This window comes from Nocardiopsis oceanisediminis (assembly GCF_048595525.1).
In the GTDB taxonomy this organism is placed as follows: domain Bacteria; phylum Actinomycetota; class Actinomycetes; order Streptosporangiales; family Streptosporangiaceae; genus Nocardiopsis_A; species Nocardiopsis_A oceanisediminis.
On the sequence record NZ_JAFMZJ010000001.1, the window covers coordinates 4,418,296 to 4,473,597 of the forward strand.

General features: G+C 75.8%; 53 protein-coding genes and 1 CRISPR repeat array (2 of these 54 cut by a window edge). Of the genes, 17 read left to right on the plus strand and 36 right to left on the minus strand.

The features are described 5' to 3' along the window. From J0910_RS19655 to J0910_RS19700, 10 genes are all read right to left on the minus strand, one after another. A protein-coding gene (locus J0910_RS19655; protein WP_420160008.1) for a hypothetical protein crosses the window boundary here: on the minus strand, positions 1-246 show its 5' portion. Its footprint begins 831 nt before the window's first position; only the first 246 of its 1,077 coding nucleotides appear in the window; its start codon is at positions 244-246; its stop codon lies off the left edge, out of view. A gap of 7 nt (positions 247-253) precedes the next feature. Next, a complete protein-coding gene (locus tag J0910_RS19660; RefSeq protein ID WP_420160009.1) occupies positions 254-2,410 on the minus strand; it encodes a hypothetical protein in 2,157 nt (718 codons plus the stop codon). Next, a complete protein-coding gene (locus tag J0910_RS19665) occupies positions 2,407-3,285 on the minus strand; it encodes a toll/interleukin-1 receptor domain-containing protein (protein ID WP_420160010.1) in 879 nt (292 codons plus the stop codon). Before J0910_RS19665 ends, J0910_RS19660 begins: the two co-directional genes overlap by 4 nt. Positions 3,286-3,603: 318 nt before the next feature. Then, the gene (locus tag J0910_RS19670; RefSeq protein WP_420160011.1) at positions 3,604-6,000 is read right to left on the minus strand and encodes an ATP-binding cassette domain-containing protein; all 2,397 of its coding nucleotides are present in this window, start codon (positions 5,998-6,000) and stop codon (positions 3,604-3,606) included. A gap of 80 nt (positions 6,001-6,080) precedes the next feature. Further along, complete coding sequence (locus J0910_RS19675) at positions 6,081-6,551, minus strand: pyridoxamine 5'-phosphate oxidase family protein (protein ID WP_420160012.1); 471 nt, start codon at positions 6,549-6,551, stop codon at positions 6,081-6,083. A gap of 109 nt (positions 6,552-6,660) precedes the next feature. Then, positions 6,661-7,071, minus strand: coding sequence for a VOC family protein (locus tag J0910_RS19680; protein ID WP_420160013.1), 411 nt, complete (start codon positions 7,069-7,071; stop codon positions 6,661-6,663). Between the two features lie 5 nt (positions 7,072-7,076). Continuing rightward, positions 7,077-7,556 (minus strand): helix-turn-helix transcriptional regulator, encoded by a 480-nt coding sequence (locus tag J0910_RS19685; protein WP_420160014.1) that lies wholly within the window; start codon positions 7,554-7,556, stop codon positions 7,077-7,079. 91 nt (positions 7,557-7,647) lie between these two features. Continuing rightward, complete coding sequence (locus J0910_RS19690) at positions 7,648-8,835, minus strand: amidohydrolase (protein WP_420160015.1); 1,188 nt, start codon at positions 8,833-8,835, stop codon at positions 7,648-7,650. 97 nt (positions 8,836-8,932) lie between these two features. Continuing rightward, the gene (locus tag J0910_RS19695) at positions 8,933-9,547 is read right to left on the minus strand and encodes an ankyrin repeat domain-containing protein (protein ID WP_420160016.1); all 615 of its coding nucleotides are present in this window, start codon (positions 9,545-9,547) and stop codon (positions 8,933-8,935) included. 161 nt (positions 9,548-9,708) lie between these two features. Continuing rightward, a complete protein-coding gene (locus tag J0910_RS19700; RefSeq protein WP_420160017.1) occupies positions 9,709-10,266 on the minus strand; it encodes a GlcG/HbpS family heme-binding protein in 558 nt (185 codons plus the stop codon). 156 nt (positions 10,267-10,422) lie between these two features. On the opposite strand from J0910_RS19700, the gene J0910_RS19705 reads away from it, so the two are divergent. Beyond that, positions 10,423-11,661, plus strand: a complete 1,239-nt coding sequence (locus J0910_RS19705; protein ID WP_420160018.1) for a sensor histidine kinase — start codon at positions 10,423-10,425, stop codon at positions 11,659-11,661. A gap of 37 nt (positions 11,662-11,698) precedes the next feature. Continuing rightward, positions 11,699-12,322: a response regulator gene (locus J0910_RS19710; protein ID WP_420160019.1), complete on the plus strand. Its 624-nt coding sequence runs from the start codon at positions 11,699-11,701 to the stop codon at positions 12,320-12,322. Positions 12,323-13,527: 1,205 nt separating this feature from the next. Here J0910_RS19710 and J0910_RS19715 read toward each other — a convergent pair. Beyond that, entirely contained in the window at positions 13,528-17,286 is a 3,759-nt protein-coding gene (locus tag J0910_RS19715) for a BTAD domain-containing putative transcriptional regulator (protein ID WP_420160020.1), read from the minus strand. A gap of 149 nt (positions 17,287-17,435) precedes the next feature. Between J0910_RS19715 and J0910_RS19720 the strand changes: the two genes are divergently transcribed. Then, positions 17,436-18,362 carry an alpha/beta fold hydrolase gene (locus tag J0910_RS19720; RefSeq protein WP_420162025.1) on the plus strand — a complete coding sequence of 309 codons (927 nt, stop codon included), beginning with the start codon at positions 17,436-17,438 and terminating at the stop codon, positions 18,360-18,362. A 231-nt stretch (positions 18,363-18,593) separates the two neighbouring features. Here J0910_RS19720 and J0910_RS19725 read toward each other — a convergent pair whose 3' ends face one another. The 3 genes from J0910_RS19725 to J0910_RS19735 all read right to left on the minus strand — a co-directional run bounded on the left by J0910_RS19725 (position 18,594) and on the right by J0910_RS19735 (position 20,249). Next, a complete protein-coding gene (locus J0910_RS19725) occupies positions 18,594-19,115 on the minus strand; it encodes a hypothetical protein (RefSeq protein ID WP_420160021.1) in 522 nt (173 codons plus the stop codon). A gap of 58 nt (positions 19,116-19,173) precedes the next feature. Further along, positions 19,174-19,743: a flavoprotein gene (locus J0910_RS19730; RefSeq protein ID WP_420160022.1), complete on the minus strand. Its 570-nt coding sequence runs from the start codon at positions 19,741-19,743 to the stop codon at positions 19,174-19,176. Positions 19,744-19,823: 80 nt separating this feature from the next. Continuing rightward, positions 19,824-20,249 carry a VOC family protein gene (locus J0910_RS19735; RefSeq protein ID WP_474646608.1) on the minus strand — a complete coding sequence of 142 codons (426 nt, stop codon included), beginning with the start codon at positions 20,247-20,249 and terminating at the stop codon, positions 19,824-19,826. Positions 20,250-20,449: 200 nt separating this feature from the next. Between J0910_RS19735 and J0910_RS19740 the strand changes: the two genes are divergently transcribed. Further along, positions 20,450-21,709 carry a phosphodiester glycosidase family protein gene (locus J0910_RS19740; protein ID WP_420160024.1) on the plus strand — a complete coding sequence of 420 codons (1,260 nt, stop codon included), beginning with the start codon at positions 20,450-20,452 and terminating at the stop codon, positions 21,707-21,709. A gap of 168 nt (positions 21,710-21,877) precedes the next feature. Here the strand turns inward: J0910_RS19740 and J0910_RS19745 are convergent, their stop codons facing one another. Next, complete coding sequence (locus J0910_RS19745; protein WP_420160025.1) at positions 21,878-22,243, minus strand: hypothetical protein; 366 nt, start codon at positions 22,241-22,243, stop codon at positions 21,878-21,880. Between the two features lie 69 nt (positions 22,244-22,312). Between J0910_RS19745 and J0910_RS19750 the strand changes: the two genes are divergently transcribed. Then, positions 22,313-22,966 carry an SMI1/KNR4 family protein gene (locus J0910_RS19750; protein WP_420160026.1) on the plus strand — a complete coding sequence of 218 codons (654 nt, stop codon included), beginning with the start codon at positions 22,313-22,315 and terminating at the stop codon, positions 22,964-22,966. Between the two features lie 215 nt (positions 22,967-23,181). On the opposite strand, the gene J0910_RS19755 is transcribed toward J0910_RS19750, so the two are convergent. From J0910_RS19755 to J0910_RS19765, 3 genes are all read right to left on the minus strand, one after another. Beyond that, positions 23,182-23,529, minus strand: coding sequence for a DoxX family protein (locus tag J0910_RS19755; protein ID WP_420160027.1), 348 nt, complete (start codon positions 23,527-23,529; stop codon positions 23,182-23,184). Between the two features lie 279 nt (positions 23,530-23,808). Further along, complete coding sequence (locus J0910_RS19760; protein ID WP_420160028.1) at positions 23,809-24,276, minus strand: hypothetical protein; 468 nt, start codon at positions 24,274-24,276, stop codon at positions 23,809-23,811. A gap of 329 nt (positions 24,277-24,605) precedes the next feature. After that, complete coding sequence (locus tag J0910_RS19765) at positions 24,606-25,820, minus strand: trans-sulfuration enzyme family protein (protein WP_420160029.1); 1,215 nt, start codon at positions 25,818-25,820, stop codon at positions 24,606-24,608. A gap of 54 nt (positions 25,821-25,874) precedes the next feature. Here J0910_RS19765 and J0910_RS19770 point away from each other — a divergent pair, with 54 nt between their 5' ends. The 3 genes from J0910_RS19770 (at position 25,875) to J0910_RS19780 (ending at position 29,605) form a co-directional block, all read left to right on the plus strand. Further along, complete coding sequence (locus J0910_RS19770; protein WP_420160030.1) at positions 25,875-27,332, plus strand: aminotransferase-like domain-containing protein; 1,458 nt, start codon at positions 25,875-25,877, stop codon at positions 27,330-27,332. Between the two features lie 427 nt (positions 27,333-27,759). Further along, entirely contained in the window at positions 27,760-28,377 is a 618-nt protein-coding gene (locus tag J0910_RS19775) for a TetR/AcrR family transcriptional regulator (RefSeq protein WP_420160031.1), read from the plus strand. Positions 28,378-28,414: 37 nt separating this feature from the next. Further along, positions 28,415-29,605, plus strand: coding sequence for an MFS transporter (locus J0910_RS19780; RefSeq protein ID WP_420160032.1), 1,191 nt, complete (start codon positions 28,415-28,417; stop codon positions 29,603-29,605). Positions 29,606-29,707: 102 nt separating this feature from the next. Here the strand turns inward: J0910_RS19780 and J0910_RS19785 are convergent, their stop codons facing one another. The 7 genes from J0910_RS19785 to J0910_RS19815 form a co-directional block, all read right to left on the minus strand. Next, complete coding sequence (locus J0910_RS19785; protein ID WP_420160033.1) at positions 29,708-30,643, minus strand: DsbA family protein; 936 nt, start codon at positions 30,641-30,643, stop codon at positions 29,708-29,710. Next, positions 30,640-31,272 carry a class I SAM-dependent methyltransferase gene (locus J0910_RS19790; RefSeq protein WP_420160034.1) on the minus strand — a complete coding sequence of 211 codons (633 nt, stop codon included), beginning with the start codon at positions 31,270-31,272 and terminating at the stop codon, positions 30,640-30,642. The genes J0910_RS19785 and J0910_RS19790 overlap by 4 nt, the downstream gene beginning before the upstream one ends. Before the next feature lie 14 nt (positions 31,273-31,286). Beyond that, complete coding sequence (locus J0910_RS19795; RefSeq protein ID WP_420160035.1) at positions 31,287-32,246, minus strand: M56 family metallopeptidase; 960 nt, start codon at positions 32,244-32,246, stop codon at positions 31,287-31,289. Then, positions 32,243-32,620, minus strand: coding sequence for a BlaI/MecI/CopY family transcriptional regulator (locus J0910_RS19800; protein WP_420162026.1), 378 nt, complete (start codon positions 32,618-32,620; stop codon positions 32,243-32,245). Before J0910_RS19800 ends, J0910_RS19795 begins: the two co-directional genes overlap by 4 nt. Before the next feature lie 184 nt (positions 32,621-32,804). Next, entirely contained in the window at positions 32,805-34,145 is a 1,341-nt protein-coding gene (locus J0910_RS19805) for a PQQ-binding-like beta-propeller repeat protein (protein WP_420160036.1), read from the minus strand. After that, the gene (locus J0910_RS19810; protein WP_420160037.1) at positions 34,142-35,074 is read right to left on the minus strand and encodes a cytochrome c biogenesis CcdA family protein; all 933 of its coding nucleotides are present in this window, start codon (positions 35,072-35,074) and stop codon (positions 34,142-34,144) included. The genes J0910_RS19805 and J0910_RS19810 overlap by 4 nt, the downstream gene beginning before the upstream one ends. Positions 35,075-35,077: 3 nt before the next feature. Next, positions 35,078-35,818: a DsbA family protein gene (locus tag J0910_RS19815; RefSeq protein WP_420160038.1), complete on the minus strand. Its 741-nt coding sequence runs from the start codon at positions 35,816-35,818 to the stop codon at positions 35,078-35,080. 141 nt (positions 35,819-35,959) lie between these two features. On the opposite strand from J0910_RS19815, the gene J0910_RS19820 reads away from it, so the two are divergent. Next, positions 35,960-36,418 carry a hypothetical protein gene (locus J0910_RS19820; RefSeq protein ID WP_420160039.1) on the plus strand — a complete coding sequence of 153 codons (459 nt, stop codon included), beginning with the start codon at positions 35,960-35,962 and terminating at the stop codon, positions 36,416-36,418. Between the two features lie 52 nt (positions 36,419-36,470). Here the strand turns inward: J0910_RS19820 and aztD are convergent, their stop codons facing one another. The 4 genes from aztD to aztB form a co-directional block, all read right to left on the minus strand. Next, positions 36,471-37,646: a zinc metallochaperone AztD gene (gene aztD / locus J0910_RS19825; protein WP_420160040.1), complete on the minus strand. Its 1,176-nt coding sequence runs from the start codon at positions 37,644-37,646 to the stop codon at positions 36,471-36,473. A 77-nt stretch (positions 37,647-37,723) separates the two neighbouring features. Further along, positions 37,724-38,656 carry a zinc ABC transporter substrate-binding protein AztC gene (gene aztC / locus J0910_RS19830; protein ID WP_420160041.1) on the minus strand — a complete coding sequence of 311 codons (933 nt, stop codon included), beginning with the start codon at positions 38,654-38,656 and terminating at the stop codon, positions 37,724-37,726. Positions 38,657-38,661: 5 nt separating this feature from the next. After that, on the minus strand, positions 38,662-39,849 hold the full coding sequence (locus tag J0910_RS19835; RefSeq protein WP_420160042.1) for a hypothetical protein: 1,188 nt from the start codon (positions 39,847-39,849) through the stop codon (positions 38,662-38,664). After that, positions 39,846-40,748, minus strand: coding sequence for a zinc ABC transporter permease AztB (gene aztB / locus J0910_RS19840; RefSeq protein WP_420162027.1), 903 nt, complete (start codon positions 40,746-40,748; stop codon positions 39,846-39,848). Before aztB ends, J0910_RS19835 begins: the two co-directional genes overlap by 4 nt. A 31-nt stretch (positions 40,749-40,779) precedes the next feature. Here aztB and aztA point away from each other — a divergent pair, with 31 nt between their 5' ends. Continuing rightward, on the plus strand, positions 40,780-41,475 hold the full coding sequence (gene aztA, locus J0910_RS19845; RefSeq protein WP_420160043.1) for a zinc ABC transporter ATP-binding protein AztA: 696 nt from the start codon (positions 40,780-40,782) through the stop codon (positions 41,473-41,475). A gap of 197 nt (positions 41,476-41,672) precedes the next feature. On the opposite strand, the gene J0910_RS19850 is transcribed toward aztA, so the two are convergent. The 3 genes from J0910_RS19850 to J0910_RS19860 form a co-directional block, all read right to left on the minus strand. Continuing rightward, positions 41,673-42,239, minus strand: a complete 567-nt coding sequence (locus J0910_RS19850) for a hypothetical protein (RefSeq protein ID WP_420160044.1) — start codon at positions 42,237-42,239, stop codon at positions 41,673-41,675. A gap of 216 nt (positions 42,240-42,455) precedes the next feature. Beyond that, positions 42,456-43,391, minus strand: coding sequence for a sulfite exporter TauE/SafE family protein (locus J0910_RS19855; protein ID WP_420160045.1), 936 nt, complete (start codon positions 43,389-43,391; stop codon positions 42,456-42,458). Between the two features lie 255 nt (positions 43,392-43,646). Beyond that, positions 43,647-45,155: a hypothetical protein gene (locus tag J0910_RS19860; RefSeq protein WP_420160046.1), complete on the minus strand. Its 1,509-nt coding sequence runs from the start codon at positions 45,153-45,155 to the stop codon at positions 43,647-43,649. A gap of 457 nt (positions 45,156-45,612) precedes the next feature. On the opposite strand from J0910_RS19860, the gene J0910_RS19865 reads away from it, so the two are divergent. Beyond that, positions 45,613-45,879, plus strand: a complete 267-nt coding sequence (locus J0910_RS19865) for a hypothetical protein (RefSeq protein WP_420160047.1) — start codon at positions 45,613-45,615, stop codon at positions 45,877-45,879. 86 nt (positions 45,880-45,965) lie between these two features. Here the strand turns inward: J0910_RS19865 and J0910_RS19870 are convergent, their stop codons facing one another. Then, positions 45,966-46,574, minus strand: a complete 609-nt coding sequence (locus J0910_RS19870; RefSeq protein WP_420160048.1) for a TetR/AcrR family transcriptional regulator — start codon at positions 46,572-46,574, stop codon at positions 45,966-45,968. Positions 46,575-46,756: 182 nt separating this feature from the next. Between J0910_RS19870 and J0910_RS19875 the strand changes: the two genes are divergently transcribed. The 6 genes from J0910_RS19875 (at position 46,757) to J0910_RS19900 (ending at position 51,544) form a co-directional block, all read left to right on the plus strand. Further along, positions 46,757-47,872 (plus strand): FAD-dependent monooxygenase, encoded by a 1,116-nt coding sequence (locus J0910_RS19875; RefSeq protein ID WP_420160049.1) that lies wholly within the window; start codon positions 46,757-46,759, stop codon positions 47,870-47,872. Between the two features lie 128 nt (positions 47,873-48,000). After that, complete coding sequence (locus tag J0910_RS19880) at positions 48,001-49,491, plus strand: MFS transporter (RefSeq protein ID WP_420160050.1); 1,491 nt, start codon at positions 48,001-48,003, stop codon at positions 49,489-49,491. A 138-nt stretch (positions 49,492-49,629) separates the two neighbouring features. After that, entirely contained in the window at positions 49,630-50,433 is an 804-nt protein-coding gene (locus J0910_RS19885; protein ID WP_420160051.1) for an alpha/beta fold hydrolase, read from the plus strand. Positions 50,434-50,679: 246 nt separating this feature from the next. Further along, entirely contained in the window at positions 50,680-51,009 is a 330-nt protein-coding gene (locus J0910_RS19890) for a DUF5753 domain-containing protein (RefSeq protein ID WP_420160052.1), read from the plus strand. Continuing rightward, positions 50,952-51,221: a Scr1 family TA system antitoxin-like transcriptional regulator gene (locus tag J0910_RS19895; RefSeq protein ID WP_420160053.1), complete on the plus strand. Its 270-nt coding sequence runs from the start codon at positions 50,952-50,954 to the stop codon at positions 51,219-51,221. Before J0910_RS19890 ends, J0910_RS19895 begins: the two co-directional genes overlap by 58 nt. After that, on the plus strand, positions 51,221-51,544 hold the full coding sequence (locus J0910_RS19900) for a DUF397 domain-containing protein (RefSeq protein ID WP_420160054.1): 324 nt from the start codon (positions 51,221-51,223) through the stop codon (positions 51,542-51,544). The genes J0910_RS19895 and J0910_RS19900 overlap by 1 nt, the downstream gene beginning before the upstream one ends. A 37-nt stretch (positions 51,545-51,581) precedes the next feature. On the opposite strand, the gene J0910_RS19905 is transcribed toward J0910_RS19900, so the two are convergent. From J0910_RS19905 to J0910_RS19915, 3 genes are all read right to left on the minus strand, one after another. Continuing rightward, positions 51,582-52,796 carry an NsdA family TPR-like regulatory protein gene (locus J0910_RS19905; RefSeq protein ID WP_420160055.1) on the minus strand — a complete coding sequence of 405 codons (1,215 nt, stop codon included), beginning with the start codon at positions 52,794-52,796 and terminating at the stop codon, positions 51,582-51,584. A 52-nt stretch (positions 52,797-52,848) separates the two neighbouring features. After that, positions 52,849-53,243: direct repeats of the CRISPR family, unit length 29 nt; unit sequence CGGTCCATCCCCGCGTCTGCGGGGAACAC. A 142-nt stretch (positions 53,244-53,385) separates the two neighbouring features. Then, a complete protein-coding gene (locus tag J0910_RS19910; RefSeq protein WP_420160056.1) occupies positions 53,386-54,612 on the minus strand; it encodes a glycerate kinase in 1,227 nt (408 codons plus the stop codon). A gap of 73 nt (positions 54,613-54,685) precedes the next feature. Next, positions 54,686-55,302 carry the 3' end of an SLC13 family permease gene (locus tag J0910_RS19915; RefSeq protein WP_420160057.1) on the minus strand. Its footprint extends 1,216 nt past the window's final position, so 617 of the gene's 1,833 nt are visible here — the last part of the coding sequence; its start codon lies beyond the right edge, outside the window; its stop codon occupies positions 54,686-54,688.

Here is a 55,302-nt window from a genome sequence, read left to right on the forward strand (position 1 = left end):
GGTCGCCAGTGGGACCCCGGAGATCCGGTGCGCCCGAACGGTGTCGGCGGACGGGCGCGGATGCTCCGCCCCGCCGCCGAAGAAGGCTCCGTCTCCCTTGCCGATGCCGGCCATCAGCACCACGAAGGCCACCAGCAGAGCCAGTGCCAGCAGCACCAGTGTCCACATGCCGCCGAGGGTCAGCAGGAGGATGACGGTCGCCACCGCGGCCGCCCCGCCGGCGGCGAGGGCCCTGTTCTTGTTCATCGTCGACTCACCACTCCGCTCGGGTTCCGGCGGCCGGTTCCGCGGCCGGCAGCAGCCCCTGCACCTCGTCGAGCATCCGGACCAGCTCGCCCGCCGCGCTCCGCAGCGCCTCGCCCTCATCGCCGGAGGCGGCCAGCAGCCGGCGCCGGGCGATCCCGTACAGCCGGCCCGCCGAGCCGGCCCGGTGCGCGCCGCGCGCCAGGAGCATCGGCAGGCCGGGCGGGGTCCACTCCGCCGCGCAGGCGCCGATCCACCGCTCGGCCGCGGTGCGCGGGTCGGCGGCGGGGTCGAGCGGCTCGGCCCCGGCCGCCCCGCCCTCCCGGATCAGCACGCCGATGATCGCGGCGGCGTCCTCCCGGGCCTCCGGGTCGCGCAGCGGGTGGCGCTCCGCACCGGGCCCCTCCAGCCGGCCCGGGTCGGTGAGCAGCGCCGCCACCGCCAGGTCCTGCGGGCGCGGCCGGGACCGGTTCTCCAGCACCCAGCGCACCCGGTGGGTCAGGTGGCGGAGGCGCTCGGGGCCGTCGGCGAGGGCGAGCAGCCCGTCCGCCGCGGCCCGCCGGACCGCGGGGTCGCCGTGCCGGGCCAGGCGCTGCAGGCGCACCACCGCCTCCTCCGGCCAGGTCTCGGCGACGGTGCCGCAGCAGACCGCGATGAGCACCTGGGCCAGCGGGGACGGCAGGCCGGGGGTACCGGCCCAGCGGTAGATCCGGCGGCGCGTCCGCCGCGCGACGGCGCCGCCGCGGTCGTGCGCCTCGGTCAGGGCGTAGGCGGCCTGCGGCGCGGTCTCCGAGCGCCTGCCCCACTCCCAGACCCGGCCGAACAGCTCCTCGGTGCGGTCGGTGCGCAGGCACTGGCGGACGAAGCGCCGGGCGAGGGCGTCGCGCTCGCTCCCCGTGGTCGAGGGGGCGGCGATCAGGCCGTCGATCCAGGCGCGGAACTCGCCGACCAGGTCGGGGTACTCGTCCCAGAACCGGTCGCAGACCGCTTCCGCCAGGCCGAACCGCTGGAAGGCGACCGCGTGGTCCTCGCCGACGGTCACCTCCAGCCGGCGCAGCAGGGTCCGGAAGCCGGTCCGCTCCAACCGGGGCCGCTCCGGCTCCGGCGCGTCCAGCCGGGCGAACAGGGCGCGCGCGGCGTCGGCCACCGCCTCCGCCCGGAACCCGTCGAGCATCGCCGCGGCCAGCAGGACCGTCCTCTGCCAGGTCTCGGGGAGCCCGGCGATCTGCTCTCCGGCCTCCTCTCCCCGGTCGGCCAGCGCCTCCAGGGCGGTGCCCAGCCGCTCCCGGAGCGGGGCGCCGGGCCTCTCCCGCCCCACCGCCTGCACCAGCCTGGCCAGCTCGGCGATCTCGCCCATCCCGGCCGTGGCGGCCCATTCCAGGGCTCCGCCGTCCCGCGCCTCCTGCTCGGAGTAGGCGACCCCGCGCGACCTCAGGTGGCGCTGGAGGACCAGCGCCCCGTCGGGCCGCCCGAGGTCGACCAGGAACCGGGCGAACTCCTGCCCCAGCGCGCTCTTCTCCTCCTGCCGGATGACCAGGACGAGGTGGGCGCCGTGCTCCTGGACCGCGTGCCGGTAGCTTTCCAGGCCCGCCCTGACCTCGCCGAACAGCCCGCGGTCGTCCCCGGTCAGGTCGACCAGGACCCGGTCGCCCGGCTGCAGGTCCCGCTCGTTCAGGACGGGCGGGGCGTCCGCCTCCCCGGGGTCGCCCTCGGGGAGTTCGCGGAGCCGGCCGCGGCCGTCGCCCATGGCGTCGAGCAGCATGAGCGCGGTGCTGCGCCGCCCGCACCCGGCCTCGGCGCAGAGGATCGCGGTGCGCCCGGGTGAGCCGAGCAGCCGCTTCGCCTCCTGGTAGCCGGGGCCGGCGACGAACTGGCGGGAGAGGGCCGCCGCCTGGTCGTCGGTGATCAGGCGGGGCGAGCGGCGCGTCAGCCGCCCGCTGCCGTCCAGGTGGAAGGCGCTGTCCGCGACGAGCGGGGAGGCGACGAGGGAGGAGTAGAAGGTGTTCACCTGGGTGCCGCTGCCGTGGTGTGCGGGCCCGGCGGAGGCGCCGATCGCGGTCGCCGGGGGCGGGGGGTCCGGCTCCGGTTCCGGGGCCGGCGGGGCGGGGGGCAGCGGGTCCGCGGCCGCGGCGGGCCCGGTCTCCGCGGTCTCCTCGACCGCGCTCATTCGCCCTGCTCCCGGGCGCCCTTCCGGCCGTGCACGTCCACGCCGAGCCGGCCGCCGTCCTTGTTGTCGCCGGCCACGTAGTTCACCCCGTCGCCGTTGAACTGCGGCCCGTTGACCTGGGGCCCGTTCACCTGGTCGCCCTGGATCTGGGTACCGATCCGGGTCCCCACCTGGTCGCCCTGGATCTGGGTGCCGATCTGCGCGCCGTTGACCTGGTCGCCGGTTCCGGTGTGCACCGGGCCGTGGGAGCTGCCGATGACCGTCCCCCCGTCGGCCGCCGCCTGGCCGATTCCGCCCCGCCGGTACTCGTTGACGGTGTGCGCCTGGCTGACGGCGTGCGCCCGCCCGCCGACCGTGTTCCGCACCCGGGCGCCGTCCGCCTTCTCCTCCCCGGCGGGCGCCCGGCGGGCCAGGCCTGGCACCAGCTCGGCGACGGTCTCCGCGAGCCGCCCGATGTCGGCTTCGGCGTTGCGGTGGTTGAGCCTGCGGTACTGGCAGCGGCCCAGGGCGGCGATGTCCTCGGGGAGCGCCCCCTCGGGCAGCCGCCCGGCGCTGCCGACGAGGACCGGGACCACGGTGATCCCGTAGGCGAAGGCCTCGGCGATCTCCCGGCGCGTCCAGTCGTCCGGATCGTCCAGCGCCCTGCCGCCCTCCCTGCCGGGGGCGTCCAGCCAGCGCGGCCCGATGACCGCGAGGAGCAGGTCGCAGCGGTGCACGGCACGCAGCAGGGCCCGCTCGAAGTCCTCTCCCGGGCGGATCGACTTGCTGGCGCGGAAGATCTCGTCCGCCCCGAAGCGGGCGGAGAGCTCCCGTTCGACGAGTGTCGCGCTCGCCTCCTCATCGCTGGATCGGTAATTGACGAAAACGCTGTTCAAACCGTTTTCTCCTCGTCTGTCGTCTCAGGGCAGGGGGAGCGGTTCCGGAGGAACGGCGAGGCCGTTCGGACCGGCCCGATTGAATTCTTCCTCGAGCAGCGGGAGAAGACAGTGAAAACGGAGGATTTTCCCGATCCCTCCGCAACAGGAAACGGGAAACGGCGGTGGCCGGCGCAGAACAGGGACTGCCCGGATCATGCCGGATCGCGTTCTTTCATCTTGATTCGCGCGAGCGCGCGGAGGCGGGCGGGGCGGAGCCCGGCGGGCCGGCCCGGACCGCCGGGAGACCGGCGGCCGGGGAGGGGCCCGGCCGCCGGTTCAGCCGCCGATATAGGCCGCGAGGTGCCGGCCGGTGAGGGTGGTGCGGTCCGCGGCGAGGGCGGCGGGGGTGCCCTCGAAGACGACGCGGCCGCCGTCGTGGCCGGCGCCGGGGCCGAGGTCGATGATCCAGTCGGCGTGCGCCATGACCGCCTGGTGGTGCTCGATGACGATGACCGACTTGCCGGAGTCGACCAGCCGGTCGAGCAGGGCGAGGAGCTGCTCGACGTCGGCGAGGTGCAGGCCCGTGGTGGGCTCGTCGAGGACGTAGACGCCGCCGTCCTCGGCCATGTGCACGGCCAGTTTGAGCCGCTGCCGCTCGCCGCCGGAGAGCGTGGTGAGCGGCTGGCCGAGGCGGAGGTAGCCGAGACCGACGTCGGACAGGCGGGTGAGGACGGCGTGCGCCGCCGGCGTGCGCGCCTCGCCGGAGCCGAAGAACTCCTCCGCCTCGGCCACCGACATCGCCAGCACTTCGCCGATGTCGCGGCCGCCGAGGCGGTACTCCAGCACCGACGCCTGGTAGCGCCGCCCCTCGCACTCCTCGCAGGTGCTCGCGACGCTGACCATCACCGCCAGGTCCGTGTAGACCACGCCGGCGCCGTTGCAGACCGGGCAGGCGCCCTCGGAGTTGGCGCTGAACAGCGCCGGCTTCACGCCGTTGGCCTTCGCGAACGCCTTGCGGACCGGGTCGAGCAGCCCGGTGTAGGTCGCCGGGTTGCTCCGCCGCGAACCGCGGATCGGGCTCTGGTCGATCGAGACGACGCCGGCGCCCTCCCCCGCCTCGCGGCGCAGCGACTCGTGCACCAGCGAGCTCTTGCCGGAGCCGGCGACGCCGGTGACGACGGTGAGCACCCCCAGCGGGACGTCCACGTCGACGTCGCGCAGGTTGTGCGCGTTCGCGCCGCGGATCTCCAGGGCCCCGGCGGGCGTGCGCACCTCCTCCTTGAGGGCGGCCCGGTCGTCGAGGTGGCGGCCGGTGACGGTGCCGGAGGACCGCAGCCCCTGGACGGTGCCCTCGTAGCAGACGGTGCCGCCCTCCGTGCCGGCGCCGGGGCCGAGGTCGACCACGTGGTCGGCGATGGCGATCGTCTCCGGCTCGTGCTCCACCACCAGCACCGTGTTGCCCTTGTCGCGCAGCCGCAGCAGCAGGTCGTTCATCCGCTGGATGTCGTGCGGGTGCAGGCCGGTGGTGGGCTCGTCGAAGACGTAGGTGGCGTCGGTGAGCGAGGAGCCGAGGTGGCGGATCATCTTGGTGCGCTGCGCCTCGCCGCCGGAGAGCGTGCCCGCCGGCCGGTCGAGCGAGAGGTAGCCCAGTCCGATCTCGGTGAACGAGTCGAGGGTCCGCTGCAGGTTGGCCAGGAGCGGCGCCACGGACGGCTCGTCCAGGCCGCGGACCCACTCGGCCAGGTCGCTGATCTGCATCGCGCACGCGTCCGCGATGCTCTTCCCCGCGATCTTGGAGGACCGGGCCGCCTCGCTGAGCCGGGTCCCCTCGCACGCCGGGCAGGCGGTGAAGGTCACAGCCTGGTCCACGAAGGCCCGGATGTGTGGCTGCATCGCCTCCCGGTCCTTGGACAGGAACGACTTCCGGATCCTGGGGATCAGCCCCTCGTAGGTGAGGGTGGAGCCCTCCACCTTCACCTTGACCGGCTCGTGGTGGAGGAAGTCGCGCATCTCCCGCTCGGTGAAGTCGCGGATCGGCTTGTCCGGGTCGAGGAGGCCCGACGCGGCGTAGGTACGCACCGTCCACCAGCTGTCCGACTTCCACCCGGGGATGGTGAACGCGCCCTCGCTGATCGACTTGGAGTCGTCGTAGAGCCGGGTGAGGTCGAAGTCGGTGACGGAGCCCCGGCCCTCGCACTCGGTGCACATGCCGCCGGTGCGGCTGAACGTCTGCTTGACCGCCTTCTTGGCGCCGCGCTCGACGGTGATCGCGCCGCTCGCCCGGACCGAGGCGGTGTTGAAGGAGAACGCGTGCGGCGGGCCGATGTGCGGGTCGCCGAGCCGGCTGAACAGGATCCGCAGCATCGCGTTGACGTCGGTGGCGGTGCCGACCGTGGACCGGGGGTCGGCGCCCATCCGCTGCTGGTCGACGATGATCGCGGTGGTCAGCCCGTCCAGGACGTCGACCTCGGGCCGCGCCATCGACGGCATGAAGCCCTGTACGAAGGCGCTGTAGGTCTCGTTGATCAGCCGCTGGGACTCGGCGGCGATCGTGTTGAACACCAGCGAGGTCTTCCCCGAACCGGACACGCCGGTGAACACCGTCAGCCGGCGCTTCGGGATCTCGATGCCGACGTCCTTGAGGTTGTTCTCCCGCGCGCCGTACACGCGGATCATGTCGTGGCTGTCGGCCACGTGCGGCGCGGGCGCCTGCCCGTCGGTCCTGTCGGCCATGTTCTCCGTCTCTCCATCCGTGGGGCGGGCCGCCTGCGCGGCCCCTGGTCCGGTCCGCCCCGGGCTGCCGAGGCGGGGCGTCAGACCGACCAGCGGCCGCCGCGCATCAGCTCGCGCCCGGCCATCTCGTTCACCTCGCGCCAGGCCTGGATGCGGCGCGGGGTGATGCGGAACCACAGGTAGGCCCCCTCCCCGGCGCGCGGGTCGAAGCCGGCCCGCTCGGCGAACCGGTCGGCCCGGTCCTTCGGCAGCTCGCCCATCCCGATGACCTCGACGCCGCCCTCGACCATGGTCACGTCGCGGGTGTGGCCCAGCCCCACCCGGGCCGCCCGGGTGGCGGCCATGTTCCTACCGGTCGGGCTGTCCGCCGGGGTGGACACCAGCAGCGCCTCCCCGTCCCAGTCGAAGGAGAGCGGCACCAGGTGCGGTACGCCCTCGGGGGAGGCGGTGGCCACCCAGGCGTCGGTGTCGCCGCCGAGCCGGTGCTCGGTGTCGCGGCGGCGCCGGGCGCCGGGGCGGGGCGCGGGCAGGGGCTGGGGGTCGGCCGCCATCGGCGCGGTTCTCCTCGGGGACGGTGTCGGGCAGGGGACGGCGGGCGGTCCGCCGACGGGTGCGGGCCGTGCCGGGGCGCGGCCCGCGCGGGTCGCGGGCGCCGGCGGTTCAGCCGCGTTCTTGGATCCGGATCAGGTTGCCCGCGGGGTCGCGGAAGGCGCAGTCGCGGACGCCGTAGGGCTGGTCGATCGGCTCCTGGACGACCTCGGCGCCGGTGGCCTGCAGCCGGTCGAAGGTGCCGTCCAGGTCCGGGGTGGCCAGCAGCAGGCTCGCGTAGGTGCCCTTGGCCATCATCTCGGCGACGGTGCGCCGCTCCTCCTCGGTGAGGCCGGGGTTGGCCGACGGCGGGTCAAGGACGATGGAGGTGCCGGGCTGGTCGGCGGGGCCGACCGTGATCCAGCGCTTCTTGCCCCTGCCGACGTCGCCGCGGACCTCGAAGCCGAGGCCGTCCCGGTAGAAGGCCAGCGAGGCCTCCGGGTCGTCGTGCGGAAGGAAACTGGCGTGAATGCTGATGTCCATGCCGGTCAGACTAGTTTCGCGCCGGTGCCGCGCGCTTCTCGATTCCTGACCGGTCTGGTCACCTGCTTCGCCACGCAGGCCGGCATCCCCTCGGTGGCGCGCGATTCCTCCCGCCGGTAGGTGCTGGGCGGCACGCCGACCAGCTCGGTGAAGCGGGTGCTGAAGGTGCCCAGCGACGAGCAGCCGACCGCGAAGCAGACCTCGGTGACGCTCATGTCGCCGCGGCGCAGCAGCGCCATCGCGCGCTCGATCCGCCGCGTCATCAGGTAGGAGTAGGGCGATTCGCCGTAGGCGCGCTTGAACCGCCGGCTGAGGTGGCCGGCCGACATGTTCGCGCCGCGGGCGAGCGCCTCGACGTCCAGCGGCTGCGCGTACTCCCGGTCGATCCGGTCCCGGACCCGGCGCAGCAAGGCGAGGTCGCGCAGTTGTCGTTCCCTGTCGGTTTCACCGCTCACCTGCCTGATCGTGCCATGCCCCGCCGACATCGCCCAGCGCCGCCCCCGGCGCCGTCGCCGCCTCGAAGCCGGTCGAGACGGCGGCGGCGCCGAGATCGGCGCCTTGCGGGGGCGGCCGGGGTCAGACGATCTCGCCGCGGCGGGCGACCACCCGGCCGGCCTTCACCACCAGGTCCCGGGGCGGGCAGGCGGCGACCGCCTCGGCGGCGTTGCGGACGTCGATCACCACCAGGTCGGCGCGGTCGCCCTCGGCCAGGCCCAGGCCCTCGAAGCCGACCACCCGGGCGCCGCCGTAAGTGGCGGCGTGCAGCGCCTGCTCGATGTCCTCGTCGCGCACCGCGCCGCCGCCCTGCGCCTGGCGCAGCGCGCGCTCCAGGACGTCGCCGGTGCCGTAGGGGCTCCACAGGTCGCGCACGCCGTCGTTGCCCAGCGCCACCGGGACCCCGGCGGCGCGCAGGTCGGCCAGGGGCAGCAGCCGCCCGGCGGGGGCGATGGTGGCCAGGCCGATCCCGGCGCCGGCCAGCCCGTCGATGAGCCGGGTGCGCACCTCCGGTTCGGCGTCGGAGAGCGCGAAGCCGTGGCTGATGGTGACCCGACCGGCCAGTCCGGTCACCCGGGCCCGCTCGATGATCAGCTCGTACTCCCAGGCTCCCAGCGTGCCCCGGTCGTGCAGGTGCACGTCGACCCCGGCACCGTGCCGCTCGGCCAGGCCGAAGACGGTGTCGAGGTGGCGCACCGGGTCGCGGTCCAGCCCCGCCGGGTCGATGCCGCCGACGGTCTCCACCCCCTCCCTGAGCGCCTGCTCCATCAGCCGCTCGGTGCCGGGGCTGGTCAGCAGCCCGGTCTGCGGGAAGGCCACTAGATCCGCGGTGATCCGGCCGTCCAGTCGGCGCAGCGCTTCGCGCACCGCCTCCACCGCGTCCAGCCCCAGCCCGGGGTCGACGTCCACGTGCGAGCGGGTGTGCACGGTGCCCAGCGCCACCATGTTGCGGAGCAGCGCGGCGATCTTGTCCGGGTCGGGGACGCCCGCCTCGGCGCGCCTGCCGCGGCCGTGCGCGATCCGCCCGGCCAGCCCGGGGGCAGCCGCGTTGGGCACCCACGGCCCGCCCCACAGCGTCTTGTCCACGTGGGCGTGGCCGTCGACGAACCCGGGCACCACCAGTCGGCCGGCGATGTCCTCGGTGTGCGCGGCGGCGTCCGCCACCCGTCCCTCGTCGGAGACCCGGGCGATCCGCCCGTCCCGGACCAGCACGTCGGCGAGGCCGTCGCGCCCCCACAGATGGGCGCGGCGGAGCAGCAGGTCGTTCATCGGTTCCTTCCGTGAATCGGCGTCGGTCTCGGCGCCGCCGCCGTCTCAAGGCCGGTCGGGACGGCGGCGCCGAGGTCGACGCCTTGGGGGTGGGTCCTCACTTCGCGCCGGCGTCGCGGAGGATCCGGGCGATCTCGTCGGCCCCGGAGGACTCGGCGTGGCCCAGCGGGGTCACCCCGTCCCGGTCGGCCAGGCCGGGGTCGGCTCCGGCGTCCAGCAGCACCCGCACCACCTCCTGGTGGTCGGGGCCGCCGTCGCCGAGGATCACCGCCTCCAGCAGGCCGGTCCAGCCGAGGTCGTTGACGTGGTCCACGTCGACGTCGGTGCGGCGCAGCACCTCCCGGACGTAGCCGGCGTGGCCGCGCTCGCAGGCCGGGATGACGGCGGTGCCGCCGAACCGGTTGGTCAGCGCGGTGTCCGGGCCGGGGTCGGCCTCCAGCAGCACGTCCAGCATCGCCGTGCTGCCGGTGACGCCGGTGACCAGGAACGGGGTGTCGCTCCTCCGGTCCACCGCGTTCACGTCCGCCCCCGCCCCGACCAGCGTCCGGGCCGCCTCGACGCGGTCGCCGTCGGCGGCCAGCAGCAGCGCGGTGCGTTCCTCCCCGTCCCGCGCCTCGATCCGGGCGCCGCCGGCGAGCGCGTCCGCGACCGCCTCCGCGTCGCCGTCCCGCGCCGCGCCGAGCAGCGCCTCGTCCGCCGTGCTCCGGGCCATGCCCCCGCCCTCCCCTTCGCGCTCGGTTCCCCGTCCGGCACCGCATCCGGCCGCGATCAGACCGGCGGCGAGCAGCAGCAGGCTACGCCGCCGGACCGTCCGGGCCCCGCCCAGCCCCATCCGGCTCCCCCTTCCCCCGATTCCGCTCCGCTCCGGGCCGGTCAGCCCTCGAAGTTCTCCAGCGCCTCCAGCGCGGCCTCGGCGATCTCCTCGTCGATCGAGCCGTCGGGGGCGCCGCCCACGCCGATGCCGGCGATCGGGGCGCCGCCGGAGGCCACCGGCACGCCGCCCGGCAGGAACAGGGTGCCGGGCAGGTCGGCGATGGTGGGGCCGTCGCCGGTGGCGCCCTCGGTGAGCTTGCCGGTGGGCTGCCCCATCGCGACGGCGGTGTAGGCCTTCTGCTCGGCCGACTCCTGGGTCTGCGGCCCGGCGTTCTCGGTCTTGAGCACCATCCGCACCGAGCCCGAGCGGTCCACGATGGCGATGCTGACCTGCTGCTCCTGCTCGCGCGCCTCGGCCAGGCCCGCCTCGGCGGCCGCGGACAGCGCCTCGCCGGTCAGCACGTCGCGCTGCTCCACGGCCTGCGCGGCGGCGTCGGCCACCGCGGCGGCGGGGGCGCCCGGCGCGCCCTCGGGCAGCGCGGTGGCGACGATCCCGCCGACGACGGCCAGGCCGGCGGCGCCGCCCGCGACGGTGGCGATGAGGTGGTTGCGCTTCATGTCGTCTTCTCCGTTCCGGTCATCCTTGCGACACCCCCAAGACTCCCTCCGGAACGGCCCCGCGGCAGCGGGCGAACGGAGCAGCCCGCCGCCCCGAACGGAGGAGTCCGCTCGTCATCCGATCGGACGACGCCGATACTGGGAGGCGTGGGCAGGATGGGGAGGGTGTCTCCGACGGATTCCGCGCCCGGGGCGGGCGCCTCCCCGGCCCGCGACCGCGGCGCCGGGCGCGACCGGGTGGGCAGCCCGTGGCTCAACGCCGCCATGCACGCCGGGTTCTTCACCGTGATGGCGGCCTCTGCGGCCCGGCTGGTGGTCCGGCACCAACTCGACGCGCACACCCTGGCCTCGCTGGAGCTGGCCGGGCTGGTCGCGCTGCTCTACGCGGCGGGCGTGCTGCTGTGGGGCACGGTGCACCGGGCGGTGCTGATCGGCTGGTACGCCGCACTGCTGGTGTGCTGGATCGCCCTGGTGCTGATGGCCCCCTCGTTCGGGTTCGCCGCCATACCGCTGCTCTTCCTGGCACTGCGGCTGCTGCCGACCCCCGCGGCGGTCGCGGTGGCGGCGCTGCTCGCCGCGGGCGCCGGCGGCGCCTGGGCGATGCTGACCGACGTCCGCGACCCCAGCGTCTTCCTGGTGCCCCCGGCGGTCGCCGGGATGGTCACCGCCACCGTCGTCGAGCTGCGCAGGGAGAGCGAGAGGCGCCGCCGCACCATCGACGACCTGCTGCGCACCCGCGGCGAGCTGGCCGCGTCCAACCGCCGCACCGGGGTACTGGAGGAGCGGGAGCGGCTGGCCCGGGAGATCCACGACACCGTCGCCCAGGGGCTGTCCAGTACCGGCATGCTGCTGCGCGCCGCCGACCGGGCCTGGGAATCCGACCCGGAGCGGGCCCGCATGCTGGTCCGGCGGGCCGCCGAGGGCGTCCGGGAGAACCTGGCCGAGGCGCGGGCGTTCGTACAGGGCAGAGGGCCGGTCCCGCTGGAGCGCGACTCGCTGGAGGAGACGCTGGCCGGGCTCTGCTCCACACTGTCCGCGGAGACCGGCATCGACGCCCGGTTCCACTGCGAGGAGGGCGTCGGCGGGATCCCGCAGCGGGTCCGCGCGGCCCTGCTGCGGATCGCCCAGGGGGCGCTGGCCAACGTGCGCGAGCACTCCGGGGCGGGCAGGGTGGTGGTCACCCTGGCCCGGATCGGTGACCGGGTGGTGCTGGACGTCATCGACGACGGGGCCGGGTTCGACTCGGGCGCCCCGGAGCCCGGCGCCGGGCGGGGCCACGGCCTGGCGTCGTCCCGCGCCCGCGCCGAGGAGCTGGGCGGCGAGCTGACCGTGGAGAGCGCCCCCGGCGAGGGCACCGGCGTCTCGGCGTCCCTCCCGGTGCAGGAGGACGGATGAAGCGGCACCCGAAGGACCAGTACGAGGGTGAGGAAGCGTGAAGCTGTTCCTGGTGGACGACCACCCGATCGTGCGGTCCGGCCTGACCGCGCTCTTCGCCGACGAGGAGGACATCGAGATCGCCGGCGAGGCCGCCAACGGCGCGGACGCGGTCCGGCTGATCGCGCTGCGCCGCCCCGACGTGGTCCTGATGGACCTGCGGCTCACCGGCGACATGGATGGCGTGCAGACCACCCGGCGGGTCCGCGCCCTGCCCGACCCGCCCCGGGTGCTGGTGCTGACCACCTACGAGAGCGACACCGACATCATCCGCGCGATCGACGCCGGCGCCTCCGGCTACCTGCTCAAGGACAGCCCGCCGGAACGCCTCTTCGACGCGGTGCGCGAGGTGGGCCGCGGCGAGACGGTCCTCTCCCCGCCGGTCGCCGCCCGCCTGATGCACCGCGTCCGCGACCCGCTGCCCGCTCTGACCCCGCGCGAGCTGGAGATCGTCCGCCTCTTGGCCGAGGGCTCGGGGAACAAGGAGATCGCCAAACGCCTCTTCGTCACCGAGGCCACGGTCAAGACCCACCTGCGCCGCATCTACACCAAGCTGGACGTGGACACCCGCACGGCGGCGGTCCGGGCGGCGGTGGACCGGTCCCTGATCCGGCTGGACTGACCCGCGCCCTCCCCCAACGATCGCGACGTTGCGGCCCCACCGCGCCACTCCGGCCAAGCGCGGCGCCTCGCGGAGTGCAGGTCAAGACGGGCGGCGACGGCGCCGGTGGGGGCGGGGCAGAGGTGGTCGCCCGGGCGCGGCGCCTCGCGGGGTGAAGGCTCAGACCGGCGGCGACGGCGCAGGCAGGAACCGCACCGGCCGGTCGGTCGGGTGCGGCGCCTCGCGGGGCGGGGCCGGGGGCGGGGTCGCCGTGCCCGCGTCGCCTCGGGCGCCGGGGGGCGGCCACCGGGGAAACCGCACCCCCACCCCTGACCTGGGTGAATACGCAGGGTGATGGTGGGGTGGGGTGGCCTGCGCACCGCGAGAGCACCCCGGTGATTCCCGGGCGCGCATCCCGGCCCGGATCGGCCCTCCAGGGGCCCGGACGGGGCCGATCCGGGCCGGTGATCAGGGCTTCGGGCCGCCCGCCGGACCGGAAGGCAGGGGGCCGGAACCCGAGAAGAGCAGGGGCGGGGGCGAGATGTCGTATTTGCCCTGCCGGGAAGGCCCGCCTTGGCCACTCCGGGTGACCGGGGAGGGGGCGGTGGGGGCCTCGGGGCTTACTACTCGCTGGTAGACGCAATCGGGGTGCCGCACAGGTGCGCAGGGCGCCCCCACCCCCGCCCGACCCCCCGCCACAAACCCGGCGTGCGGGACAAAACCACCCTGGTGGGCCCGGGCGGGCGGCCCACCCTGCCTTCGCCGGGGCGCCGCCGCCTCCCGCCGGGAGCACGCGCCGCCCCCGGCCGGTGAACGGCGGCGCCCGCCCCGCTCCCGCCCTCGCCGCCCGCTTGAACCCTGGCCCCGCGAGACGCCGCGCCCGGGTGAGACCTGCGCCCCGCCCCCACCGCTGCCGTCGCCGCCCGCTTGACCCCTGGCCCTGTGAGGCGCCGCGCCCGGCCAGTGTCCGCCCCCTGGCCCTGCCTGTGCCGTTGCCGCCTGCTTGGACCTTCGCCCCGTGGGGCGCCGGGCCCGACCGACCGGCCGGTCCCCTTTCCGCCGTCGCCGCTGGTTTAAACCTTCGCTTCGCGAGGCGCCGCGCCCGGGTGAAGCGCCGGCCCCGCCCCACCTCTGCCGTCGCCGCCCGTCTTGAACCTTCGCCCCGCGAGGCGCCGGGCCCGACCGACCGGCCGGTCCCCCTCCCGCCGTCGCCGCCGGTTTGAACCTCAGCCCCTTGGGGCGCCGCACCCGGGTGAAGCCTGTTCAGCGGCTTCCTCCCAGTGCTGCGCCCCTGCCCGCTCAGCCGTCGCCATGGCCTGGCGGTAGTGGTCCACCGCCCTGTCCTCATCTCCCAGGGCAGTGGCCAGGTCACCCAGGTAATGGGCGACCGGCCGAAGAGTGAGCATCCCCGTCCCCGCGCCCGCGACTTCTTCTTCGGCCGGGAGCAGGCGGGCATACGCGCGCTCCATCACCGCCCGCTCCCCCAGTTCGATCGCCGCCAGGGCCTCCAGGCAGGTGAGCGCCTCCAGCAGCAGGTCGGCGGGCGGCCGCTCCGGCAGTGAGCGGAGCCGGGCGCGGGCCGCCTCCCGGTCGCCCCTCCCCAGTTCCGCCAAGGGCTCGACCCACGCGCGGTAGGGCCCCCAGTCCTCCGCCGGGTCGACCGACGCGGCGCCGGCGCCGCCGGTCTGCAGCCGCAGGCAGAGCAGGGCCAGCGGGAGCAGGCCCCTCTCCACCCCCGCCATCCCGCTTCCGGCGAGCCGGGCGGAGGCCGTGCGGTAGCCCGCCTCCGCCTCCTGCGTCCTCCCCGCGACGGCCAGGCGCAGCAGTCGGTACCAGTCGGTGAAGACACCGGCCAGCGGCAGCCCGTGCTCGGCGGCCAGCCGATCGACCGCCGCAGCGTGCTCATCCGCCGGCGCGAAGTCCGCGCGGGCCGAACAGGCCTGGACCAGCACCAGCCTTCCCAGCACCTCGAAGGGGACCAGTCCGCCGCCCCTCCGGGCGGCGAGGTCCATCAGCTCCTCGCCGATTCGCGCCCGCTCCGCCGCCAGGCCCGCCCGGTGGAAGGACTGCATGAAGCGGCCGTTGAGGGCGAGCGCGAGCAGCCCGGGGTCGCCGCACGCGCGGGCGAGCTCCTCCGCTTCCCGGGCGGCCTCCCGGGCGTTGTCCCGCCCGCGTCCGCCGGCCGTTCCGCGCGACTCCATGGCGACGGCGCTGAGCAGCCTGCTCCGGGCCGCCCGCTCCCCCTCCGGCAGCGCGGCGGCGCTCCGCTCGGCGGCCTCGACGACCTGGCGGGACAGCTCCTCGTCGTCGTTGCGCGGCCAGTTCGCCGGGACCTCGAACGCGCCGACGACCTCGGCGGTCAGCATCGGGTCGCCGATCCGCTCGGCGGCGGCGACCGCCCGTCCCCGCTGGGCGCGGGCGCGCTCCAGGCCACCGGTGACCGCCAGCGCCCGCGCCGCTCCCATCGCGGCCTCCAGCCGCTCCCGGGCCGGGCCGTCCGAGCGCTCCAGCGCCTGTTCGGCGCCCCGCCAGAGCCGGGCCGCCTCGTGCGGGGCGAACCTCCGCTCGGCCTGCTCGGCTGCGGCGCGGGCGTAGCGCGCGGCGCGCGGGGCGGCGTCCCGTCCGGCGGCGCGGAGGAAGTGGTGCGCCAGGGCGGCGGGGTCGCCGGGGCGCAGCCGCTCCAGCGCCTCCCCGGTCTGGAGGTGCAGTCGGGCCCGGCGCAGCGGGGAGACGTCCTCGTAGAGCGCCTCGCGCACCAGGTCGTGGGCGAAGCGGAACCGGTCGGGGCCGTCCTCGACCGCGAAGCCCGCCCGGCCCGCGTCCTCGGCCGCGCGGAGCGCCGGTTCCTCGCCGACCAGATCGGCGAGCAGGTCGATGTCGACCTCCCGGCCGATCACCGCGGCGCGGGCGAGCACCGCGCGGACCTCTTCGGGGAGGGCGGCCATCCGGTGCCGGACCACGTCGCGGACGCCGGCGGGGACCGCTGCGAGCGCGTCGGGGCCGGCCTCGCCGAGCAGGCGGGCGAGCTCGCCGGCGAAGAACGGGTTGCCGCCGCTGCGCCGGGCGACGGCCCGGACCTGCTCGGGTCCGGCGTCCGGGCCCGCCTCGGCGCGGACCAGGTCGGCGACGGCGCCGGCGGGGAGGCCGCCGAGGTGGACGCGGACCGGTTCGGCGCGGGCGAGGCGCCCCAGGGCGGCGGTCAGCGCGGCGGGGATGCCGGTGGAGCGGTGCGCGGCCAGCAGCAGGACGGGGCCCGGCGGCGCCTCCTCGACCAGGGCGGTCAGCGCTTCCAGGGTCTCCTCGCCGGCCCACTGGAGGTCGTCCAGGACGACCAGGACCGGCCGCCGGGCGGCGGCCGCCGCCAGCCGCGCGGCGACCGCCCGGCCGAGCCGGAAGGGGGACCCCGCCTTCCCCGGAACCGGGGAGCCGAGGCCGGCCGGGGCGGTCGCGGGATCACGTTGGAGGCCTTCCCCTTCGGTGCGGCGGTCTCCTTCCCCGGCCCTTCCGGGGGAGGCCGCCCGCTCCGATCCGCCGGGCCCCGCTCCCCGCGATCCGGCCTGGCCGACCGCGCCGCCCCCTGCGTCCGGCACCTGCCGGTCCGCCGCTTCGGGGGCGGACCCGGCGGCGCCGGCCCGCTCCATGCCGGGGGCCTCCGGCGGGTGACACCGGGCGGAGTGCTCCGCTCCCTCTCCTCCGCCGTCCCGCCCGGCCGGGCGGAGGCCTCCCCCCGTCTGCGGGGCGGGCGGCCCGCCGGGGGCGTGAGCCCCGGGCCGGCCGGCCGCGTCCTCCGGCGCGGCCCCGCCGGCGCGCTCTTCCGCCCCGGTGGCGGCGGTGCCCTCGCCGGGGAGGGCGTCGAGGATGCGGAACCACGGCCATGCCGGGGGCACGCCGGTGTTCTCCGGGTTGGGGCCGAACGCGGCCGCCCAGTCCCGGGCCGTGAGGCGCGCGGCCAGGGCCTCGGCGAGGGCGGTCTTGCCCGCCCCGGCCTCCCCGCTGACCAGGACGGGGACGAGGCGGTTGCGGTTCCGGGCGCGCCGGGCGGCCTCTTCCAGGCGGCGCAGTTCGCGGTCGCGGCCGAAGAGCTCCGGGGCGTGCCGCTCGGCCTCTGCCGCGGGCTCCGCCCCCGCCGCCCCCGCCGTCTCCGGTCTCTCCGCCGCACCCGCAGGGGCCGGCGAAGGCTCCGAGGACGCCGCCCGCCGCTCCTCCCCCGGGGCCGGGAGCAGGGCCGGGTCCTGGGCCAGGATGTCGGCCTCCAGCCTGCGCAGCCGCGGGCCGGGGTCCAGCCCCAGCCCGTCGGCGAGGGATGTGCGGGCCCGGCGCAGTGCGGCGAGCGCCTCGCCCTGTCCGGCGGTCCGGTAGAGCCCGAGGGCCAGCAGCCGCCAGCCGTCCTCGCGGTGCGGGTGCTCGGCGGTGTGCTGCTGGAGGGCGGGCACCGCCTCCTCGGCGCGGCCCAGCTCCAGTGCGGCGCGGGCGCGCAGCTCCACGGCGATCACCCGGCGCCCTTCCAGGCGGGCGGCCTCTCCGCGCGCCCACTCCCGGTCGGCGAACTCGGCGTAGGCGGGGCCGCGCCACAGCCGGAGTGCGCCGTCGAGCAGTGCGAGCGCCCGCTCTGCGCCGTCCGCCCCGGGGGCGAGCAGGTCCCCGGCCTCGTCGGCGGCGGCCTCGAAGCGGCGGGCGTCGACGTCCCGTGCCTGCGCGCGCAGCGCGTACCCGGGCGGGACGGTGACCAGCAGCCGGGCGGGGGCGCGCGGCGGCCGGTCGGGCTCCAGGGCGCGGCGGAGGTCGGCGATGAAGGTCCGGACGGCGCCGACCGCGTTCCGGGGCGGGTCGCCCTCCCACAGGTCGGCGATGAGGCGGTCGAGCGGGACCACCCGGCCGCGGGCGGCCAGCAGGCGGGCCAGCACCGCGCGGTGCACCGGCCCCTTGAGCGCGACCGGGCCGCGCCCGTCCGAGGCCCGCACCGGTCCGAGGACGCCGAACTCCACTGCTTCCGTCCCCCGTTCGGTCCTTTCCGCCCTGGTCAATCTATCCCTGCGGGCCGGGCGGGCGCGCCCGCTGACCCGCTGCTGACCGGCCGCTGATCGGGCGGGCCGAGACTCACCGCATGACCTCGAACGGCGACGAGAGGACCGGAATGGGGACCGAGGCGAAGAGCGGGGCGGGGACCGGGGCGGAGCTCCGGATCGACGGGTTCGACCACCAGCGGGTGCCGGTGGCCGACGGCGTGGCGCTGAACGCGGCGGTGGGCGGCTCGGGGAGTCCGATCGTGCTGCTGCACGGCTTCCCGCAGACCCACCTGATGTGGCGGCACGTGGCCGCCGACCTGGCGGCCGACCACACCGTGATCGTCCCCGACCTGCGCGGCTACGGGGCGAGCGACAAGCCCGCGGAGGCCGGGGAGAACTACTCCAAGCGGACGATGGCGGCCGACACGGTGGCGCTGGCGCGGGCGTTCGGGCACGAGCGGTTCGCGCTGGCCGGGCACGACCGGGGCGCGCTGGTCGCCTTCCGCGCGGGGCTGGACCACCCGGACCGGGTCAGCGGGCTGGCGATCCTGGACGTGCTGCCGACCCTGGACATGTGGGAGGTGATGCGGGGCGCCTCGGCGGCGGTCGGGTTCCACCTGTACCTGATGGCCCAGCCGCCCGGCCTGCCGGAGCGGATGATCTCGGCCGCGCCGGACGACTTCTTCGGGCACTTCCTGGACGCCTGGTCCCGCGACCCGGCCGCTCTTCCGGCGGATGTGCGGGCCGCCTACCTGAAGGCGTCCCGGGAGGCGGTCGACTCGATCGTCGCCGACTACCGCGCCTCGGCCGGGGCGGACATCGCCCACGACGAGGAGGACCGCCGCGCCGGGAACCGGCTGCGGATGCCGGTCACCGTCCTCCAGCAGGACTGGGGCGCGGCCCTGGGGTACGACGCGGCGGGGGTCTGGCGCGCGTGGGCCGACGACCTGGACCACCGCACCGTCACCTGCGGCCACTTCATGCCCGAGGAGGCCCCGGCGGAGGTCACCGCGGCCCTGCGCGACCTGCTGGGCCGGGCGGAGGGGGATTCGTGAGGGTGTGACGGGGGCGGGGCCCGCACCGGACTCGGGGCGGGCCCGCCCGGCGGCCCCCGGGCGATGATCTTGGGGCTATCAGAGCGCTCTGATGGGCCCGCAACGTCAAGATCATCGGGGGAAGGGCGGGGAGGCGGGTGTTCTTCCGCGCCCGCCGCCTTTCCCGTCAACGATCTCGGGGCCGCCTCCGGCGGCGCGGCGGGATCGCGCCGCCCGGGGGCGCCCCGCCGGTCACAGCGCCGTGAAACGCAGTCCGGGGGCGACTTCGCTCGGGGTCAGGAAGGCCAGTTCGCTGGTGGCGATGGGGCCGCGGAGGTAGCCGCCGAAGCAGGTCTGCGTTCCGCCGCTCGTGGTCAGCCGCAGTCCGCACATCGCGAAGTGGTCCGGCGCCCCGCCGTCCTCCGGCTCGCGGCCGATGGCCTCGACACCGGTGATCGGTTCGGTCACCAGGGATCTCAGCGGGTGGCCCGGGGCGGCGCTCGCGATGGGCGTGCGCCGGGAGAAACCGCTGTACCAGGGGCTCTCCGACATCGCCCGCGCCGGGTCGGCGATGAATATGAGGTTTCCCCGGCCCTCCTCCATGTCGATCAGCCACTCCTCCCCGGCGCCGCCGAGGAGCATGACGACGCCGTATTCGGTGCGGGGCTCCTCTTCGAGCTCGTGGTCGTGCAGGCGGAGCACGGCTCGGAGGCGCCGGCCCAGGAGCCGCCGGGCCGACCGCTCGTTCCCGGGCAGGTAGTCGTGGACGCTCACGCGCTCGACCCTGCCACCGGAGGGGGAGGCGGGGCATCCCCTTTTCCAGGGGCGTCCCTCAAGGGGCGGCGGAGTCGGGCAGCGGCCGCCGGTCGGCCCTCGGGGCCGCCGCCTTCCGCAACTCCGCCGCGAGCTCGCCCCACTTCGGCAGCCGGGCGTCCTGCGGAGCGTCCGGGTCGTACAGCACCGTGACCGCCGGCATCGATTCCAGCGTCTCCAGGGAGCGCTGGAAGGCCGGGTGCGCGGCGAGCTGGGGCTTGCAGCTCGGGACCACGACGGTGGGCACCCCGTAGCCGGCCATTTCGCAGAGCAGGCCGATGGCGAAGCAGTCGGCGATGCCCTGGGCGAACTTGTTGGTGGAGTTGAAGGTGAGCGGGCAGGCCAGCACCGCGTCCGGCGGCGGCAGGGACGTGCCGGTGCCGGGCAGCCGGTACTCCACCCGGACCTGCTCGCCGGTCAGCTCGGCCAGCCGCTCGGGCCGGTGGAACCGGGTGCCGTCGGGGGTGGACAGCACGGTGACGCTCCAGCCGTCGTCCTGGAGCAGCTCCACCAGTTCCGGTACGCCCTCGGGCGCCATCGCGCCGGAGACGACCAGGTAGAGCGTCGGGGCAGCCGGGGGATTCGCCATGGGGCAAGTGTAAGAGGGCGCCCCGCGCCGGGGCGGGGGCGGGCGCGATGACGCTGCGGGCGCCCCCCTTTCGCGGCTCTTCAGCCGAGCCGCTCGGCCAGTCCGGTGACGATGCCCTCGGGGCCGCGGACGTAGCAGAGCCGGTAGGCCTCCTCGAACCGGGCGATCTCGCCGACGAGCTCGGCGCCGATCGCGCGCAGGCGGGCGACGGTCTCCTCGATGTCGTCGACGGCGAACATGATGCGGCGGATGCCCAGCGTGTTCACCGGGGCGTCCGCCGGCTGCGGGGCGACCGCCTCCGGCGCGTGGAACTTCGCCAGCTCGATCCGGGCGCCGCCGTCCGGGGTCCGCAGCATGGCGACGTCCTGCCGGGCGCCGTCGATCCCGATGACGCGGTCCACCCAGCGGCCCTCGACCGGCCCCCTGCCTTCGAGTTCCAGGCCGAGTTCCACGAAGAACGCGATGACGGCGTCCATGTCCTCGACGACGATGAGGACGTTGTCCATCCGCTGAATCGCCATGCCCCCGAGCATAGGGGCGTACGCTTCCCGAGCGGCGGATCTTCGGCCCCCGATCCGCGCGGGCGGCGGGATCACCGCCCCGGATGCGGGCGCCCGCGCGCCACTACGATACTTTGAGTTACTTTTCGACTACTTTCAGTCATCTAGTTCGCGTCCGTCCGGGCGCTCGGCTGGAAGGGGTCGCCGTGATCCGCTCTGCGCGCATCCGTCCGCTGCGAGCCGTGGCCGCGGGGGCCGCCGCGATGCTGGTCGCGTCGTCCCTGACCGCTCCACCCGCCCGGGCCGCGGAGAAGGACGTGCCGGTCGCCGTGGGGGTGCGGCTGTCCTCGCTGGCGTCCCCGGCCACCGGCGGGCGGGAGGACACCTCGCTGCTCACCGTCGAACTCGGCGGCGAGGACGGCGCCCAGGTGGAGTACCTGGACGCGGGGGCGGTGGCCGCGACCGCGACCGTGCCGGAGATGGCCGGGGCGCTCACCGCGCCGGCCGGGCGGGACGTGGTGGCGGCCGCCAACGGCGACTTCTTCGACATCGGGGCCACCGGCGCCCCGCGCGGGGCCGCGATGCGGGACGGTGAAGCCCTGAAGTCGCCCACCGGCGACCGGGTGGAGGCCGCGGTCTTCGGCGAGGACGGGACCGGGCGGATCGGCACCGTCCGCTTCGAGGGCACCGCCGACCTGCCGAGCGGCGAGGTGGGGCTGGACGCGCTCAACGCACACGTCGTCCCGGACGGCGGGCTGGGACTGTACACGCCCGAGTGGGGCGACCGCTCCCGGAAGGGCGCGGCGAAGGGGGCGAAGCGGGTGGCCGAGGCGGTCGTCGCCGGCGACGTCGTGCGCGAGGTGCGCGACGGCGCGGGCGGCGGGGCGATCGAGGAGGGGACCGAGGTCCTGGTGGGCCTGGGGAAGGCCGCCGACCGGGTGGCCGGGCTGGAGAAGGGCGACGCGGTGTCGGTGGACTACCGGCTGGACGCCGGCGGGCCGGCGCGGACCGTCATCGGCGGCCACCGGGTACTGGTCCGCGACGGCGCCCCGACCGGGGCGAGCGACGGGGCCCGGCACCCGCGCACCGCGATCGGCTTCTCCGCCGACGGCCGGAGGATGTTCCTGGCCGCCGTGGACGGGCGGATCTCCGGCGTCCCCGGCGCGACCCTGCCGGAGGTGGCCCGGATGCTCGCCGACGCCGGCGCCGACCAGGCGCTGGAGCTGGACGGCGGCGGCTCCTCCGCGCTGCTCGCCCGCTCCCCGGGCAAGGACGGGCTGAAGAAGCGCAACCGCAACGGCGGGGACAGGGAGCGGCCCGTCCCCAACGGCCTGGCGGTCACCGCGGTCTCCGGCGACGCACTGGCCGCCGGCCCGGGGCCGGTCCCGCCGCCGCGCGCGCTGCCCCGCTCCGGGGGCCCGCTCGCGGCGGACGCGCCCCGGGTGCCTGCGCCGGCGGCGCGCTGACCCGCCCGCGCGGCGCCGTCGGGGCCGGACCGGCCAGGGGTGCGCCCGGCCCCGCGCCCACCGCCGGCAGGACGCGTTCCGGACCACCGGTCGACGGCCGTGCCGCGGGTGCCGGCTTCCACCGGGCGGACCCGGGCCATGGCCTGCCCGGGTCCGCCCGGCGCCGGCTCACTGGATCAGGTCGGTGTGCGGATGTCCCCCGCCGGGGCAGGGATGGGCCGGGGAGTTCGGGCAGACGTAGATATGCAGGTGGTCGGCGCTGCCGACCTGGACCTCGGGCGGGTTCGACACATTGCCGCCGCCGCGTGCGGCGAGGTCCCGGTCCTCGTAGGGGATCCAGCCCGTGGTTCCGCCGTCCCATTCGCCCGACGCGATGGTCAGCAGCGGGGTCACCGCGGCGTCGCAGGCGATGCAGAACCGGGCGACGGGGTCGGTGCGGCCCCACGGGGGCCATCCGCCGACCTTCCAGCCGGGGGCCACGGGCAGCTCGCCCCCGTAGAAGGCCGACAGGTCGATCTCGTCGTGATCGCCCACTTCGGCGCCGGCCGCCCGGCGCGGGCGCGGTTCCGCCCGGTTGTCGCACCGGGCCCCTAGGGTGCGGGGATGAGCGATGAGCTGAAGCGGGCCGAGCAGGCCGTCGTCGCCTGGGGCAGGATCGAGGTCTGGCTGGAGGAGCACGCGCCGTGCAGCCGCCGGCGCCTTCCGGGGCCGGCCGCCGAGGAGGAGATCCGGGACGTCGAGCACCGGCTCGACCTGGTGATCCCCGCCGAGCTGCGGGCGTTCTATCTGCTCCGCAACGGCACCGGTCCGGCCTCCTGCTTCGACTGGCCGGTCTGGGGCGAACCGCGGCCGACCCCGGAGGAGCAGTGGGGCGGCTACCTGCTGCCCGACGGCGGGATCGGGCCGGTGGCGAAGCCGGCGCTCTGGTCAGGCGGGCCCGCCTCCCTCCGCCGCCGGAAGGACCCCCGGCTGCGCTACCTGCCGTTCGCCGCCACCGACCCGGACGGGCTCTACGGGCTGCTCATCGACTGCACCCCCGGCGAGGGGTACGGCCGGGTGGGCCGCTACGCGTCCGCCCTCGACCCGGCTCCGGGGCTCTGGCCGTCGCTCGCCGCCTACCTGGGCGAGGTCGCCGACGCCCTGGAGGAGCGCCGGAGCATCGAGGGGAGCGGCAGCGTCCCCGGCCTGGTGGGGCAGAGCCTCAGTTGGGGCTCGCCGAAGACGCCGGCGGAGGGCTGGAGGCCGCTCCCCGGGTAGGGGCGGGCGTCGGCGCCGCACCGGAGGGGCACGACCGAAACGGCGCACCCTGCATCAGCCGGTGGCGGTCCTCTCGTCAGAACCGGACGGCCGTCTCGATCGGCCCGGCAGGAGAACATGGGTCGGCGGAACGACGACCCGCCGCCCTGCTTCCGAACCGGCGGCCTTCGCTGCGATGGTTCTGTGCCGGCCGGCGGTCCCGCGGCGCTCTCCCTTCAGCCGGCCGCGCCGAGGAGCAGTGACCCGGCCACCGGCGCCATGTACATCAGCGGGGCCGGGATGTGCAGGTAGGAGCGGGCCCGGATGACGGTGATGAGGGCCCCGGTGAAGTAGAGCACCAGCGCGGTCCCCGCGAGGACCCCGATCGCCGGGACGGCCAGGCCGACCAGCAGGCCCAGTGCGCCCGCCGCCTTGGCGGCGCCGAGCCAGGGCCACCACGACTCCGGGACGCCGTACTCGGCCAGCGGGCCCACGACCCACGTGAAGCGGGCGAAGATCGCGAGGGCGGAGAACGCCACCATGGCGGCGGCGAGGACGGTGACGACGATGTAGGCGGTGGACATGGGCAACGCTCCTCATCAGGACCCGGGCGCCGGCCCGGGTCCGCTCCGGCGGGGCCTGTTCGGCCCCTCACCTCCATGACGGAGCGTTCCGCGCTTTTGTGACGCCCGCCCGCTCGGCCTGCTCCGGGGGGGTATCGGAGCGCGCCGGAAGCGCAGAGAGGATCGGGGGCCGCCGGCCGCCGGGGGCACCGGTCCCTCCGGGACGGCCCCGGGCCCGCAGAGGATCCGATGGCGGGGAGGGGAGCAGCGGCCGAGACGCGGCCGCCGCCGATCGCCCCGTCAGGCGTAATGGAACAGCGCGCCCTCGCCGCGCTCGGCGACCGCCAGAAAGAAAGTGCGGAACTCCTCGAAATCCTGCTCGATGAGCCCGTATTCGTCGGTCTCGTCGTACACGTCGGCGAACCGCACACCGCGCAGCCAGTCCGCCAGCTCGCCGACGAGCCCGGGACCGAGTTCCATGGCCTGGTCCCCCTCGCCGTCCCCGTCCTCCTCGTGATCAGGGTTCAGGTCGATGTAGTCCTCCCCCAGGAAAACGTTGACCGGCGAGTCCTCGACCAGGTACTCCCACAGGTCGAGCGAGAAGCGCTGAATGTAGAGAACACGCCGCTGAACGCTGAGGTCGGAGGTGGGCGGAACCTCGTCGCCCTCCGGAAGCTCTTCCAGCAGGCGCGCGGCATAGGACGGGTCCTGTCCGGCACGCTCCGATTCCTCTCCGCTGACGCTTCGGAAGGTCGCTGTGACGCCCATGTTCGCCTTTCAAAGAGTGGGTGGGTTCCGATATCGGCGGCGGGCTTCGCGAATGCCGCGGACGGAAGGAACCGGTCTCATCGGCCGCGATGCCGCTCGCGTACACCGCGAGGGCCTGCCCGCTCCTCGGCTCTCGGCCGTCCGAAGAGTATGGCCAGGGGGTCCGACATCGCGGATCATCCTCTCGCGGCGGGCCTGCCGGGCGGGCGGGGCCGGCGGAAGCGGTGCGGACGGGGCGGGGGGAGGGACGGTCTCCCTCCCGCCCCGCGCAGCCCCATCTCTCCGGCAGGGGCCGCGAGCGGCGGCCGACCGGCGGCCGTCCGGGCCCGTCAGCCGGTCTCCTCCATCCCCTCCAGGGCCTGCTCGACGTCCTTCCACAGGTCCTCGACGTCCTCGATGCCCACGGCCATCCGGACCAGCCCCTCGCCGATCCCCGCCGCGCTCAGCTCCTCCGCGCTCAGCTTGTGGTGCGAGGTGCTGGCCGGGGGCATCACCAGCGTCGCCACCTCCCCCAGCGACGGGGAGAGCCGCACCAGCCGCAGCCCCTCCGCGAACGCGGCCGCCGCCTCGCGCCCCCCTCCCTTCAGGTCGAAGGAGAGCACCGCTCCCCCGGCCTTCAGGATCCGCGCGCTGACCTCCCGGTCCGGGTGGTCCTGCAGGTCGGGGTGGTGCACTGCGGCGACCGCCGGGTGCCGGGAGAGCCGCTCGGCCAGTTCCCGGGCGTTGTCGGACTGCCGCCGCACCCGCAGCTCCAGGGTGCGCAGCCCGCGCAGCGTCTGCCAGGCGTTGAACGGCGAGGCCACCGCGCCCTGCACCGTCCCCCGGTCCCAGACCCGGCGGCGGAGCTCCTCCGAGGCGAAGACCGCGGCCCCGCCCAGCGCGTCGCCGTGCCCGCCCAGGTACTTGCTGGTGGAGTGGATCACCACGTCCGCCCCGTGTTCGAGAGGGCGGCACAGCAGCGGGGTGGCGAACGTGTTGTCGACGACGGTGGTGACGCCCCTGCCGCGCACGGCCGCCGCCAGCGCGGGCAGGTCGCTGACCCGGGTGGTCGGGTTGGCGATGGTCTCCAGGTACAGGACCCGGGTGTTCGGGCGCAGCAGCGCGCGGACCTCCTCCGGGTCGGAGCCGGAGACGTGGTCCACCTCGACGCCCCAGCGCGCCTGCAGGTCGGAGAGGAACGCGTGGGTGCCGCCGTACAGGGAGCGCTGCGCGATGACGTGGTCGCCGGAGCCGGCCAGCGCGGTGAGCACGGTGCTGATCGCGCCCATCCCGGACCCGTACGCCAGCGCCCCCTCGCCTCCCTCCAGGTCGGCGAGGGCGTCCTCCAGGGTGCGGACGGTGGGGTTGCCCATCCGCGCGTACAGGAACGGGGCGTCCGGCCCGTCGAAGGCGCCGACCAGCTCCTCCGCGGTGCCGAAGACGAACTGGTGGTTGAGGTGGAGGGGGGTCGCCGCCGGGCTGCTGCCCTGCGGTTCGACGACGGGGACGTGCACGGCCCGGGTCTGTGCTTCATAGCGGTTCGCGTGGAGGCTCATGACGTCCATGGCAGCAGTGAATGGTCTATTTTGACAGGGCCAATCGACTCGGAATGGTTTGCGATGGGGACGCGCAGGATCCGCTCACAGGAGCTGGCCGCCCTGCTGGGCTACTGGTCCGCGGGGCGGGGGCCGCTGTATCTGCTGCTCGCGGGCAGGCTGCGGCGGCTGATCGACGAGGGGGCGCTGCCCACCGGCACCGGGCTGCCCCCGGACCGGGCGCTGGCCGCCGCCCTGGCCGTCGGCCGGACCACGGTGGTGGAGGCCTATGAGGTGCTGCGCCGCGAGGGGCGGATCGAGCGGCGGCAGGGCAGCGGCACCCGGGTCGCCGCGGCGGTGCCGGTCCCCTCGGCGGGCTCCGAGGACACCACCAACCCCTCCTTCCTCCAGCTGCTCGACCCGCCCGAAGGGACCATCGTGCTCAGCTGCGCCGCGCCCGAGGAGCCGCCGGCGGAGGTCGCCCTCGCCTACGCGTCGATGCGCCTGGACGGAGGGCTGGGGCTGGGCTACCGGCCCGCCGGCCTGCCCCGGCTGCGCGAGGCGCTGGCCGAGCGCTACCGCGCGGCCGGCGTGCCGACCTCGCCGTCGCAGATCCTGGTGACCACCGGCGGGCAGCAGGCGCTGTCGCTGCTGACCGAGCTGCTGGTGGCCCCCGGCGACGACGTCCTGGTGGAGGCGCCGACCTACTCCGGGGCGCTGGACCTGTTCCGCAGGGCGGGCGCGGTGCTGCGCCCGGTGGCGCGCGGATCCGCAGAACTGGACGTCGGCGAGGCGGTGCGGGTGCTGGAGGAGCACCGCCCGGCGCTGGCCTACCTGGTGGCCAACCACCACAACCCGACCGGTGCGGTGCTCCCGCCGCTGGCCGCCCGGCGCCTGGTGGAGGCCGCGGAGGCGGCGGGGGTGCCGCTGGTCGACGACGGCGTCACGGCCGACCTGGCCCTGCACGACCGGCCGGTGCCGCGTCCGCTGTCCGCCTACGGCGAGGTGATCGGCGTCGGGTCGCTGAGCAAGGTGGTCTGGGGCGGCATGCGGGTCGGCTGGCTGCGCGCCCGCGAGGAGCTGGTGGCCCGGCTGGCCAGGCTGAAGGCCGTGCACGACCTCGGCAGCGACGTGCCGTCCCAGCTGGCGGCGGTGCGCATCCTGGACGACTACGAGGCGGTCCGGGCCCGCCGGGTCAAGGAGCTGAGCGCCCGGCACGACCTGCTCCGTGCCGAGCTCGCCCGCGCCCTCCCGTCCTGGGAGTTCCCGCCGGTCGAGGGCGGCCAGACGCTCTGGGTCCGGCTCCCCCGGGGCGACGCGGCCTCGTTCGCCCAGGTCGCCATCAGGCACGGGGTGGCCCTGCTGCCCGGGGGCGCCATCGACGCGGCCGGGGGCAGCTCCGACCACCTCCGGCTGCCCTTCACCGGGACGCCCGAGCGCATCCAGGAGTCGGTGCGCAGACTGGCGGAGGCGTGGAGGGTGTACGAGGCCTCGCCGCGGCTGTCGTCGGGGGCGGTGGCGCTGAGCGCGGTGGTGGTGTGACCCGGGAGCGGGGCCGGAAAAGCCCTTGGGAGGCGGGGGCGCGCCTCTGCAGGGTCGGCCGGTGAGGACCGGATCCCAGCGACGCAGCGGGGCGGCCGCACGACCGGGGGCCGCTGGGGAATCCTGCGGAGGCGGCAGGGTGTGACCGCTGCGAGCTGCGACTTCACCGTGGGATCCCCATCTGCCCTGTGAGGGGTGGAAACAGGCCGTCAGCATCTCCGTCCCGGCCCCTGACGACGATCCCCATTGCCCTTGTGAGGGGTGGAAACCTGAGGACGGCGACGAGTGTCCTGGCGCCCTCCCGTCCTCATCCGCCCCTGAGGGGCTGACCACCGCACGCCCCCACCGGGGCGGGGAGGCCCGCCCTTTATTTAGCACACGTGTGATAAATTCTGGACTCGCCGCACCCCGACCCGAGGAGCCCGCCATGCCCGCACGCATCGACCCCGAGCAGCGGCGCCGCCACGTCGTCCAGGCCGCGTTCCGCATCGTCGTGGCCGAGGGCATCGATGGGCTCTCCCTCCGCAAGGTCGCCGCCGAGGCCGGGCTGAACGTCGGCTCGGTCCGGCACTACTTCGACGGGCACGAGGACCTGCTCGCCGCCGCCGCCGAGGAGGCCGGGGACCGGATGGGCCGGCGGCTCGCCCACCACCCCGTGGACGGCCTGCGCGGTCTCACCGGAGAAGAGGCGCTGGACGCGCTCCAGGCGCTGGTCGAGGAGGTGCTGCCGGTCGACGGGGAGCGGCGGGACGAGGCGATCGTCGTGCTGGAGCTCATCCTCGCCGCCCGCACCCGGCCGGTGTTCCGGCCGATCTCCGAGCGGATGGCCGCCGACCTCGGCCAGGTCGCCACCGACGCCTTCGCCGCGCTCGGCGCCGACGAGCCCGAGGCCAAGGCGGCCCAGGTCACCGCCCTCATCGGCGGCCTGACCATCGACACCGTCACCCCGCACGGCTCGCTCGGCACCGAGCGGCTCCGCGCCACCCTGCGCGCGCACCTGGCGATGCTGCTGGCCCTGCCGCCGGTCTCACCGCCGGCCCGCTGAACCGCCCCACCCACCCCTCCGAGAAGAATCGACTCCCATGCCCGTGTGGCTCTTCGTCCTGCTCGCAGCAGGATTCGTGCTCTATACCGACGACTACGTGATCGCCGGCATCCTCCCCGAGCTCGCCCGGGACCTCGGGGTCGCCGAGGCGCAGGCCGGCCAGCTGATCACCGTTTTCTCGCTGACCGTGGCGGTGGCCGCGCCGGTCGCCGCGGTGGTGTTCGCCCGGGTCCCCCGCCGGTACCTGTTCACCGCCGCGCTGCTGGTCTTCATCGCGGCGAACGCCGCCGCCGCGTTCACGCCGTCGTTCGCGGTGCTGATGGCGCTCCGCGTCGTCGCGGCCGGCGCGGCGGCGAGCATGACGCCGGCGGTCTTCGCGTTCGCCGCCCAGCACGCCCCCGCGGAGAAGGTCGGCCGGTACATCGCGGTGGTCTCGCTCGGCGTGACCGGCTCGATCGCGGCGGGGGTTCCCGTCGGCACCTGGATCGGCGGCCACTTCGGCTGGCGCGCGACGTTCGCCGCGATGGCGCTCGCGGGGATCGCCGTCCTGGTCGCGATCGCGGCGGCGCTCCCGCGCGAGAAGGACGCCGGCGAGGCGCCCGGTCTCGGGGAGCAGCTGCGGACGCTGCGCAGGGCCCCGGTCTCGCTCGGCCTGCTGGCCAACTGCGCGCTGATGACCGGGTCCATGATGATGCTCACCTACCTGGCGCCCTTCCTGGCCGACACGACCGCGGCGGGCGTCAACGAGCGCGCCCTGGCGTTCAGCCTGTCCGGTCTGGCCGGGATCGCCTGCATCTGGCTCGGCGGGAGCGCGAGCGACCGCTGGGGGCCGGACCGCGCGCTCGCCTTCGGGATCGGGACCATCACCGTTTCGATGGCGCTCCTGTGGGGGCTGTGGCTGCTGCGCCCCGCCCCGTTCTCGCTGGTCATCGTGGTGGGCACGGTGTGGGGCGGGATGGCGTTCTGGAACTCCCCGGCGATCCAGGCCCGGCTGCACGCCCTCGCCGGGCCGGTCGCCCCGCAGGCGCTGGCCCTCAACACCTCCGGCACCTACCTGGGGGTGGCCGCCGGGGGCGCCATCGGCGGGCTGGCGCTGTCGTCCCTCGGGGCGGGGGCGCTCCCGCTGATCGCCGCGGGCTCCGGCCTCGGCGCGCTGCTCCTGCTCACGGTCGCGCGGCGGCTGACGGTGACCGGCGCCGGGCCCGTGACCAGCGGAGACCGCGGCTGAGAGCCCTCCCCGCAAGGCGGCTCCGCCCGCCCTCTCCCCGGTGGCCCCGGTGCCGCGGCGCGGCACCGGGGCCGCCGCGCGGACGGGAGCGGGGCGGCCGGGTCAGCCGTCCTGCTCGGCCTCCTCGATCCGCTCCTCGAACTCCTCGACCGGCTGGGCGCCGAAAAACGCCTCGCCGTCGATCAGGAACGCCGGGGTCCCGGGGACGCCGAGCGAGAGGGCGAACCCCATGTCGTCGTCGACCGCGCCGCGCAGCTCCGGGTCGGCCAGGTCGGCGCGGAACCGCTCGGTGTCCAGGCCCAGCCCCTCGGCGATGGCGGTGAAGGGCGCGCCGTCGGCCTCCTCCGCGCCGGTCCAGGCACCGGGGTCGGCGTAGAGGGCGTCGTGGTACTCCCAGAACGCGTCCTGGCGGCCGGCGGCGCGCGCCGCGACGGCCGCATCCTCGGAGACGCCCCCCTTGTAGGGGTAGTCGCGCCAGACGATGAGCAGCCGCCCCTCCTCCACGTACTTCTCGACCAGCTGCGGCTGCTGCTCCTGGGTGAACGCCGCGCAGTAGGGGCACCGGTAGTCGCCGAAGACGACCATGCTGACCGGGGCGTCCTCGGAGCCCATCCGCAGCTCGGGGGCGATCTCCGGCGGGCGCGGGCCGGCGAGCTCCGGCGGGCCGGAGGGCGAGGGGCTCGGCGACGGGCCGGACGCGGCGGGCGGCGCCCCTTCCCCGTCCCGGCCGGCGCCGGTGTCCAGCACGGTGGCCACGGCGGCGACGGCGATGAGCAGCAGTGCGGCGCCGATGACCAGGGCGGTGCGGCCGGGGCGCGGCAGCCGCCGTCCGGGCCGGGGCGGTGCCCCGGCGGCCGGCGGGGCGGCGGTGCGGCCGGGGGCGCCTTCGGAGGCGCCGCCCGCCCCGCGATCGCCGTCCGCCCCGGAAGCGCGGGCGGCACCGTCGCCGGGGCCGCCTTCGAGGCCGCCGCCCGACTCGCGGCGGCCCTCCTCCCCCGGTCCTCCGTCCGCGCCGGGGGCGGGTGCGCCGCCGGTCATGACCGCTCCCCCGGGCGCTCGGCGACCACGAGGGTGTCGACCGCCTGGGCCTCGCCGCCCTCGGTGCGCACCGGGCGGAGCACCGTCCCGGCGCGGCCGATGTCCAGGGCGACGCCCTGGTCGCGGGCGGTGGCGGCCAGGTCGGCGGCGATCTCCGCGGCGTCGTGCAGGATGGACGGCTCCTGGGGGCCGCCGGTGCCGTGCTCGATGTTGCTCCGGTCGTGGCCGATGCTGACCAGCCGGCCGCCGGGGGCGAGCGCGCGCACCGCGCCGGCCAGGGCGCGGCGCCGCTCCTCGGCGGGCAGGTGCAGGTAGGCCAGGAGCACCAGGTCGTAGCCGCCGGGTTCGGGGGCGTCCGTGCGGGCGTCGGCGACGTCCCAGTCGACCTCGGCGCCGCGCTCGGCGGCGAGGCGGCGGCCCCGCTCCACCGCCACCGGGGAGAAGTCGGTGGCCCGCACCCGCCAGCCCCGCTCGGCCAGCCAGACGGCGTTGCGGCCCTCGCCGGCGGCCACGTCCAGTGCCCGGCCGGGGGCCAGGTCCCCGGTCTGCTCGACGACGAAGCGGTTGGGGGCGGTGCCCCAGACCGGTTCGGCGGCGCGGTAGCGCTCGTCCCAGGCGTCGCTGTCCACGGCGTCCTCCTCTTTCACAGGGTGCAGGCGCAGGGCGGGGAGGTGGCCACGGTGATCGCGGCCGACCCCAGGGCGAGGGCCGGCGGGGCGAGCAGCAGCACGGCGGCGGCCGCGGCGGCGACGGCGCGGCGGCGCAGGTCGCCGCCGGCCCGGGAGGGGTCCAGCAGCCGGCGGGCGCGCTGCACCGTGCAGGCGCCGGAGGCGGCCAGCGCCTCCTCGGAGCGCTCGGCGGGGACGGCCATCGCGCCGAGGGCGTGCAGCAGGGAGGCGGCGCCCACCGAGCGGGCGGCGTGGTCGTCGGCGGCCCACTCGACCAGCACCGGGACCTCGCGGGCGGCGGCGCGCAGCAGCGGGACGCCGGGGAACGCGGCGTTGAGCAGCCGGGCCCAGGAGACCAGCAGGTGGTGCCGGCCGCGCAGGTGCGCCTGCTCGTGGGCGAGGACGGCGCGCATCTCCTTCGCGGAGAGCGCGTCCAGGGCGCCCCGGGTGACCACGACGCCGGCGCGGCGGCCGGGGACGCAGTAGGCGTCCGGCCGGTCGGTGTCGACCAGCCAAACCGGGCGGCCGGCGAGGGTCCGGCGGCGGGCCCGGGAGGCGAGCCGGCGGTGGTGGTCGCGGCGCCACCGGGCGGTGTCCCGGCTGCGGCGCAGCACCACCCAGCCGAACCGGGCGGCGGCCGCCGCGGTGATCAGGGCCAGCAGCCCGATCCAGGCGACGGCGCCGTTGCCGCTCATCGCCTGGAGCAGGGTGACGCAGGCGGTGACGAAGCCCTTGACGCCGGGGCCCATCACCTCGGCGACCAGCATGGCCAGCATGGCGCCCCAGGTGAGCAGCCAGGTGGCGGAGGCCAGGGTCCACAGCCCGAGCATGGCGCCGGGGCGCAGGCCGCCGGCGTGCGCGGCGCGGGCGAGCAGGGCGGGGCCGGCGACGGTGAGCAGCAGGGCGGCCGCCAGGGCCACGGCGACCGCGGTCATGAGTCGGCCTCCTTGGGGACGTCGGCGAGGAGGGTGCGGAGCACGTCGACGTCCTCGGGCGACATGTCGCCGACGAAGCGGAGCAGCGCCGCCCGGGAGTCGCCGCTGTCGGTGAGCGCGCCGTGCATCCGCCGGGCGGCGTAGGAGGCGCGGTCGCGCAGCGGGCGGTAGAACCAGACCCTGCCGGTGCGCCGCCGGTCCACCCAGCCCTTGCGGCGCAGGTTCTCCAGCACGGTGGAGATGGTGGTGTAGGCGGGGGTGCGGCCGGGCAGCGCGTCGACGACCCGGCGGACGCTCATCTCCTCCCCGGCGTCCCACAGCACGTCCAGGACGGACGCCTCAAGCGGCCCCAGTCCGGGACCGGTCTCCTCCATCGCCCTCGCCACCTCCTGATGCTCTCTTTCTCCGCTTCACCTTAAGAGCCTTCCGGACCCGTCCTGTGAACGGACCGCGCGGCCTCCGCCCCGGCGGCCCCGCCCGACACGGGCGGCGGGGCCGGTTCCGTTCCCGCCTTCGTCTTCTCTGGTCGGGGGCCCGGGCGGGGGCAGGGCCCGGGGGTCATGGGGCGGCCGGGAGGGCGGCGAAGGCGTCGCCCTGGCCGTCGGAGGGCACCGGGAGCAGGGCGGTGCCGCCGGCGGCGGCGACCGGGGCGGGCCAGCGGCCTTCGCCGAGGTCGTCGCCGGTGCGCATGTCCACGGCGCGGGTGGTCTCCCCGTCGGTGAGGTAGAGCACGCCGCCGGTGATCGCCTCCGGCCGGGGGGCGCCGCCGGGGCGGTCCCGGCGCCACAGTTCCCGCGGGTCCTCGGAGCCGGCGTCCAGGCCGATCAGGACGGTGCCGCCGCCGGGTTCGGCGCCGGTGACGGCGGCCGGGCCCTCCGGGGTGCCGATGAGGCGCGGCTCCTCGCCGCCGCCCAGCTCCGCCAGGAGCGCCCCGGTGCGCAGGTCGTGCACGGTGTAGGCGGCGGTTTCGGCGCCGTCGGCGCGCCATTCCAGGACGGCGGCGGCGCCGGCGTCGGTCTCCGGTCGCGGCCCGGGGGCCGGGGAGGCGCCGGGGGCGTGCTCGGGCGGGTCGAGGCCGCGGGTGCTCCACAGCTCCTCCCCGGTGCCGGTGTCGACCGCGCGCAGCTCCCCGCCCTCCTCGGTGAGCAGGGCGCCCTGGTGCTCGTGGAGGACGGCGGCGGCGCCGTCCTCCTCGTCCGCGGCGACCGCGCCGGTGGAGGGGTCCAGGGCCGCTTTGGGGCCGGTCTCGGTGCTCATGATGGACCCGGTGGCGGCGCCGAACACCAGGCCGGGCCCGATCAGGGTGCCGGGGACCTCGACCGGGCCCCACACCAGGGCGCCGTCGCCGGGGCGGTAGGCGGCGGCGGTGGTCGTGGAGGCGAGCAGGGCGCGCTCGGGGTCGGCGTCGCTGTCCAGCACCACCACCAGGTCGCCGCCGTCGGCGTCCCGGGTGGCGGCGAACGCGGTGCAGCTGGGGTTGCGGGAGAGCGCCCAGCGGGTGGCGCCGTCCGGGCCGACGCCGAGGAAGACCAGGTCGCCGCCGTTCTCCTCGGGCATGACGAGGCCGACGAAGCCGTCGCCGGCGGCCTTGGGAGGGGCGGAGAACGGGGCCAGCCAGGCGGGTTCGGCCGCCAGGGTGGGCGGGACGCCGGCGGCCGGCACCTCCGGTGCGGGGGTGGGCGGGTCGTCCCGGGGCTCGGCGTCGGCGGGGTCGCCGGGCCCGCCGCCGGTGCAGGCGGCGAGGAGCAGCAGGGCGGCCGCCCCGGCCGCGGCGGCGGGGGCGCGGGCCGCCCTCCTCCCGCCGTGGCCGGGCGCGCCGGGGCCGGGGGCCTGCGGCGGCTCGGCCCCCGACCGGAGGGGGCGGGCGGCCCGCCGATCCCGCTCGTCCGGCGGGTTCACCGGGGGTCCCCTCCCCCGTCCCGGGCGGATTCCCCGTCCTTCGCGGGCTCGCCGCCCTGGGCGGTCGCCCCGTCATCCGCCGCTTCGCCCTCCTGCACGGGGGGCTCGGCGGCGCCGCGGCGGTACCGGAGGGCGCGGTAGGCGGCGATGCCGAGCAGCAGGGCGGCCAGTGCGCCGAGGAAGACCAGGTCGGTGCGGGCGCCGAGGTGGGCCAGCGGCTGCTGGGCGCGGTAGGCGATCCCCTCCAGCCACGCGGTGCCGGGCATCGCGGCGGTGCCGTCGTAGAGCAGGAACAGCACGCCGATGCCGATGAACATCAGGCCGGAGAGCAGGCTGGTGGTGTGCAGCCGCAGCCGGCCCAGGGCGACCTGGCGGCCGCGCAGCCAGCGCTTGCGGCCCAGGTCGAAGCGGTCCCAGAGCAGGGCGAGGAAGAACAGCGGCAGCGCCATGCCCAGGGCGTAGCAGGCCAGCAGCAGGCCGCCGCGGAGCGGGCCGCCGGTCGCGGCGACGGTGAGCACCGCGCCGAGGATCGGGCCGGAGCAGAAGCCCGCCAGGCCGTAGACGGCGCCCAGCCCGAACACCGGGAGCTTGCCGGTCCGCCCGGAGAAGCGGCCCTGCAGCCGGGCGAGCGGGCCGATGGAGACGCCCAGGCCGAGGATCTGCGCGGCGCCCAGCGCGATGACGGCCCAGCCGGCGACGGCGACCAGCAGCTCCCGGTTGCCGTAGAAGAACCCGGTGACCAGGGCGGATCCGGCGCCGAGCGGGATCAGCGTGGTGCACAGCCCGGCGTAGAACACGGCGGTGCGGACCAGCAGGCCGAAGGGGTCGCGGAAGGCGTAGGCGAAGAACGACGGGAGGAGCAGGGCGCTGCACGGGCTGAGCAGCGCGAGCAGCCCGCCGAGCAGGGCCGCGAGGTAGCCGATGTCCACGGGTCAGCCCTCCTCGGCGGCGAGGGCGGTGTCGATGGCGTCGGTGAAGACCTCCAGCGGCTGGGCGCCGATGACCGGGCGGCCGTTGATCAGGAAGGCGGGCGTTCCGCTCACCCCGACCTGCTGCCCCTCGGCGAAGTCCGCCTCCACCTGGGCGGCCAGCTCCTCGTCGTCCAGGTCGGCGCTGAACCGCTCGGCGTCCAGCCCCTCCTCGGCGGCGATGGCGGCCAGCTCCTCCCTGGCCTCGTCGGGGGAGATGCCGTCGAGGTCCTCGTGGGCGGCGTAGACGGCCTCGTGGTACTCCCAGAAGGCGTCCTGCTCGGCGGCGGCGCGGGCGCCGACCGCCATGATCCGGGAGGTCTCGCCCTTGTAGGGGAACTCGCGCCACTCGATGCGCAGGTCGCCGGAGTCGACGTAGCGCTCGACCAGTTCGGGCTGGGTCTCGTTGACCCAGGTGGCGCAGAACGGGCACTGGTAGTCGGAGTAGGCGACGAGCACCACGGGGGCGTCGGTCTCGCCGAGCGCGGTGGGGTCGTCGGCGTCCCGGCGGGCCAGGGCCTCGCCCAGTTCCCGGAGGCCGTCGTCGTCGCCGGTGGCGGTCGTGCCGGTGGCCGCCGTCTCGTCCCCGTCGCCGCCGGTCATCTGGACGGCGATCCCGGCCGCGATGGCCAGCACCACCAGGGCGCTGAGCAGCAGCGGCCAGAGCAGTCCGGGGTCCCGCTGGGCGGGTTTCTGGCGCGGCATCGGACACCTTCCGGTCGGCGGATCGGCGGACTTCTTCTATGCACCATAGAAGTTCCTCTATGCTACATAGAAGTTCCGCGGCGGCCGCCCGCTCCTCCGGGTGAGCCGCCGCACTCCGAGAACCGAGGGGCGCGTACCGCGATGCGGCAGTGGACGAAGAGGCAGTGGGCGGCGGCCGCCGGCGGGACCGCGGCGGCCCTGGTGGTGCTGGGGATCCCGACCGTGCTGATCCCCAACGGCATGTTCACCCGGGAGATCGAGCCGACCTGGTGGTCGTACCCGGTGTGGGCGGCGGCCGCCGTGCTGTCCGGGCTGCTGCTCGCCACCTACGTGCGCACCGGCCCCGCCGCCCAGGACGATACCGCCCGCCCGGACCGCCGCGGCCTGGGCGGAACCCTGCTGACCTGGTTCGCGATCGGCTGCCCGGTCTGCAACAAGCTGGTCCTGCTCGCCATCGGCGCCTCCGGCGCCCTCAACTGGTTCGCCCCGCTGCAGCCGCTGCTCGCCCTGGCCGGCCTCGCCCTCCTCGCCGCCGCCCTCCGCACCCGCCTGCGCACCGCCGCCTCCTGCGAGGTGCGGCCCCGCGAGACGACCCGCTGACGCGGCCCCGGCCCGGCCGCCGCCGCAGCGGGGCCGGGCCGGGGGGCGGGGGTCAGGCGCCGGTGATCTCGTTGGTCGCCTGGGGGAGTTCGGTCTCCGCCTTGACCTCGCCGGATTCGATGTCCACCGCGTACAGCCTCTTCTCACCGGGGTCGGTGACGTAGGCGGTGTGGTCGCGGACGTAGAGGGTCGGGCGGGCCTCCTGCCACTCCAGCGGCTCCTTCCACTCTCCGATGACCGGGAAGGAGTCGGTGACCTCGGCGGATTCGGGGTCGATCACGTGGATCGCGCCGTCGGTGCCCAGCACCAGGCCCTCGCCGTGCGGGCCGCGGCCCAGCGAGCGGAAGCTGTAGCTGGCCTCCAGGTCGACCAGTTCCAGCTCGCCGGCCCCGGTGTCGATGACCGAGACCCGCTCGGGGCGCTCCAGCTCCGCGTCGGGGTCGGTCTTGTAGTCGCCGAGCACGTACCGGGACTCCTCGTGCCCGGCCTGGTTGCCGATCCGGCCGTAGTCGTCGGGGCTGTCGATCTTGGTGATCTCCCCGCCGGAGTAGAGCAGCGCGCCGTCCTCGCAGCCGATGACCACCGCCTCGCCCTCGGCGGTCGTCTCGCCGTGCACCCCGGGGCACTCCTCGCTGCGCGCGGTCTCCTTCCGCTCGGCGTCGAGCACCCGGATCCCGGGGCGCTCCTCCTCGTCGCCCATGGTCACCACCATCTCGCCGTTCTCCAGCACCAGGGCGACGCCGTGGTGCGGGTGCTCGGTGGTGTACTTCTCCGCCTCCGGCAGCCCGCCGCCGAGGTCGGCGGGGTCGAAGACGGTGACCTCCCCGGCGCCGTCCGAGAACAGCGCGGTCTTCCCGGCGTGGTGCACGACGTGGCCGGGCTCGGGCGCCTCGAACTCGTCTTCGGTCAGCTCGGCGCCGGCCGCGTCGAGCACCCGGAAGCCGGTCGAGGTGGAGACCAGCACGTGCCGCCCGTCGCCGGCCGGGTTGAGCCGGTTGAAGCCCTCCAGTTCGATGTCCTCGACCACGTCGAGGGATTCGGGGTCGATGATGTAGATCCCGCCGTCGTAGGTGGCGACGACGGGGTCCTCCACCTTGGCGGGGGCGTCCTCCCCGGAGGCCTCCTCGGCCGAGCCCCCGCCGCCGCAGGCGGTGGCGGCCAGGCCGAGCGCGGCCAGGGCGGCCGGCAGCGCCGCGCGGCGCCGGAACCGGTTCGGGTGGTGCGTCATGTGCTGCTTCCGTTCTCTCGAAGGGGATGGCGGGCGGCCTCGGCCGCCCCGGTGCGGGGGGTGGGGGTGCGGGCGGCTCAGCCGGTGAGGCCGTCCGCGATGGCCTCGGTGTTGGCGCGGGTCATCTCCAGGTAGGTGGCGGCGCCTCCGCCCTCCTCGGTGAGGGACTCCGAGTAGAGCGGCACCACCTCGATGTCCAGTCCGGCCTCCTCGGCCATCACCGTGGCCAGCCGGTCGGGCCGGGAGGAGTCGGCGAAGACCGCGGGCACCCCGGCGGCCTCGACCGCGTCGGCGAGCGATTTGAGGTCGGAGCCGCTGGGCGAGGCGAGGGTGGTGCCGCTGGGGATGACCGCGCCGACCACCTCGAAGCCGTAGCGGTCGGCGAGGTAGCCGAACACGTGGTGGTTGGTGACCAGGCGGCGCCGGTCCTCGGGGATCTCGGCGAACCGCTCCTCCGCCTCGGCGTGCACCTCGTCGATCCGCGCCCGGTACTCCTTCGCGTTGGCCCGGATCCGCTCCTCGTCGACGCCGCCCACCTCGGCCGCGACCTGCTCGGCGATGGCGTCGACCGCGTCGCCGGTGCGCACCGGGTCGGTCCAGAAGTGCGGGTCGGGTTCGCCGGCGGTCTCGCCCTCGGTGTAGTCGAGGGGGTCGGCGTGCTCGCCGACGGCGAGCGCGGGCACGCCGGCCTCCTCGGCGGACTCGACGTTGCGCAGCACGCCCTCCTCCAGGCCGAGGCCGTTGTAGACGACCAGTTCGGCCTCTTCCAGGGCGGCGGCCTGCTGCGCGGAGATCCCGAAGGAGTGCGGGTCGGCGTTGGGCTTCATCAGCACGGTCACCTCGGCCTGGTCGCCGACGATGTTGCGGGTGATGTCGCCGAGGATGTTGGTGGTGACGACGATTCCGGAGCGCTCGCCGCCGAAGGCGGCGCAGCCGGACGCCGCCGCGCCCAGCGCCAGGGCCAGCGCGGCCGCTCCGGCGGTGCGCGCGATGCGCGATACGGGGGCCATCGCGGTCACCACCCCGTCTCGACCATGAGCGCGGGGGCGAAGTCCAGTTCGAAGGTGCGGGCGGTCCGCAGGTCGTCGTTGTAGTCGATCTCGTACACGGCCCGGCCCTCCGGGTCGTTGACGTAGGCGCGGGCGGTGTCGATGGCGACGGCGGGCGGCGGCCCGTCCCCGCCGGGCTCCTCGATCAGCTCGGTCTCGGCGGTCTCCTCGCCGGTGGCCGGGTCGTAGGAGCGCAGCGCGCCGTCCTCGCCGAGGACGAGCACCGGCATGTCCTCGCCGGCGGCGCTCGCGGCGAGGACGGGGCCGGTGTCGAGCAGGGTCCACTCGGCGGCGCCGACGTCGAGCACCCACACCCCCTCGTCGGCCGGGCCGGCCAGCACCGGCGCGCCGGGGCGGTGGTACAGGCCCTGGGCCGGTCCGGCGCCGGCGCCGTCCGGGTAGGGGACCTTCTCCGCCTCGATCGCGGCGTCCTCGCCGCCGCCCTCGGTGAGCAGCAGGGCGCCGTCGGAGCAGCCCAGCACCGCGCCGCGGCGGGTGACGGCCTGCCCGCGGGGGTCGGGGCAGTCCTCACCGATCCCGGCGCCGGCCGGTTCGCCGTCCCGGTCCAGTACGGCGACCCCGCCGGAGCCGCCGGCGGTGACCAGGTGCCCGGCGTAGGCGACGGCGGCCGTGCCTTCGGCGGCCGCGGCCTCGTCGACCTCGCCGTCCTCCAGGGCGGCGCGGTCCAGCGCGCGCAGCCGGTCGCCGCCGCCCAGCACGGTGAGGGCGGTGTCCCCGGCGGCCCACGCCCCGGTGCCTCCGCCGACCTCGCCGACGGTGCGCGCCTCCGCCTTGTAGTAGTGGACGTGGTCGCCGTGGTCCACGGTCCAGGTGCCGCTGTCGAAGACGGCGGTGCCGCCGTCGCCGCCGACGTAGGCGAACCGGCCGTCGGTGGCGGCGTGCTCGGCGCCGGGGGCCTCGCCGACCGCCCCGACCTCCTCGGTGGCCGGGTCAAGCATGTGCAGGCCGCCGCCGGGGTCGGCCATGACCAGGCGCCACTGCGCCTCCGCGGTCTCCTCGGCGCCTTCGACGTAGCCGTGCGGGACGGACTCACCGCCCTCCTCGGGCTCTCCGCCCCGGGGGGCGCAGCCCGCGGCGAGCAGCCCGGCCGCCGCGAAGGCCGCGACCGCCCTTGTCGCGCTGTCGGTTCTCATCGGATGCTCTCGTGCTCCTTGCCGTGCTCGGGGACCCCGCCTCGGTCGGGGTCGGGGTCGGGGTCGGGGAGGGGGCGGGCGGGGCCGCGGTCGCGCACCGCCGAGGCCAGTGCGGCCAGGAAGAACAGGGCCACCGCGACGGCCGCGATGGTGGCGCCCGCTGCGGTGCCCAGGTGCCAGGAGGCGAGCAGCCCGGCGAAGACCGAGGCCGCTCCGATCAGGGCGGCGCCGAGCATGATCACCGGGATGCGCCGGGCCCACAGCGACATCGCCGCGGGCGGCGCGATGAGCAGCCCGAACACCAGCAGGGTGCCGACCACGTGGAAGGACGCGACGATCGCCAGTGTCACCAGGGCGAGCATCGCCAGGTGCGCGGCCCGGGGGCGCAGGCCGAGCGTCTCGGCCTTGCGGGGGTCGAAGGCCAGGGCGACGAAGGCCCGGTGCCCGAGCAGGGCGATCGCGGCCGCGGCGGCCAGCGCCGCGGCGAGCACGAGCAGGTCGCGCTCGCGGACGGCGAGCACGTCGCCGAAGAGGAAGCCGGTGAGGTCGACCGCGAACGACCGGGAGTGGGACACGATGATCACCCCGGCGGCGAGCATCCCGACGAACAGCAGGCCGATGCCGGTGTCCCGGGAGAGCCGGCCGCTGCGGGTCAGCGCGGTGACCCCGAGCGCCATCGCGACGGCGCTGGCCGCGGCGCCGAGGAAGAGGCTGCCGCCGAGCAGCGAGGCCAGGGCGACGCCGGGGAGCATGCCGTGCGACATCGCGTCGCCGAGGAACGCCATGCCGCGCAGCACCACCCAGGTCCCGGCCAGCGCGCACACACCGGAGACCAGCAGGCCCCCGACCAGCGCACGGGCGACGAAGGAGACTTCGAAAGGGGCGATCAACCACTCCATAACGGACACCGTACAATGATAATCATTATCAATGTCAATCGGAGGCGCTGTGAACCCGATCCCCACCGCCGTGCAGCTGGCCTCGGTGTCCGCCGGCTACGGCCCGCACCGGGTGCTCGACGGTGTGCATACCGCCCTGCCCGCCGGCCGGACCACCGCCCTGGTCGGGGCGAACGGCTCCGGGAAGTCGACCCTGCTGGCCGTCCTCGCCGGGGTGCACACCCCCGCCTCCGGCGCGGTCCACCGGAACCACCGGCACCGCCCCGCCCTGGTCCTGCAGCGCAGCGCGGTGCCCGACGCGCTCCCGGTGACGGTCCGCGACACCGTCGCGATGGGCCGGTGGGCGCACCGCGGCCCGTGGCGGCGGCTCACCGCGAACGACCGCTCGGTGGTCGACGCCTGCCTGCACCGGCTCGGCATCGCCCACCTGGCCGGGCGCCGCCTCGACGAGCTCTCCGGCGGCCAGCGCCAGCGCGCGCTGCTCGCCCAGGGCCTGGCCCAGGAGTCCGACCTGCTGCTGCTGGACGAGCCCGCCACCGGCCTGGACTCCGCCGCCCAGGAGTCGATCCTCGACCTGGTCGACGAGGTCCGAGCGGGCGGCACCACCGTCGTGCACGCCACCCACGACCCGCGCGCCGCCCACCGCGCCGACCACTGCCTGCTGCTCACGGCGGGCCGCATCACCGCCGAGGGCGCCCCCGACGAAGCCCTGGGGGCGGCCGGGTAGCCGCCCCCTCGAACCGTCCGGCAGGCCGCCGCGGCGCTCCGGCCCGCGCACCGGGGAGGCGGCCCTCCGCAACGATGATCTTGGAGTTGCGGGGCCGTCAGAGCGCTCTGACGGCCCCGCGACTCCAAGATCATCGGAGGAAGGGGCGGTCGGTCACGGCCGACCGGCGCCGGGGGGCGGCGCCCCGCCGCTCCCCGTCATCCGCCCCGGTAGCCGTCCCGGCGCAGCAGCTCCAGCAGCTCGTCCTCGGTCGGGGTGTGCACCTGCTCCAGGACGTCGCGGAGGAAGGCGGTGTCGGCCTCGCCGTCGTAGGCGGTCACCGTCACCGCCCGGTCGCCGAGGTCGCGGTGGAGGGCGAGCGCCGGATCGCTGTTGGCGGTGTCCCGGGTGACCGCCTCGACCAGACCGCCGCCCAGGTCGGTGCAGCTGCGCACCTCCACCGCGCCGCACCAGGGCCCGTACTCGGCCTCGCCCGGACCGGAGGGGTCGTAGAGCGTGTAGTCGATCATCGGGCCGTCCCCGGTCTCCGGACCCGCCCGGTAGACGACGGTGAACGCGCGCGGCTCCGCCCACCCCATCGCGTCCTCCTCCGCCGAGGCGGCGTCGGGGACCAGCAGCTCCCCCGGCTCCCAGGGCAGGACCGAGGTCAGGTCGCGCAGGTCCCTCCGGTCCTGCGCCCGGTGCTCGGCGGCCCACTGCCAGGCGCCCAGCACGACCAGCGCCAGCGCACCGGCGAGCAGTGCCCGCCTCCTCCTGAGCGCCATCGGCCGTCCCTTCACCCGGCTTTCCCGCCGCCCCGGCCGCGCGGGGCGGCGGCCCCTCCGGCCCGCGCCCTCCCCGAGGCCCCGGCGGCTCAGCACCGTAGCAGCACGGCCTCCGGACCGGTCCGCGCACCGCCCCGGTCCCCCCGATCCGCCCGGGAACGCACCGCGCCCTCCCGGACCGGATCCGGGAGGGCGCGGACGGGGGCGGGGCGCGGCTCAGGAGCGGGCGGCCTCGGTGTCCTGCCCGGCCGGGGCGGGGACGGCGACCGGTTCCGCGGCGGCCGCCGCCCGGTCGGCCAGGTGCGCCCGGACCGACCAGGCGACCGCGCCGGCCCAGGCCAGCCAGATCAGCGCGTAGATCCCGGCCTCCGCCGCTCCGGGGAGAACGACCAGGTCGGCGCCGAGGATGGTGCGGGTGTTGGTCAGGATGATCACGCCGCCGACGGCCGAGCCGAGGACCCGCGGCGGGAACCTGCGGACGATCCACGCCGCGACCGGCGCCGCCGCGACGCCGCTGACCAGCAGCACGGCCGCCCAGGTCAGGTCGATGCCCCCGGAGCCGAGCCCGATCAGGAAGCCGATGCTGGCCGACAGCGCGATGATGAACTCGCTGGTGTCGATGGAGCCGACCACCTTGCGCGGCTCGATCCGCCCGCTGGCCAGCAGCGCCGGGGTGCCCACCGGCCCCCAGCCGCCCCCGCCGGTGGCGTCGACGAACCCGCCGATCAGGCCGAGCGGGGCGAGGAACCGCTTGCGCAGCGGCTTGCCCAGGTTCCGGGTGGGCATGCCCCAGGCGGTGAAGCGGACCAGGATGTAGACGCCGAGCGCCAGCAGGATCCCGGACATGAGCGGTGCCGCGACCTCGGTGGACAGCCAGCTCAGGAAGGTCGCCCCGGAGAACGCCCCGACCGCGCCGGGCAGCGCGATCCGCCGCACCACCTTCCAGTCAACATTGCCCAGCCGCCAGTGCGCGACCCCGGACGCCAGCGTCGTCCCGATCTCGGCCAGGTGCACCGTCGCCGACGCGGCCGCGGGGCTGGTCCCGATGAGCAGCAGGAGGGTCGTCGACGTGACGCCGTACGCCATGCCGAGGCTGCCATCGACCAGCTGCGCGAAGAATCCGACGATGGCCAGGAGAACGAGGGTTCGCATGGGGCCTTCCGGGAGCCGCTACTTATCCGACTTGTTCAGTAGGAATAGTGGAGTGTTCGGGGTCCCCTCGTCAACCCCGCCCCGCTCCCCGGCCCCGGCCGCACCACCGGCGGTCCACCGCGATCGAGCACGGGAGAGAGACGGAGGAAGGCCCTCCGACCTGAGGCTTCACCGTGCGCCCCAGCCGCCCCGCGTGGGGGGCGGGAGCCTCCGGAACCCGGCCCCTCCCGCCTCTCGCCCCGGTCACCGGCAGCCCTATGAGGGCGGACGACGGCCTCCCCGGAGTTCGGCGAGAAGCCCGCGCATCCCGTCGGCGGCCGCCCGCGCGGCGGAGGTGGGAGCACGCCCCCTTCCCCGGCTCTGAGCCGGGATGCTCCGCTTCCTCGCCGCGGCGGTGAGGGAGTCGAGCATCCGCTCCATGCTCTCCGGATCGATCTCGGGCTCTTCCGCGCCGCTTCCGGGCGCGGGCGCCCCGAAGGGCCGCTCAGGCCGCCGGCGGTCCGCACCGGTCTGCCCGGTGTCCGGGACGGCGGGCGGCGGGGCGAGGTCCTCGCCGGGGAAGCCGCGGCACGGGCCGCCGCAGAGCGCGCAGGTCCCGCCGGGGACGTTGCGGATCGCCGGGTGGGCCGGGCAGGTGCGGGCGGCTCTGCCGCTGGAGTCGGCGGTGAAGCCGGGGGCGGTGTCCGAAGGCTCCCGGCTCCCCCGCCCGGATCCGGCGGTCCGGGCAGAGGCGGCGGAGCCGGTGGGAGCGGTGGGGTCAGGGGCGCCGCCGGGCCGACCGCCGGGCGGCAGCGGCGCCGTTCCCGTTCCCGCCCCCAGTGTCCGGGCGTTCCAGGCCCGTACCGCCTGCGGTGAGGCCAGCCGGGCGGACAGGGCCGGGTAGGGGCGTGCGGCGCTGCCGGCCGAGGCCACCGCGGCGGCGAGTGCGGAGCGGTCCACGCCGGCGTCGGCCAGGGCCGCCAGGCGCAGGGCGAGGGCCCGGCGGTCGGCGGCGGGGCGGGCCAGGGCGGCGTCGGGGACCGGTGACAGAAGTCCGATCGCCCACCCGGGCGGCTCGGCGACCGGGGGCGCGGGCGGTTCGGCCGTGGGGAACGCGGGCGGTCCGGCGACCGGGGGCGCGGGCGGCGCCGGAGGCGCGCCGTTCGCCGGCCCCGACGGGGCGGGGGTCTTTTCGGCGGGTCCGGAGGGGGCCGCCCGCCGGTCCGCGGCCCCGCGCGCGGGCGCGCGGCATTCGGTTCCCGGCTCCGGAGCGGACGGAGCGGATTCGTTGAGAGGGGTTCGTTGAAAAGGCTTCGTTGAAAGGGGGTCATCGGTGTCCGCCCCGATGGCCGGATCCGTCCTCCCGGCGGACGGATCTGTCCGCCGGGAAATTCCGGAAAGGGCGGATTCGCCCCGGAAGCGGCGGCGCCAGTCCCACGGGGAAAGGGGCCCGGAATGGCCGCGGGGCGGTTCTTCGACGACGCGGTAGACGTTGGTGGTGCGCGGGGTCCACCGACCGGTTCCGGGGTCGCGGACCGTCCGGGTGGTCTGCTCGACCAGGACGAGCAGACCGGCCTCTTCCAGCTGCCTGCGGCAGCGCTTCGCGGTCTTCTCCGATTTGCCGAGCATTCCGGCGAGGCCCGCGTCGGTGACGCGCACGAGGGGGTCGTCGTCGGTTTCGTGCACGTGGGCGCGGAGGATCCAGTAGCCGCGGACGGCGATGTCGCTGAGCCGCGGGTCGAGGGCGATCCAGTCGAGGAGCCGGGTGAAGGAGGGGGAGGACACGGGAACGCCGGGCGCCGGGGAGGAAGGATGTGCATCCTCCGGGCGCCGAACGGTAGGGTTCGGCATAGCCGCCTTCCTGGTTGTGCAGGTCGGTGGTGAGAGGCCGTCAGGTGCTGGTTACACCGGGCGGCCTCGACTGTTTTCTCCGGATCGTACATCCTTTCCACCGCGGCCGACCCCGCCTCCTCATATCGCGCAGGCCGGATAGAACGCGACCTGGGGATATGCCGGTCGGATTTTCCGCCCCGGAATAGAGAGCGCCGCGGTTCCGGTGCGGGCGGCGGCGGACCGCCCTTCCGAGGCGAACACCCGGACCTCGACAAGAGCGCATGAATTACCCCGCCTCCGGCAAAACCGCGATATTCCGCCGGGAATCATCCGGTGGGCGGCCCCGCGGCCGACGGTCTCGCCGCACCGGCGGGGTTTCGCCCCGCCCGGCAGGGGCAGGGAGGACACCATGCCCCCACATCCCCCTGAGCGGATCGGTCCGGGCCGCCGGATCCTGGCCGTGGCACCCGTGGCCCTGGTCGGGCTCTTCCTGGCCGGCATGCCGTGGTTCTCCTACGACCCCGGCGCGGGCGGCGCGGCCCTGGCCTGGATCGTGGCCTTCACGGTGCTGAAGCTGCTGTTCTTCGGTTTCCTCGGCGGCGTCCTCTGGGTGTCCCTGGGCCGGGTGGGGGCGGCTCCGCCCGGGGAGGGGCCCGGCCGGGACGGCGCGGAGTGAAGAGGACGCACTGCCCGGCGGAACCGGAGCCGCCCGGGGCGGGCCGGGCGTAGACCGGCGGTCGCGGCGGCCCCGGACCCGGCCGTTCAGTCCTGCGCGGCCGTGGCCCGGATCCCGGCGAGGACCACGCCGACGATGCGCTCCGCGTCCGCGCGGGTGAACGGGCGCGTGCCGCGGTTGACGATGAGGTGCACCGGGCCGGAGAGCATCTCGCCGAGGAAGGAGCCGTCCACCGGGGGGAGCTCGCCCCGCTCGACGGCGGCGTCCACCCGGCGCTGCAGGGCGGCCACGCGCCGGTCGAGGATCCTGCCCAGCGCCTGCCGGACGGCGGGGTTCTGGCGGGCGGGCTGGATGGCCTGCTCCAGCGTGCGGCCGAACGGCGTTTCCAGGCCGCCGGCGAGGGCCAGCAGGAAGTCCGCCAGGTCCCGGTGGACGTCGCCGGTGTCGGCGACCGAGGCGAGGTCCTCGGCGTAGCGCAGCAGGGCCTCGACCACCAGGTCCTCGCGGTCGGGCCAGTTCCGGTAGACGCTGGTCTTGTGCACGCCGGCGGACTCGGCGACCTCCTCGTAGCGGAAGCCCGCGACGCCGTCGCGCGCCACCAGCTCGGCGGTCGCGGCGAGGATCTGCGCTCTCACCCGCGCGTTGCGGCCGCCGGGGCGCCGCGCGGGCGCCCGGTCCGCGGTCGTGTCGGCCATCGCCGCGCCCACCTCCTGCTCCTCTTCCCGGGTGCCGATTGTCGCCAGATACGGCGTTGCGGTGCAAGCCGGCGGCAAGTAGGCTCCCTAAAAGCGACAGATTGTTGCTTTTAGTTGTCGAGGCACCGGGGCGGTGGCCGACCCGACCGCACGCCCGCCTCAGCGAACCCTGGAGCGCACACGTGAAGATCCTCGTCTCCGGAGCCGGCATCGCCGGGCTCGCCTGCGCACGCGAACTCGGCGCCCGCGGCCACGACGTGACCGTCGTCGAGCACGCCCGCCGCCTCCGGCTCACGGGCACGCCCATCGACATCCGCGGTGACGCGATCGAGGCCGTGCAGAGAATGGGGCTGCTCCCGGAGATCCGAGGGCACCGGGTCCGGATGTCCGAGCTCACCCGGTTCGTCGACGACCGGGGCGAGCCGGTGGCCCGGATGCCGATGGCGGAGGTCGGCGACTCCGACGACGACATCGAGCTGCTCCGCGAGGACCTCGTGCGCATCCTCGCCGATGCGCTCCCGGACACCGCGGCGATCCGCTTCGGCGACTCGGTCGAAGCGCTGGCCGACCGCGGCGACGGCGTCGACGTGCGCCTCGCATCGCGCCGCACCGGCCGGTACGACCTGGTGATCGGCGCCGACGGCCAGCACTCCGCGGTGCGCGGGCTGGTGTTCGGGCCCGAGGAGGACCACCTGCGGCACCTCGGCGTCTACTTCGCCCTCGCCGACCTCCCCGGCGAGGCCCGGTCCGAGGGCCCCAACTCGATTTACAACGTCCCCGGCCGGATGGCGGGCGTCTTCCACTACGGCGGCAAGGCCGTCGCGGTCTTCCAGTTCCGCTCGGAGCGGATCGACTACGACCACCGCGACCTGGACGCCCAGAAGAAGATCCTCGCCGGCGCCTTCGCGGGCCACCGGTCGTGGCGGATCCCGGAGCTGCTCGACGCGGCCCACGCCGACCCCCGCCTCTACTTCACCGCCGCGAGCCAGATCCGCCTGCCCTCCTGGCACCGCGGCCGCACCGTCCTCGTCGGCGACGCCGGGTACTGCCCGGCCTTCCTGTCCGGCCGGGGCACCTCGCTCGCGCTCACCGGCGCCCGCTTCCTCGCCGAGGAGATCGAGCGGAGCGGCGGCGACCTCACCGCCGCGTTCGAGCGGTACGAGGCCCGGCAGCGCCCCTACGTCTCCTCCGCCCAGGGCCGCGTCGACGGCGGCCGCGACCGGATGCTGCCGGCCACCTGGGCCGCCATCGCCGCCCGCAACGAGGCGCTGCGGGCGTCCGGAGCCGGCGCGCCCTGACCCGGGCGCGGTGCGGACAGCGCCCGACGCCCTCCCGACCACCCGGCGCCGCCGCGCACGGCACCGCCGCCGCCCCTCACCGACCGCACCGCAGGGGCCCTGCCCCCCGAATCCGCTGGAGAGAACACATGGTCGAAGAAGCACCACCGGGGGGACCCGCCCCCGCCGCCCGAGAGCACCGCTGGGGAAAGCGGCTCGCCCTCTGGGCGGCCGTCCTCACCCTCGCCAACGTCCTGGCCGACGTGGCCATCGGCTCGCCCATGATGGTCCTGCCCCAGTTGCTGGAGCAGTTCGACACCGACCAGGCCGCGTGGCTGAACGCCAGCGCGATGCTGGCCGGGGCCATCTGGTCGCCGCTGCTCGCGAAGGGCTCCGACATCTTCGGCAAGCGCCGGGTCCTCATCGGCACGCTGCTCCTCGCCTGCGCGGGAGCGCTGGTCTGCCTCGTCGCCCCCAACGTCTGGATCTTCCTGGCGGGACGCTTCCTCCAGGGCGCCGCCTTCGCCGCGGTCTTCATCACGGTGGCCCTCGCACGCCAGATCTGCTCCCCGGGGGCGGCGATGGCGATGGTCGGGCTGGTGACGTCCGGCTCGTCGGTCGTCGGGATCATCGAGCCGTTCCTGATGCAGCCGGTCATCGAGGTGTTCGGGCACCGGAGCGTGTTCGGCATGGCGGCGCTGCTCGCCGCGGCGGCCGCGCTCTGCGTGCGCTCCTTCATCCCGGAGTCGCCGATCCGCGGCACCGGCCGGGTCGACGTGGTCGGGGCGTTCCTGCTCGGCGGCGGCCTCGGCGCCGTGCTCGCCTACATCAGCCTCGGCAGCGACTTCGGGTGGCTGTCGGCGGGCATGGTCGCGCTGCTGGCGGCCGGTGCCGCCGCGCTGGCCGGCTGGGCGCTCCTCGCGCTGCGGACCGACGAGCCCATCATCGACATCCGGGCCCTCACCCGGCCGATCCTGCTGACCCTGCTGGCCCTGGTGCTGGCGGCGGGCTCCTTCCGGAGCATGCTGCAGCTGACCGGCATCATCGCCCAGGTCCCCCCGGAGCTGGGGCTCGGTTACGGGCTGGGCGAGGGGGAGGCGGTCGCGGTGCTGCTCGCCGCGCCCAACCTCGGCATCGTGGTCGGCGGCGTGTGCGCGGGGTGGCTCGCGGGGCGGTTCGGCCCCGCGCCGCCCCTGTTCGGCGGCATCGCCCTCGGGGCGGTGGCGACCTTCGCGATGCTGGCGGGCGTATCGGTGCTGCCGCTGGCGGTCGTCTGCGGCACCCTGGTCGGCGCGGCCGCCGGCGCGATCGGCGCCTCCGGCTACAACCTGGCGACCGGCATCGAGGCGCCCGAGCGGCAGGGAACGACCGCCGGCCTGGTCTCGGTCGTGCTCGCCCTCGGCTCGGTCGTCTTCAACTTCGCCGGGGGCGAGGTGCTCAAGGCGACCCGGGTCCCCGAGACCTTCGCCGCCGGCGCCCCGGTGAGCACGGCCGCCGGCGTCCACCTCTACGTCGCGCTGGCGGGGGTGCTCTTCCTCCTCGCCGCGGTGCCCGCGGCCATGCTGGTGCGCGGCCGGACCGCCGCGCCGGCCGGCCCCGGCGCGGCCCCGCGCCGGGGCGCGTCCGCGGTCGGGGGGTAGCCCGGCCCGTCCGGGCCTGCTGGAACGGCGTCCGCGCCGCCCTCGGGCGGGGACACGGGGGCGCCGCTCCTCCGCCCCCTGTCGCCCCCTGGGGTAGGAGTAGAGGGCGGATGCCACCGACCTCCCAGGGAGGGCCCGATGGGCCAGGTCACCTCGCGAGACGGCACACCGATCGCATACGAGCGCCAGGGGGGCGGCCCGCCGCTGGTCCTGGTGGGCGGAGGGCTCGACGACGGGGCGGAGAACGCGCCGCTCGCCGGCGAGCTGTCCGGGCGGTTCAGCGTGTACAACTACGCGCGGCGGGGGCGGGCCGGCAGCGGGGACACCGCGCCCTACTCCGTGGACCGCGAGATCGAGGACCTCGACGCGCTCATCGGCGAGGCCGGCGGGGAGGCGTTCCTGCACGGGGTCTCCTCCGGCGGGGCGCTGGCGCTGGGGGCAGCGGCGGCGGGGCTGCGGGTCGCCAAGGTCTCGGTGTACGAGGTGCCGTACGCGATCGCGGACGGCATGGCGGCGCAGTGGCGCGTGTACCGGCAGGAGCTGGACGCGCTGCTCGCGCAGGGGCGGCGGGGCGACGCCGTCGCCCTCTTCATGCGGTTGGCGGGCTCGCCCGAGGAGGCGGTCGCCGAGGCGCGGAGGTCGCCGGTCTGGCCCCGCCTGGAAGGGCTCGCCCACACCCTCGCCTACGACGCGGCCTGCCTGGGCGACGGCCGCCCGCCCGCCTCCCGGTTCGAGAAGATCACTCAGCCGGTGCTGGTCGCCACCGGCGACAGCGGCGGCGACCCGAACATGAGCGGGCTGCCGGACGACTTCCTCGGCCTCGCCGCCAACGCGCTCGCGGCGTGCATCCCGCACGCCCGGCGCACCTCCATTCCCGGGCAGCCGCACGTGGCCGACCCGAAGGCGATCGCCCCGCTGCTCACCCGCTTCTTCGAGGAATGAGGGCACGAGAAGGAGGGTGCCCGCCCCGCCCCCTCGCGCTCGGGGCGGGCACGCGTGCGCCGCGGACTCCCCCAGGGGTCAGCAGGTGGCCCAGGCGCTCCCGGTGAGGTCGCGGTCGAGGAAGAACCAGACCTGGCGGTAGAAGACCAGGCCGTTGTCGCCCCAGGAGGTGGCCAGGGCATCGATCAGCGCCAGGCCCCGGCCGCCCTGGGCGCAGGGGTCCAGCCCGGCGGGGCCGGGCCGGAGGTGCTCACGGTCGCGGACGGAGGCGCGGCGGCCGTCCCGGGTCTCCTGCAGACGCCCGCCTACACGGAGGCGGTCTTCCGCGGAGGCAGGCTTACCGGCGATGGCGAGGTCAAGCGCCGCGTCGAAGCCCGCATGGCCCGGAGGGAGATCCTCAACCGCTTCGAGCCGGTACACCTGCGAGCAGTCATCGATGAAGCCGTGTTGCACAGATCCATCGGAGGGGCCGCCGTCATGCGGGAGCAGCTCGAGTACCTCCTGCACACATGGCGCGGATGCCGCACATCGACTTCCAGGTGCTGCCTTTCTCCCAGGGGGCGCATGCCGGGCTGACCGCCCCCTTTATGTTCCTTGAGTTCACCGACCCGATCGACCCCACGATCGTCTGCATCGAGACGCTCACCGATGCCCTCTACCTGGAGCTACCGGAAGAAATCCAGCGGTATACGGTGACGTTCGGCGATATTCAAGGGGCAGCGGTCAGCGCCTCTGAGTCGGCCGAGATCATCGCCGACAGGATCACTCATCTGGAGGGCGCCCCGTGATGACCCATGACCTTGTGTTCGGCAAAAGCAACTACAGCGGACAGGGGGTGAACTGCGTCGAAGTGGCTACTATCCCCGCCGACTTCCATAAGAGCAGCTACAGCGGAGGCACCGGCGGCAACTGCGTCGAAGTGGCGTCCATCCCCGCCGACTTCCGCAAGAGCAGCTACAGCGGCGACACCGGAGGCAACTGCATCGAGGTCGGTTCCCTCCCCTGCGGGGCCGCCGTGCGGGACTCCCGGCATCCCGAGGACGGATTCATCGCCGTCCCCGCCAAGGAGTGGGCCTTCTTCCTCCGCACCGCGCAGGCGGAAGCCCTGTAGCTCCGACTCCCTTCCAGAGGCGGGCTCGTCCCCGCGCCTATGGAAGGGCGGGGGTCCGGTGATCCCCCCGGATCCGGTCGAGCAGGTGCCCCACCTCCGGGTCGCCCTGCCACGGGGTGAACCGGTCGGCCAGGTCGTCGAGGTAGTCCCGGGCCCGCTGGCTGGCCACGTGGGCCAGGACGTCCACGCTGGTGTGCGCGGCGGGAAGCGCGGCGTCCCGGTCGCCGGACAAGACGTGGGCGGAGGAGACCACGGCCATGCGGATGCCATAGGAGCGGGCGAACCGGTCGGCGGGCATGGTCGCCTTCTCGTTCCACCGCAGCGCGGCGGCGGGTTGTCCGAGGTCGCGGTGGATCTCCACGGCGTCGGCGGCCAGCCGGGCGCGGGCATAGAAGTCGATCCAGGCCGGGTCGTCGCCGGTGCGGGCGTCGGCCTGGTCCAGCAGCCGGTCCGAGGCGGCCAGGGCCCGGCCCGCCGCCTGCGGGCGGCCGGCGCGGCCGTGCACGCGGGCCTCGATGAGGCGGAGGAACGCCCGCACCCGGGGCGGGCTGGAGCCGGTGGCGGCGGTGGCGGCCTCGATCATGTCGAGCGCGTCGTCGTGGTAGCCGCGCAGGCACGCCTGCAGCGCCATGCACGACAGCACGTAGCCGCCCAGGGCGACGTCGCCGGCGGCCCGGGACATCCGCAGCGCCTGGATGAACTGGCGCTGGGCGCGGGCGTGGTGGCCGGCGTCGAAGTCGGCCCACCCGGCCAGGCGGCCCAGTACCGCGGTCGCGGAGAACAGTTCGCGACCGACGTCGTCGGTGTAGGTGCCGTTGAGCATGGGGGCGGCCACGTCGCGCAGGCACACCGCCACCGCCGACACCCCGGCGCTGGCGCCGCCGAACCGGGAGTCGGTGTGGCGGGCCTGCTCGGCCAGCGCGGACAGCTCGTCGATGTCGGCGCGGCCGACGCGCCGCCCGCCGGCGTGGGCGGAGGTCTCGTCGGTGCTCTGGGAGAGCCAGCGCAGGGCGGGCGGGCCGAAGGCGGCGGTGCTGAAGGTGGCGGCGAGGAAGTGGCGGCGGTCCATGGTGCTCCAGAAGGCCCCCGCCGCTTGGAGGGCGGCGGGCAGGGATCGGGGGAAGGCCAGCCCCACATGGTCGTCGATCGGCTCGGCGTCGGCCAGGCCGATCTCGGCCGGGTCGACCCGGCGGCCCAGCCGCTCCGACAGCGCAGCGGCCGGCAACCGCGGCGCGGGCGGCTTGGGGTGCATGCCGCATCTGCGGGGAACACGCGCCCGTGGCCGGGGCCAAGGCCTCGCGGAGCGGTCCATCCCCGCGCCTGCAGGGAACACTGGCACCGCCGTTTCAAGACCAAGCGCGGTGCGGGTCCATCCCCGCGTCTGCAGGGAACACAAAAGCTGAAGCTTACATAGCAACTACTCTTTCGGTCCATCCTCGCGTCTGCGGGGAACACGATCTGTGCGTACTTGCGGGCCATCAGGCGTCCGGTCCATCCCCGCGTCTGCGGGGAACACCCCAAGAGGAAAGCGAACTTTTGTCCCCACGACGGTCCATCCCCGCGTCTGCGGGGAACACTTCGAGCGCATCCCGGCCCGCTGCCTCCTGACCGGTCCATCCCCGCGTCTGCGGGGAACACGATCAGCACGTCAATGCGTCGCTCTCGAATGGCGGTCCATCCCCGCGTCTGCGGGGAACACCCTTCGCTACCTGCAGCGATTTGGTATGTTATCGAAAGTTCATAATCGCCGCCTGCGTGCCTCGTCTCGAAGGCGAGTTCCGGAAGAGGGATCCTCGGCAACCGTTTCGCTCGGCCATGGCCCGCCGCATTCTAGAGGAATCTCATTCTCCTCCCCCGGAAAGGGCCGCGCCGGATCCCGCCGGGACGCGGGCGTCGCGGCCGCCGTTGAGGGCCGTGCCGACCAGGATCATCCGCAGGGTGCGCTCGGCGGCGTCCATGGTCAGGTCGGCCGCGCGCTCGATGGCGCCCGCGAGGTCGAGGGGGGCCGCGATGATGCCCGCGATGGCGTCGATGCCCGCGGCGTGGCTGAGCGCCGCGCCGCGGCCGACCGTGCCCGCCAGGGCGACGACCGGGGTGCCCAGCCGCTTGGCCCGGCGCGCGACCTCGGCCGGGACCTTGCCGTTGGGGGTCTGGTAGTCGATGGCGCCCTCGGCGGTGATGACCAGGTCCGCGGCGGCGATGCGGCGGTCCAGGTCGAGGTGGTCGGTGAGGACGTCGAAGCGCGGGACCAGGTTCGCGCCGAGCACGCCCGCCGCGCCCGCGCCCAGCCCGCCGGACGCGCCGCTGCCCGGGGCGGTGCGCAGGTCGGTCCCGGCGTGCGCGCTGAGCAGGTCGCCCCAGTGGGACAGGGCCGCGTCCAGCCGGTCCACCTGCTCCGGGGTGGCGCCCTTCTGCGGGCCGAACACCCGGGCCACGCCCTTCGGCCCGGTGAGCAGGTTGTAGACGTTGCACGCCAGGTCGATCCGGGTGCGGGCGATCCGCGGGTCCAGCGTCGAGGCGTCGATCCGCGCCACCCGGGCCAGCTCGTAGCCGCCCCGGCCGACCTGCCCGCCGTCCGCGTCGAGCAGCCCCGCGCCGAGCGCCTGGAGCATGCCCGCGCCGCCGTCGCTGGTGCCGGAGTCGCCGCAGCCCACGATGATCCGCTCGCACCCGTGGTCCAGGGCCGCGGAGATGAGCCGGCCCACCCCGTAGGTGGAGGTGCGGCCGGGGTCGCGCGCGTCCTTGGGGACCAGCCGGAGCCCGGCGGCGGCCGCCATCTCCACCAGGGCGGTGCGCGGCCCGGGTCCGCCCAGGATCGCGAAGTGCGTGTCGACCGGGTCGCCCACCGGCCCCTCCACCCGCATCGGGACCAGCCGCCCGCCGGTGGCGCGGGCCATCGCCGCGGCGGTCCCCTCTCCCCCGTCGACCATGGGGGCGGTGTCGATCCGCGCCCCGGGCAGCGCCCGGGAGACCCCGGCCGCGATGGCCCCGGCGACGTCCACGGCGTCCAGCGACTCCTTGAAGCCGCTGGGGGCGATGAGGATGCGCATCCGGCTGTCGTTGAGCATGGCTGTTCTCGGCCTTTCGATCGGGAGATGGAGAAGAAGACAGGGGGATGTGCGCGGGCGGTCCGCTGCGGGCTCAGCGCAGCGGAAGCCCCAGGTACGGCCAGAGGTAGAGCGAGGCGACCAGGACGACGGCGATCACCAGCGGCCCGAGCAGCACGGACAGCCGCAGCAGGTCGGCCCGGCGGTAGGTGGGCACGCCGTCCGGCAGGTCGGAGAACATCGCCACCGGCTTCGCCGAGGAGGTGAGGGTGTGGCAGAAGCCCGCGGCGGCGGTGGAGGCGAACACCAGGGCGGCCGGGTTGAGGCCCGAGGCGATCGCCAGCGGGATCACCGCCGGCACCAGCACCGCCGCGCGCGCCGAGCGCGACTGGAGCACCAGGTGGGCGGCGGCGCTCACCGCGACGACCAGCGCGATCAGCGCGGTGTCGCCGAGCGCGCCGGCCGGGCCGCCCAGGGCGGTACCGGTGAGCCACTCGGCCGCGCCGCTGCTCACCAGGGCCTCGCCCAGGGCCGCGGCGCTGATCATGAAGACCAGCAGCGGCCACGGCACCGACTTCAGCCCGGCCGACATCCGCACCGTGCCGAAGCCCGGCGCGGTCGCCGCGACCGCGCCCAGCAGCGCGACCAGGGTCGGCGGCAGGCCGTGCAGCGACTCGGTGCACCACAGCGCCACCACGGCCGTGACCAGGG

Bases quoted from the DNA above. Each gene is read 5' to 3' on its own strand.
- J0910_RS19735 (WP_474646608.1), bottom strand. From the start codon at position 20,249: ATGGACAACGTCCTCATCGTCGTCGAGGACATGGACGCCGTCATCGCG.
- J0910_RS19880 (WP_420160050.1), top strand. From the start codon at position 48,001: ATGGTCGAAGAAGCACCACCGGGGGGACCCGCCCCCGCCGCCCGAGAG.
- J0910_RS19660 (WP_420160009.1), bottom strand. From the start codon at position 2,410: ATGAGCGCGGTCGAGGAGACCGCGGAGACCGGGCCCGCCGCGGCCGCG.
- J0910_RS19835 (WP_420160042.1), bottom strand. From the start codon at position 39,849: ATGAGAACCGACAGCGCGACAAGGGCGGTCGCGGCCTTCGCGGCGGCC.
- J0910_RS19760 (WP_420160028.1), bottom strand. From the start codon at position 24,276: ATGGGCGTCACAGCGACCTTCCGAAGCGTCAGCGGAGAGGAATCGGAG.
- J0910_RS19685 (WP_420160014.1), bottom strand. From the start codon at position 7,556: ATGTCGGCGGGGCATGGCACGATCAGGCAGGTGAGCGGTGAAACCGAC.
- J0910_RS19670 (WP_420160011.1), bottom strand. From the start codon at position 6,000: ATGGCCGACAGGACCGACGGGCAGGCGCCCGCGCCGCACGTGGCCGAC.
- J0910_RS19720 (WP_420162025.1), top strand. From the start codon at position 17,436: ATGGGGACCGAGGCGAAGAGCGGGGCGGGGACCGGGGCGGAGCTCCGG.
- J0910_RS19850 (WP_420160044.1), bottom strand. From the start codon at position 42,239: ATGGCGCTCAGGAGGAGGCGGGCACTGCTCGCCGGTGCGCTGGCGCTG.
- J0910_RS19750 (WP_420160026.1), top strand. From the start codon at position 22,313: ATGAGCGATGAGCTGAAGCGGGCCGAGCAGGCCGTCGTCGCCTGGGGC.
- J0910_RS19885 (WP_420160051.1), top strand. From the start codon at position 49,630: ATGGGCCAGGTCACCTCGCGAGACGGCACACCGATCGCATACGAGCGC.
- J0910_RS19680 (WP_420160013.1), bottom strand. From the start codon at position 7,071: ATGGACATCAGCATTCACGCCAGTTTCCTTCCGCACGACGACCCGGAG.
- J0910_RS19855 (WP_420160045.1), bottom strand. From the start codon at position 43,391: ATGCGAACCCTCGTTCTCCTGGCCATCGTCGGATTCTTCGCGCAGCTG.
- J0910_RS19770 (WP_420160030.1), top strand. From the start codon at position 25,875: ATGGGGACGCGCAGGATCCGCTCACAGGAGCTGGCCGCCCTGCTGGGC.
- J0910_RS19775 (WP_420160031.1), top strand. From the start codon at position 27,760: ATGCCCGCACGCATCGACCCCGAGCAGCGGCGCCGCCACGTCGTCCAG.
- J0910_RS19780 (WP_420160032.1), top strand. From the start codon at position 28,415: ATGCCCGTGTGGCTCTTCGTCCTGCTCGCAGCAGGATTCGTGCTCTAT.
- J0910_RS19755 (WP_420160027.1), bottom strand. From the start codon at position 23,529: ATGTCCACCGCCTACATCGTCGTCACCGTCCTCGCCGCCGCCATGGTG.
- J0910_RS19800 (WP_420162026.1), bottom strand. From the start codon at position 32,620: ATGGAGGAGACCGGTCCCGGACTGGGGCCGCTTGAGGCGTCCGTCCTG.
- J0910_RS19820 (WP_420160039.1), top strand. From the start codon at position 35,960: ATGCGGCAGTGGACGAAGAGGCAGTGGGCGGCGGCCGCCGGCGGGACC.
- J0910_RS19895 (WP_420160053.1), top strand. From the start codon at position 50,952: ATGCCGCACATCGACTTCCAGGTGCTGCCTTTCTCCCAGGGGGCGCAT.
- J0910_RS19700 (WP_420160017.1), bottom strand. From the start codon at position 10,266: ATGAAGCGCAACCACCTCATCGCCACCGTCGCGGGCGGCGCCGCCGGC.
- aztD (WP_420160040.1), bottom strand. From the start codon at position 37,646: ATGACGCACCACCCGAACCGGTTCCGGCGCCGCGCGGCGCTGCCGGCC.
- J0910_RS19865 (WP_420160047.1), top strand. From the start codon at position 45,613: ATGCCCCCACATCCCCCTGAGCGGATCGGTCCGGGCCGCCGGATCCTG.
- J0910_RS19765 (WP_420160029.1), bottom strand. From the start codon at position 25,820: ATGGACGTCATGAGCCTCCACGCGAACCGCTATGAAGCACAGACCCGG.
- J0910_RS19900 (WP_420160054.1), top strand. From the start codon at position 51,221: ATGACCCATGACCTTGTGTTCGGCAAAAGCAACTACAGCGGACAGGGG.
- J0910_RS19785 (WP_420160033.1), bottom strand. From the start codon at position 30,643: ATGACCGGCGGCGCACCCGCCCCCGGCGCGGACGGAGGACCGGGGGAG.
- aztB (WP_420162027.1), bottom strand. From the start codon at position 40,748: ATGGAGTGGTTGATCGCCCCTTTCGAAGTCTCCTTCGTCGCCCGTGCG.
- J0910_RS19705 (WP_420160018.1), top strand. From the start codon at position 10,423: ATGGGGAGGGTGTCTCCGACGGATTCCGCGCCCGGGGCGGGCGCCTCC.
- J0910_RS19905 (WP_420160055.1), bottom strand. From the start codon at position 52,796: ATGCACCCCAAGCCGCCCGCGCCGCGGTTGCCGGCCGCTGCGCTGTCG.
- aztA (WP_420160043.1), top strand. From the start codon at position 40,780: ATGTCAATCGGAGGCGCTGTGAACCCGATCCCCACCGCCGTGCAGCTG.
- J0910_RS19910 (WP_420160056.1), bottom strand. From the start codon at position 54,612: ATGCTCAACGACAGCCGGATGCGCATCCTCATCGCCCCCAGCGGCTTC.
- J0910_RS19815 (WP_420160038.1), bottom strand. From the start codon at position 35,818: ATGCCGCGCCAGAAACCCGCCCAGCGGGACCCCGGACTGCTCTGGCCG.
- J0910_RS19695 (WP_420160016.1), bottom strand. From the start codon at position 9,547: ATGGCCCGGAGCACGGCGGACGAGGCGCTGCTCGGCGCGGCGCGGGAC.
- J0910_RS19730 (WP_420160022.1), bottom strand. From the start codon at position 19,743: ATGGCGAATCCCCCGGCTGCCCCGACGCTCTACCTGGTCGTCTCCGGC.
- J0910_RS19675 (WP_420160012.1), bottom strand. From the start codon at position 6,551: ATGGCGGCCGACCCCCAGCCCCTGCCCGCGCCCCGCCCCGGCGCCCGG.
- J0910_RS19795 (WP_420160035.1), bottom strand. From the start codon at position 32,246: ATGACCGCGGTCGCCGTGGCCCTGGCGGCCGCCCTGCTGCTCACCGTC.
- J0910_RS19870 (WP_420160048.1), bottom strand. From the start codon at position 46,574: ATGGCCGACACGACCGCGGACCGGGCGCCCGCGCGGCGCCCCGGCGGC.
- J0910_RS19690 (WP_420160015.1), bottom strand. From the start codon at position 8,835: ATGAACGACCTGCTGCTCCGCCGCGCCCATCTGTGGGGGCGCGACGGC.
- aztC (WP_420160041.1), bottom strand. From the start codon at position 38,656: ATGGCCCCCGTATCGCGCATCGCGCGCACCGCCGGAGCGGCCGCGCTG.